The 57,671-nt window shown below is 53.2% G+C and carries 50 protein-coding genes (1 of these 50 running past the window's edge); 36 read left to right on the forward strand and 14 right to left on the reverse strand.

Annotation, left to right across the window (positions count from 1 at the left end):
• Nucleotides 1–417 precede the first annotated feature (417 nt).
• The 7 genes from rbsR to FDP13_RS08230 all read right to left on the reverse strand — a co-directional run bounded on the left by rbsR (nucleotide 418) and on the right by FDP13_RS08230 (nucleotide 7,115).
• On the reverse strand, nucleotides 418–1,428 hold the full coding sequence (gene rbsR, locus FDP13_RS08195; protein WP_234424393.1) for a ribose operon transcriptional repressor RbsR: 1,011 nt from the start codon (nucleotides 1,426–1,428) through the stop codon (nucleotides 418–420).
• Nucleotides 1,429–1,431: 3 nt separating this feature from the next.
• The gene (gene rbsK, locus FDP13_RS08200) at nucleotides 1,432–2,358 is read right to left on the reverse strand and encodes a ribokinase (RefSeq protein WP_038927126.1); all 927 of its coding nucleotides are present in this window, start codon (nucleotides 2,356–2,358) and stop codon (nucleotides 1,432–1,434) included.
• Between the two features lie 82 nt (nucleotides 2,359–2,440).
• The gene (rbsB, locus tag FDP13_RS08205; RefSeq protein WP_027713604.1) at nucleotides 2,441–3,331 is read right to left on the reverse strand and encodes a ribose ABC transporter substrate-binding protein RbsB; all 891 of its coding nucleotides are present in this window, start codon (nucleotides 3,329–3,331) and stop codon (nucleotides 2,441–2,443) included.
• Between the two features lie 26 nt (nucleotides 3,332–3,357).
• Nucleotides 3,358–4,326: a ribose ABC transporter permease gene (rbsC, locus tag FDP13_RS08210; protein WP_015848461.1), complete on the reverse strand. Its 969-nt coding sequence runs from the start codon at nucleotides 4,324–4,326 to the stop codon at nucleotides 3,358–3,360.
• A gap of 7 nt (nucleotides 4,327–4,333) precedes the next feature.
• Entirely contained in the window at nucleotides 4,334–5,839 is a 1,506-nt protein-coding gene (rbsA, locus tag FDP13_RS08215; protein WP_015848462.1) for a ribose ABC transporter ATP-binding protein RbsA, read from the reverse strand.
• Between the two features lie 7 nt (nucleotides 5,840–5,846).
• Complete coding sequence (rbsD, locus tag FDP13_RS08220) at nucleotides 5,847–6,266, reverse strand: D-ribose pyranase (protein ID WP_015848463.1); 420 nt, start codon at nucleotides 6,264–6,266, stop codon at nucleotides 5,847–5,849.
• 447 nt (nucleotides 6,267–6,713) lie between these two features.
• Nucleotides 6,714–7,115: a YgiW/YdeI family stress tolerance OB fold protein gene (locus tag FDP13_RS08230; RefSeq protein WP_143839184.1), complete on the reverse strand. Its 402-nt coding sequence runs from the start codon at nucleotides 7,113–7,115 to the stop codon at nucleotides 6,714–6,716.
• A gap of 204 nt (nucleotides 7,116–7,319) precedes the next feature.
• Between FDP13_RS08230 and qseB the strand changes: the two genes are divergently transcribed.
• Nucleotides 7,320–7,991, forward strand: a complete 672-nt coding sequence (gene qseB / locus FDP13_RS08235) for a quorum sensing response regulator transcription factor QseB (RefSeq protein ID WP_143839185.1) — start codon at nucleotides 7,320–7,322, stop codon at nucleotides 7,989–7,991.
• Complete coding sequence (gene qseC, locus FDP13_RS08240; RefSeq protein WP_143839186.1) at nucleotides 7,978–9,327, forward strand: quorum sensing histidine kinase QseC; 1,350 nt, start codon at nucleotides 7,978–7,980, stop codon at nucleotides 9,325–9,327. Before qseB ends, qseC begins: the two co-directional genes overlap by 14 nt.
• 126 nt (nucleotides 9,328–9,453) lie before the next feature.
• Here qseC and kup read toward each other — a convergent pair whose 3' ends face one another.
• Complete coding sequence (kup, locus tag FDP13_RS08245; RefSeq protein ID WP_015848467.1) at nucleotides 9,454–11,322, reverse strand: low affinity potassium transporter Kup; 1,869 nt, start codon at nucleotides 11,320–11,322, stop codon at nucleotides 9,454–9,456.
• A gap of 262 nt (nucleotides 11,323–11,584) precedes the next feature.
• Between kup and ravA the strand changes: the two genes are divergently transcribed.
• From ravA to FDP13_RS08320, 15 genes are all read left to right on the forward strand, one after another.
• A complete protein-coding gene (ravA, locus tag FDP13_RS08250; RefSeq protein ID WP_033577615.1) occupies nucleotides 11,585–13,081 on the forward strand; it encodes an ATPase RavA in 1,497 nt (498 codons plus the stop codon).
• A gap of 5 nt (nucleotides 13,082–13,086) precedes the next feature.
• Complete coding sequence (gene viaA / locus FDP13_RS08255) at nucleotides 13,087–14,562, forward strand: ATPase RavA stimulator ViaA (protein ID WP_033577616.1); 1,476 nt, start codon at nucleotides 13,087–13,089, stop codon at nucleotides 14,560–14,562.
• 107 nt (nucleotides 14,563–14,669) lie between these two features.
• Nucleotides 14,670–15,134, forward strand: a complete 465-nt coding sequence (gene asnC / locus FDP13_RS08260) for a transcriptional regulator AsnC (RefSeq protein ID WP_015848470.1) — start codon at nucleotides 14,670–14,672, stop codon at nucleotides 15,132–15,134.
• Nucleotides 15,135–15,224: 90 nt separating this feature from the next.
• The gene (gene mioC / locus FDP13_RS08265) at nucleotides 15,225–15,668 is read left to right on the forward strand and encodes an FMN-binding protein MioC (RefSeq protein ID WP_015848471.1); all 444 of its coding nucleotides are present in this window, start codon (nucleotides 15,225–15,227) and stop codon (nucleotides 15,666–15,668) included.
• A gap of 378 nt (nucleotides 15,669–16,046) precedes the next feature.
• The gene (gene mnmG / locus FDP13_RS08270) at nucleotides 16,047–17,936 is read left to right on the forward strand and encodes a tRNA uridine-5-carboxymethylaminomethyl(34) synthesis enzyme MnmG (protein ID WP_143839187.1); all 1,890 of its coding nucleotides are present in this window, start codon (nucleotides 16,047–16,049) and stop codon (nucleotides 17,934–17,936) included.
• Between the two features lie 76 nt (nucleotides 17,937–18,012).
• The gene (gene rsmG, locus FDP13_RS08275) at nucleotides 18,013–18,633 is read left to right on the forward strand and encodes a 16S rRNA (guanine(527)-N(7))-methyltransferase RsmG (protein WP_143839188.1); all 621 of its coding nucleotides are present in this window, start codon (nucleotides 18,013–18,015) and stop codon (nucleotides 18,631–18,633) included.
• Between the two features lie 620 nt (nucleotides 18,634–19,253).
• Entirely contained in the window at nucleotides 19,254–19,637 is a 384-nt protein-coding gene (atpI, locus tag FDP13_RS08280; protein ID WP_015848475.1) for a F0F1 ATP synthase subunit I, read from the forward strand.
• Nucleotides 19,638–19,659: 22 nt separating this feature from the next.
• On the forward strand, nucleotides 19,660–20,451 hold the full coding sequence (atpB, locus tag FDP13_RS08285; RefSeq protein WP_015848476.1) for a F0F1 ATP synthase subunit A: 792 nt from the start codon (nucleotides 19,660–19,662) through the stop codon (nucleotides 20,449–20,451).
• Between the two features lie 48 nt (nucleotides 20,452–20,499).
• Complete coding sequence (atpE, locus tag FDP13_RS08290; protein WP_004093904.1) at nucleotides 20,500–20,739, forward strand: F0F1 ATP synthase subunit C; 240 nt, start codon at nucleotides 20,500–20,502, stop codon at nucleotides 20,737–20,739.
• A gap of 63 nt (nucleotides 20,740–20,802) precedes the next feature.
• Nucleotides 20,803–21,273: a F0F1 ATP synthase subunit B gene (atpF, locus tag FDP13_RS08295; protein WP_015848477.1), complete on the forward strand. Its 471-nt coding sequence runs from the start codon at nucleotides 20,803–20,805 to the stop codon at nucleotides 21,271–21,273.
• A gap of 14 nt (nucleotides 21,274–21,287) precedes the next feature.
• Nucleotides 21,288–21,821, forward strand: a complete 534-nt coding sequence (gene atpH, locus FDP13_RS08300) for a F0F1 ATP synthase subunit delta (protein WP_015848478.1) — start codon at nucleotides 21,288–21,290, stop codon at nucleotides 21,819–21,821.
• Nucleotides 21,822–21,833: 12 nt separating this feature from the next.
• Nucleotides 21,834–23,375, forward strand: a complete 1,542-nt coding sequence (gene atpA, locus FDP13_RS08305; protein WP_015848479.1) for a F0F1 ATP synthase subunit alpha — start codon at nucleotides 21,834–21,836, stop codon at nucleotides 23,373–23,375.
• 53 nt (nucleotides 23,376–23,428) lie between these two features.
• On the forward strand, nucleotides 23,429–24,292 hold the full coding sequence (atpG, locus tag FDP13_RS08310) for a F0F1 ATP synthase subunit gamma (protein ID WP_015848480.1): 864 nt from the start codon (nucleotides 23,429–23,431) through the stop codon (nucleotides 24,290–24,292).
• 33 nt (nucleotides 24,293–24,325) lie between these two features.
• On the forward strand, nucleotides 24,326–25,708 hold the full coding sequence (gene atpD / locus FDP13_RS08315) for a F0F1 ATP synthase subunit beta (RefSeq protein WP_015848481.1): 1,383 nt from the start codon (nucleotides 24,326–24,328) through the stop codon (nucleotides 25,706–25,708).
• Between the two features lie 29 nt (nucleotides 25,709–25,737).
• A complete protein-coding gene (locus FDP13_RS08320; RefSeq protein WP_027713615.1) occupies nucleotides 25,738–26,151 on the forward strand; it encodes a F0F1 ATP synthase subunit epsilon in 414 nt (137 codons plus the stop codon).
• Between the two features lie 129 nt (nucleotides 26,152–26,280).
• Here the strand turns inward: FDP13_RS08320 and pelX are convergent, their stop codons facing one another.
• A complete protein-coding gene (gene pelX / locus FDP13_RS08325) occupies nucleotides 26,281–28,485 on the reverse strand; it encodes a pectate disaccharide-lyase PelX (protein ID WP_143839189.1) in 2,205 nt (734 codons plus the stop codon).
• A gap of 360 nt (nucleotides 28,486–28,845) precedes the next feature.
• Here pelX and glmU point away from each other — a divergent pair, with 360 nt between their 5' ends.
• Nucleotides 28,846–30,216, forward strand: coding sequence for a bifunctional UDP-N-acetylglucosamine diphosphorylase/glucosamine-1-phosphate N-acetyltransferase GlmU (gene glmU / locus FDP13_RS08330; RefSeq protein ID WP_033577622.1), 1,371 nt, complete (start codon nucleotides 28,846–28,848; stop codon nucleotides 30,214–30,216).
• A gap of 269 nt (nucleotides 30,217–30,485) precedes the next feature.
• Nucleotides 30,486–32,321 carry a glutamine--fructose-6-phosphate transaminase (isomerizing) gene (glmS, locus tag FDP13_RS08335; RefSeq protein ID WP_015848485.1) on the forward strand — a complete coding sequence of 612 codons (1,836 nt, stop codon included), beginning with the start codon at nucleotides 30,486–30,488 and terminating at the stop codon, nucleotides 32,319–32,321.
• A gap of 177 nt (nucleotides 32,322–32,498) precedes the next feature.
• On the opposite strand, the gene FDP13_RS08340 is transcribed toward glmS, so the two are convergent.
• The gene (locus FDP13_RS08340) at nucleotides 32,499–34,814 is read right to left on the reverse strand and encodes a diguanylate cyclase (RefSeq protein WP_143839190.1); all 2,316 of its coding nucleotides are present in this window, start codon (nucleotides 34,812–34,814) and stop codon (nucleotides 32,499–32,501) included.
• A 638-nt stretch (nucleotides 34,815–35,452) separates the two neighbouring features.
• Between FDP13_RS08340 and pstS the strand changes: the two genes are divergently transcribed.
• The 8 genes from pstS to FDP13_RS08380 all read left to right on the forward strand — a co-directional run bounded on the left by pstS (nucleotide 35,453) and on the right by FDP13_RS08380 (nucleotide 42,848).
• Complete coding sequence (gene pstS / locus FDP13_RS08345; protein ID WP_143839191.1) at nucleotides 35,453–36,493, forward strand: phosphate ABC transporter substrate-binding protein PstS; 1,041 nt, start codon at nucleotides 35,453–35,455, stop codon at nucleotides 36,491–36,493.
• Between the two features lie 130 nt (nucleotides 36,494–36,623).
• Complete coding sequence (pstC, locus tag FDP13_RS08350) at nucleotides 36,624–37,604, forward strand: phosphate ABC transporter permease PstC (RefSeq protein ID WP_015848493.1); 981 nt, start codon at nucleotides 36,624–36,626, stop codon at nucleotides 37,602–37,604.
• On the forward strand, nucleotides 37,604–38,491 hold the full coding sequence (gene pstA, locus FDP13_RS08355) for a phosphate ABC transporter permease PstA (protein ID WP_015848494.1): 888 nt from the start codon (nucleotides 37,604–37,606) through the stop codon (nucleotides 38,489–38,491). Before pstC ends, pstA begins: the two co-directional genes overlap by 1 nt.
• A gap of 109 nt (nucleotides 38,492–38,600) precedes the next feature.
• On the forward strand, nucleotides 38,601–39,377 hold the full coding sequence (gene pstB / locus FDP13_RS08360) for a phosphate ABC transporter ATP-binding protein PstB (protein ID WP_013320134.1): 777 nt from the start codon (nucleotides 38,601–38,603) through the stop codon (nucleotides 39,375–39,377).
• Between the two features lie 13 nt (nucleotides 39,378–39,390).
• Complete coding sequence (gene phoU / locus FDP13_RS08365; RefSeq protein ID WP_015848495.1) at nucleotides 39,391–40,119, forward strand: phosphate signaling complex protein PhoU; 729 nt, start codon at nucleotides 39,391–39,393, stop codon at nucleotides 40,117–40,119.
• A gap of 252 nt (nucleotides 40,120–40,371) precedes the next feature.
• Nucleotides 40,372–41,208 (forward strand): ABC transporter substrate-binding protein, encoded by an 837-nt coding sequence (locus FDP13_RS08370; protein WP_143839192.1) that lies wholly within the window; start codon nucleotides 40,372–40,374, stop codon nucleotides 41,206–41,208.
• A gap of 136 nt (nucleotides 41,209–41,344) precedes the next feature.
• Entirely contained in the window at nucleotides 41,345–42,088 is a 744-nt protein-coding gene (locus FDP13_RS08375; RefSeq protein ID WP_370512553.1) for an amino acid ABC transporter permease, read from the forward strand.
• A 1-nt stretch (nucleotide 42,089) separates the two neighbouring features.
• A complete protein-coding gene (locus FDP13_RS08380; RefSeq protein ID WP_143839194.1) occupies nucleotides 42,090–42,848 on the forward strand; it encodes an amino acid ABC transporter permease in 759 nt (252 codons plus the stop codon).
• A gap of 4 nt (nucleotides 42,849–42,852) precedes the next feature.
• On the opposite strand, the gene yieH is transcribed toward FDP13_RS08380, so the two are convergent.
• The gene (yieH, locus tag FDP13_RS08385) at nucleotides 42,853–43,524 is read right to left on the reverse strand and encodes a 6-phosphogluconate phosphatase (protein ID WP_015848499.1); all 672 of its coding nucleotides are present in this window, start codon (nucleotides 43,522–43,524) and stop codon (nucleotides 42,853–42,855) included.
• Between the two features lie 273 nt (nucleotides 43,525–43,797).
• On the opposite strand from yieH, the gene FDP13_RS08390 reads away from it, so the two are divergent.
• A complete protein-coding gene (locus FDP13_RS08390; protein ID WP_143839195.1) occupies nucleotides 43,798–45,135 on the forward strand; it encodes an NCS2 family permease in 1,338 nt (445 codons plus the stop codon).
• A gap of 54 nt (nucleotides 45,136–45,189) precedes the next feature.
• Here FDP13_RS08390 and FDP13_RS08395 read toward each other — a convergent pair whose 3' ends face one another.
• The 3 genes from FDP13_RS08395 to aegA form a co-directional block, all read right to left on the reverse strand.
• Complete coding sequence (locus FDP13_RS08395; protein WP_015848501.1) at nucleotides 45,190–45,930, reverse strand: 4'-phosphopantetheinyl transferase superfamily protein; 741 nt, start codon at nucleotides 45,928–45,930, stop codon at nucleotides 45,190–45,192.
• Between the two features lie 305 nt (nucleotides 45,931–46,235).
• Nucleotides 46,236–46,769: a 4Fe-4S dicluster domain-containing protein gene (locus tag FDP13_RS08400; protein WP_027713627.1), complete on the reverse strand. Its 534-nt coding sequence runs from the start codon at nucleotides 46,767–46,769 to the stop codon at nucleotides 46,236–46,238.
• The gene (gene aegA, locus FDP13_RS08405; protein ID WP_033577626.1) at nucleotides 46,766–48,769 is read right to left on the reverse strand and encodes a formate-dependent uric acid utilization protein AegA; all 2,004 of its coding nucleotides are present in this window, start codon (nucleotides 48,767–48,769) and stop codon (nucleotides 46,766–46,768) included. Before aegA ends, FDP13_RS08400 begins: the two co-directional genes overlap by 4 nt.
• A gap of 605 nt (nucleotides 48,770–49,374) precedes the next feature.
• On the opposite strand from aegA, the gene FDP13_RS08410 reads away from it, so the two are divergent.
• From FDP13_RS08410 to arnT, 8 genes are all read left to right on the forward strand, one after another.
• On the forward strand, nucleotides 49,375–50,046 hold the full coding sequence (locus FDP13_RS08410; RefSeq protein ID WP_015848504.1) for a CsgG/HfaB family protein: 672 nt from the start codon (nucleotides 49,375–49,377) through the stop codon (nucleotides 50,044–50,046).
• 18 nt (nucleotides 50,047–50,064) lie between these two features.
• A complete protein-coding gene (locus FDP13_RS08415; protein WP_015848505.1) occupies nucleotides 50,065–50,418 on the forward strand; it encodes a DUF4810 domain-containing protein in 354 nt (117 codons plus the stop codon).
• Nucleotides 50,419–50,421: 3 nt separating this feature from the next.
• Nucleotides 50,422–51,081, forward strand: coding sequence for a DUF799 domain-containing protein (locus tag FDP13_RS08420; RefSeq protein WP_015848506.1), 660 nt, complete (start codon nucleotides 50,422–50,424; stop codon nucleotides 51,079–51,081).
• A 901-nt stretch (nucleotides 51,082–51,982) separates the two neighbouring features.
• On the forward strand, nucleotides 51,983–53,125 hold the full coding sequence (gene arnB, locus FDP13_RS08425; RefSeq protein ID WP_015848507.1) for a UDP-4-amino-4-deoxy-L-arabinose aminotransferase: 1,143 nt from the start codon (nucleotides 51,983–51,985) through the stop codon (nucleotides 53,123–53,125).
• Nucleotides 53,125–54,108: an undecaprenyl-phosphate 4-deoxy-4-formamido-L-arabinose transferase gene (gene arnC, locus FDP13_RS08430; protein ID WP_027713630.1), complete on the forward strand. Its 984-nt coding sequence runs from the start codon at nucleotides 53,125–53,127 to the stop codon at nucleotides 54,106–54,108. Before arnB ends, arnC begins: the two co-directional genes overlap by 1 nt.
• The gene (gene arnA / locus FDP13_RS08435; protein WP_143839196.1) at nucleotides 54,105–56,096 is read left to right on the forward strand and encodes a bifunctional UDP-4-amino-4-deoxy-L-arabinose formyltransferase/UDP-glucuronic acid oxidase ArnA; all 1,992 of its coding nucleotides are present in this window, start codon (nucleotides 54,105–54,107) and stop codon (nucleotides 56,094–56,096) included. The genes arnC and arnA overlap by 4 nt, the downstream gene beginning before the upstream one ends.
• Nucleotides 56,093–56,992 (forward strand): 4-deoxy-4-formamido-L-arabinose-phosphoundecaprenol deformylase, encoded by a 900-nt coding sequence (gene arnD / locus FDP13_RS08440; protein ID WP_143839197.1) that lies wholly within the window; start codon nucleotides 56,093–56,095, stop codon nucleotides 56,990–56,992. Before arnA ends, arnD begins: the two co-directional genes overlap by 4 nt.
• Nucleotides 56,992–57,671 carry the beginning of a lipid IV(A) 4-amino-4-deoxy-L-arabinosyltransferase gene (arnT, locus tag FDP13_RS08445; RefSeq protein WP_143839198.1) on the forward strand. The gene runs 979 nt beyond the window's last position, so the window shows 680 of its 1,659 coding nt (coding positions 1–680); it begins with the start codon at nucleotides 56,992–56,994; its stop codon lies off the right edge, out of view. Before arnD ends, arnT begins: the two co-directional genes overlap by 1 nt.

Here is a 57,671-nt window from a genome sequence, read left to right on the forward strand (position 1 = left end):
TTTTCCGAAGAAAACGGTGCTCAAAGAATTTACTGTTTATTCGTAATGAATTAACTGTTGTCACTCTTCAAGACTTTTCACTAATTTTTTAGTGAAGCGTCCTGCGAGTGCCCACACAGATTGTCTGATTGATTGTTAAAGAGCAGTGCGACCGGCCTGAGCCTGCTGTCGCGAGGTGGCGTATACTACGCTTTCCTCATGAAGAGTCAACGCTTTTTTTCGTTTTCTCTTCCTGACACCGCGCTGCGTTGCCGCTGTTGCCGTGTCAGTGGAGGCGCATTATAGGGAGTTCTTCTGGCCTGACAAGCGATAAATACAAAAAAATCATCAATCGGATGATTTTCAAACAAACCGGGTGGGAATTGGACAATATGCCGCTTTACAGCGGCATAAAGCGCCAGAAATTAAAGAAGAGGTTCAACTACGAGGCAGTTTACCGACGGAATTCCGAATGATTAGTTCCGGCGTCAATACCAGTATATTGTGCTCTGCGTCTGGATGTTCCAGCCGATGGAGCAAAGTATCGATCGCGAGCTCACCCAGTTCACCTTTCGGCTGATGAATCGTCGTCAATGGTGGAGACAGGTAGCGCGCCAGTTCAATATCGTCATAGCCAACGACCGCCATATCCTCAGGGATAGATAACCCGGCTTCGTACAATGCACGATAAACACCTACCGCCATCGCATCATTACTGGTAAAGACCGCTTCGGGGCGCTCCGGTAATGCCAATAGTTGTTGCATGGCGAGAAACCCGGCCTCAAACTCGAAATCGCCGATAACCTCATAACCGGGAAGAATCGACAAATCTGACTGATGCATCGCCTTACGATAACCTTCCAGCCGATTATGCGCGGTGGTTTTATCCTGTGGGCCAGCAATGCAGGCGATTTTGCGGTAGCCCTGAGAAATCAGGTAACGAGTCGCCATCTCGCCGCCTTGCAACGAATTATCTTTGATAATGTCGCTACTGCCTTCAAAAGGTGCCCAATCCATCATCACCACAGGAATCGAGGGGTAACGGCGAATAATATCGGGCGAAGGCATATGACTTTCAGTGCACATCAATAACAGCCCATCCACCCGCTTCTGCAATAATGTTTCCAGACTGCGACTCAGACGGTGATGATCGCCTTCGGTATTACACAGAATCAGACTATAACCTCGTTCATAGCAGCAACGCTCCACACCGCGAACGACCTCGGCGTAAAACGGGTTGCTACTGGCAGTCAACAACATGCCGATGGTGCGGGTCTGGTTGATTTTAAGGCTACGCGCCAGCGCCGACGGCGCGTAGTTTAGTTGTTCAACCGCTTGCATTACCCGGCTGCGAATGGCATCGCTGACATAGCGGTTATCGTTGATGACATGAGAAACCGTTGATGTGGATACCCCAGCCAGACGGGCCACGTCTTTCATTGTCGCCAAGGATTACTCCTGTGCATTCAGGAAGGCATCAATCTCTTCACGCCAGGGAACGGAAGGCTGAGCGCCATGGCGAGTTACTGCGATAGCCGCCGCTGCATGAGCGAATTTAACTGCGGCATCCATTGGGCGTGACTCTAAAAGAGCCGTCACCAGTGCGCCGTTGAATGTATCGCCGGCGGCAATGGTATCAACCGCTTTGACACGGAAACCGGCAATGCGCCGCCCATTACCCTGCTCGCTTAACCAAACACCGCGGCTACCCAGAGTAATCAGTACCGTCGAAATGCCTTTATCATGCAGCACCTGTGCGGCACGTTGCGCATCCTCTTCGGTTTCGACGGTAACGCCGGTCAGAATCTGCGCTTCTGTTTCATTCGGGGTGATCATATCCACCAGCGACAACAATTCATCAGGTAACGGGCAAGCCGGCGCCGGATTCAGAATCACTTTCGTTCCGCTGTCATGAGCCAGACGAGCGGCCGCAGCCACTGTTTCCAGCGGCGACTCCAACTGCATCAACAATGCGGATGCCGCTACAATTTTCTGTTGATAGCGATTCAGGTAATCAGGCGTGACGGCTGCGTTGGCTCCCGCATGAATAGCGATCATATTTTCAGCTTCACCGTTAACGAAAATCAGCGCTACTCCGGTAGTCTGCCCTGGAATCGCCTCGACAGCGGAGACATCAATACGGTCTTTAATCAGTTGCTGGCGAATACGCTCGCCGATATCGTCCGCCCCGACACAAGCGATAAACTCAATATCAGCGCCGCTACGTCCGGCAGCTACCGCCTGGTTGGCGCCTTTGCCGCCGAATGCCACGCCATACTGTTTACCGATCACCGTTTCGCCCGGACGGGGAAACTGCGCCAGATTCAAAATATGATCCGCGTTGATACTTCCCAAGACTACCAGCTTGCCTGATTTCATTACCATGAACCCCGATATTGATTGTGCGCCACCCGTTAGGGGTGGCGCCGTACTGCACGTGCGGTATGACGTTTAGATGTGGTTATTGTTTGGCAACCAGTTTCAGGTCAACAGGGATGATCGGCTGTACTTTTTCGCCTTTCAGCACTTTGTCAGCCGTTTCCACACCGATGATACCGATCTGCTCCGGACGCTGAGCCACGGTAGCCGCCAGTTTTCCGCCTTCTACCGCTTTCACGCCATCAGCGGTGCCATCAAAACCGACCACCATGACATCGTCACGACCGGCAGTCTGCAGAGCACGCAGCGCACCGAGCGCCATTTCGTCGTTCTGGGCGAATACCGCTTTGACATCCGGATGTGCCGTCAGCAGGTTTTGCATGACGTTCAAGCCCTTGGTGCGATCGAAATCAGCAGGCTGGCTCGCCAGCATGTTAAATTTGTTTTTCTCGGCAGACTTCATGAAGCCGGCGCCACGCTCACGAGCGGCAGAAGTACCCGCCAGGCCTTCCAGTTGAATGACTTTGGCGCCTTCACCCAATTTTTTAGCGATGAAATCACCAGCGACTTTACCGCCGAAGGCGTTATCGGAAGCGACGTGACTGACGACTTCGCCGCTGGCGGCCACACGGTCCAGCGTGATAACAGGAATTTTGGCCTGATTAGCCAGTTTCACCGCATTGCCTACCGCGTTGGAATCCGCCGGGTTGATCAGCAACAGTTTGGTGCCGCGTACAGTCAAATCCTGCACGTTGGAAAGCTCTTTAGCCGGGTTGTTCTGGGAATCAAGCACGACCAGGTTGTAGCCCAATTTGTCCGCTTCTTTTTGCGCGCCGTCTTTCAGCGACACAAAGAACGGGTTATTCAGCGTGGAAACAACAAGAGCAATAGTATCCTTCGCCAGCGCATTGGTACTGACAGTGGCACTCAGCGCGACAGCGGAAACCAGAGTAGCAATCTTCTTCAAGTTCATATTTCAATTCCTGTGTGAATGAAAAGTTATTTACTGCCTTTGTTATCTACCAAAACCGCCAGCAGAATAACCACCGCCTTGACGATCATCTGGTAGTAAGAAGAAACACCTAACAGGTTAAGCCCATTATTCAGGAAGCCCAGAATCAAGGCACCGATTAACGTTCCCACCACGCGTCCTTTACCACCCGACAAACTTGTACCACCCAGCACTACCGCCGCAATGGCATCCAGTTCATACCCCGTTCCCGCCGTTGGTTGCGCGGAAGACAGACGAGCCACTTCAATAATGCCTGCCAGAGCCGACAACAAACCGCACAACGAATAAACGACGATTTTCACTCTATCGACGCTGATCCCCGAAAGGCGGGTTGCCGCTTCATTACCACCCAGCGCATAGATATAGCGACCGATACGGGTATGGTGCAGCATGTACCAGGTTGCCAGGAATACCACGGCCATAATCCAGATTGGCGTAGGCACGCCGAGAGGACGCCCGATACCGAACCAACCTAACGCATCCGCCGCATCGGAAAAACCGGTGTTGATTGGGCTACCGTTGGTATACACCATGGTCACGCCACGTAGCAGCAACATCATCACCAGCGTAGCAATAAAGGCTTGCACCCGCCCTTTGGCAACGATGATGCCGGTCCCTGCGCCGATGACGGCTCCCAACGCCAGTGCGGCGAATACCGCCGCCAAAGCGTTGATCTCAAGCCCGACGATGGACGCCGCTACCGCGCCGGTCAGCGCCAGTAACGACCCGACCGACAAATCGATACCGGAGGTGAGGATAACCAGCGTCATTCCCACCGCCATAATGGCGTTCACTGAGGTTTGCTGCAGGATATTGAACAGGTTGTTCAGGGTAAAAAAGTTGGGACTCATCGAAGACACCACAGCGATAAGAATCAGCAGGGCGATCAATGATTTTTGCTCCATCAGCCACTCTTTGCTGAGCCAGCGCTTTGCTGTGATAGTTTGAGAACTCATGTCTGATTTACTCCTGCTTTACGCCGTATTGCTTACCAACGGCCGCAGCCATCAGCGTTTCCTGTGTAGCCTGTTCAATCGGGAACTCGCCGCTCAAACGCCCTTCGTGCATGACGATAATGCGATCGCTCATCCCCAGCACTTCGGGCATTTCCGACGACACCAAAATGATGCTTAACCCTTCCTGCTTGAACTGGTTGATTAACTGATAGATTTCTTTTTTGGCGCCGACATCCACACCGCGGGTCGGCTCATCCAGAATCAATACCTTGGGACGCGTCATCAGCCCGCGGGCAATCGCCACTTTTTGCTGATTACCGCCAGACAACAGCCCAATCGGCTGAGACATGGACGGCGTGCGAATATTGAACATACGGATGAAATCGCCCACCGCCTGTTGTTCATCGCCGTGCCGCAACGACCCCGCTGCGTTACTGAAATAACGTAACGCCGTCAGGGACATGTTTTCCTTCACCGACATGCCGAGCACCAGCCCGTCTCGTTTACGGTCTTCGGAAATATAGACGATGCCGTTGGCGAGTCCGTCCTGCGGGCTGCGGGCCAGCACGTCATTACCGTCCAGAGAGACTTTGCCGTGGGTACGCGGCAACGCGCCATACAGCACTTTCATCAATTCGGTGCGACCGGCGCCCATTAATCCGGCCACCCCGAGAATTTCACCTTTACGCAGGGTGAAACTCACGTTTTCCACCCCTGGGCCGGACAATTCGCTAACCTGCAAACGCACATCGCCGGGTGCCTGATCGAGACGGGGATACTGATCTTCCAGCTTACGTCCCACCATCATTTCAATCAGTGAGTCTTCCTGTAATTCGCTCACCGAGCGCTCGCCAATGAACTGGCCGTCACGGAACACGGTCACATCGTCGCAAATTTCAAAAATTTCTTTCAATCGGTGAGAAATATAGACAATGCCGCAGCCTTGAGACTGCAATTCCTTGATCACGCTAAACAACGATGCGGTTTCGGTATCCGTCAATGCGTCGGTGGGTTCATCCATAATGATGACCCGAGATTCAAAGCTCAGTACCTTGGCGATTTCAACCATCTGCTGATCGCCAATCGACAATTCCCCGACCAGACGACGGCTGTCATAACGCAGATTCAACCGCTTAAGCAGTTTATCCGCCTCGATGTACATTCGTTTCCAGTCAATACGCCCCAGACGGTTGGTAAATTCACGTCCAAGGAAAATATTTTCCGCAATAGTCAGTTGAGGAATCAGGTTCAGTTCCTGATGAATAATGCCGATCCCGGCTTCCTGAGAGGCTTTAGGGCCGCTGAAATCAACATCACTCCCCAGAAACTGGATACTGCCGGCATCCCGACGGTAAATGCCCGTCAGCACTTTCATCATGGTGGATTTGCCGGCACCGTTTTCTCCCACCAGCGCCATCACTTTGCCTGGGTAAACATTTAATGCTGCGCCAGACAACGCTTTAACGCCGGGAAAAGTTTTGGTGATGCCTTGCAATTGCAGTAAAGGTTGCATCGCTACCTCAGAAGGTGACGCCAGCACAAAGAATCACATTCGCATAGGGAGAACATTCCCCGGTACGAATAATGGCTCGGCTTTGGCCAGTTTGTTTTTTAAACTCTTCGTGGCTGACGTAATGCAGTGAAATGGTATTTCCCTGGTGTTGTTCAAGTTGTGCTAACTGCTTTAGTAATGCGTCATGGAGCGGCGTATTTTTCTCGACGATTTCCTGAGCCAGGATTGCAGCCTCAACCTGCATCTCCGCCGTCACCACATCCAGCACCTGTAAAAAACCAGGTACATTATGGGTCAAAGCCAAATCGATACGGCTTGTGGTTTCCGGAATCGGCAAACCGGCATCGGCAATCACAATCTGGTCGGTATGTCCCAGTTGGGAAATCACCGACGAGATATCGGAATTAAGTAACACACCTTTTTTCATTTTATTTACCCTGAGAGCGAAACGTTTCGCTTGTGCAGTAAGTGTAGAAAAAGAACAGTAGAAGGCAACGATTATCTTATGAAAATGTGATCGTTATCGAAACGTTTCGTTGGCGTAAAAATAAGGAAGATGTTAAGTGATTATCCCCTCGATAATTCGAGTTGTAGGGCAACACGTATTGCGTGTTGAACAACGCAACGCGTTAGCCCGCCAGGGCAAGGCCCGTTAAGAGCGTTGTAACACGGCGGCCGTGTGAAAAATTCGTTGGGAACGAGTTTGGCCCGCCAACAGCTGGCCTCCGGTGAGGAACAGGATGCCTCTCATTTCATCCTCTGGAGTTGACTCAAGTCAGTGATTCGGATGAGCGACCACGCAGCCGGGAGCCAGAGTTGAACGCAGTTCGCGGCTGCGCAAAAGGCGGGTTAAGACCCGCCCGATAGCATGGGATTATTTCTGAATCTTCCGTATCTGTTTCACATCCAGTTGAACCGAACCAAATTCTTTGTCCAGCTCACCTTTCAGTTCCACCAAGTCTTCCGGAGTAATCGTTTGACCTTCCCATCGCTTATCATCGATCTCCACCATCAGCGTGCCGGTGGCATCATGAAACTGATAGTCATTGCTACCCACCCGCTGGGTAATATTGCCCTGCAATCTGACCCAACTGTCGTCGCGCATTTCTTTAGCTTGCGCCACCGTCGTCAGGCTAGCATCCGGACCGGAAAAACCGCCGCTCTGGGAAGTGGCCGAACTCGACGTATTCGGACCGAGAAATCCCCCATTCTGAGCGGCAGATAACGAGGCGGAAAACAATGCCGCGGCAGCAATCAGCACAATGCGTTTCTTCATGAAATACTCTCCTGACGTTTTGATGGGGTAAGTCAAATGGTTTGGTTGCAACGATTGAACCCAAAAGTTCTTAACAAGATCTTAAAGCTTACGTCGGCGTCACGTTATTTATCCGGATTGCGGGCCGTCTCGCGCCATGACGAGGTCGTCCTGTTCATCAATGGCGGAAAAACGTATAAACACCCAAAAAAGGCAGGAGGGACGATGCGTATATTGGTAATCGAAGATGACCGTCTGATTGGCGACGGCATCAAAGCCGGGCTAATCAAACTCGGGTTTAACGTCGACTGGTTTACCCAGGGCCGGGAAGGCATGAATGCGCTCACCAGCGCACCTTATGACGCGGTGTTGCTGGATCTCAGCCTGCCCGAAATCGACGGGCTGGATATTTTGCGACAATGGCGCCAACACGGGTACGACGTTCCCGTACTTGTAGTGACCGCGCGCGATGCCCTCGAACAACGCGTCCAAGGGTTGCAGCAAGGCGCCGACGATTACCTTTGTAAACCTTTCGAGCTGGCGGAGGTCGCCGCCCGTTTGCAGGCGCTCATCCGTAGACGTTATGGTCAATTACAGCCCGTGCTCAGGCACGGCGCCGTTACACTGGATTTGGGGTCACGCCAGGTCACCCACAATGGAGTATCACTGGCACTAAAATCACGCGAGCTGGCATTGCTGGAACTGTTTCTGATGAACCCTACCCACATCCTTACCCGCAACCAGTTAGAGGAAAAACTCTACAGTTGGGATGACGAGGTATCGAGCAATGCGGTAGAAGTGCATATCCATCATCTGCGCCGAAAACTCGGCAACCATTTCATTCGTACGGTACATGGCGTGGGGTACACACTAGGAGCGGTTGATGCCGAAACTTAACCTGCGGTTGCGGTTACTATTGGGTTTTACGTTACTGATGCTGCTCATCGGCGGATTTGCCGCGATACTGTCATGGATACAAACCCGCCATAACATCAATGCGTTGTTTGATACCCAACAAATGCTATTTGCCAGTCGGCTGGCCGCTATCGACCCACAAAACTGGCAGCAAAACTCCCCGGTTTTACCCTCGTCTCCCAAACTGTCACGCCATCAGCGTGGTGAATTCGACGATGACGCACTGGCATTCGCTATTTTTAGCCGTGACGGCAAGATGATTTTAAATGATGGCGAGAACGGCAGAGATTTTATCTTTGATTATCAGCAGAATGGTTTTACTGACTCCCGTTTGCGAGACGACGACGATACATGGCGTCTGGTATGGCTGGCCACCAAAGATCACCGCTATGTGGTAGTCGTAGGGCAGGAATGGGACTACCGTCAGGATATGACGCTGGATATCGTGAAAACCAACCTGATTCCCTGGCTGGCGGGGCTTCCCGTACTGTTAGTGCTGCTGTTCTGGTTACTCAGTTATGAACTGGCGCCACTAAGGCGAATTACCGCCCGGCTGCATCAACGTAATCCGGATGACGGGACACCGCTCAATATCACTCGAATGCCGCAGGAAGTTCAGCCGCTGGTGACTGCACTCAACCAGTTGTTCATCCGCCATCAGGATAGTTTGTTACACGAACGTCGCTTTACTTCGGATGCCGCCCACGAGTTACGCAGTCCGCTGGCAGCACTGAAGGTGCAGGCTGAAGTCGCACAGTTGGCGCAGGACGATGCGGCGGTACGCCAGCACGCGCTGACGAATCTGGGGCTCGGCATCGATCGCGCCTCTCGTCTGGTTGATCAACTGCTGACGCTTTCACGTCTGGACGCCGGCGCGGCCGTTGGGGAATCCGTACCGGTGCATTGGCAACCGTTGCTGCAGCAATTAGTGATCGAGCATTATTCTGCGGCGCAAGCCGGCCGGAAGGAAATCGCTCTGGATGCACCAACATCTCCCGTGATCACGCAAGGGAACTCGTTGCTCCTGGCGTTGCTGGTACGCAACCTGCTGGATAATGCTATCCGCTACTGTCATTCAGGCGGCACCATTACACTGACGCTGACCAACTCCGCCTTACATATCGCGGATGATGGACCCGGTGTGGATAACGAGGTACTGGAACGTCTCGGCGAGCGTTTTTTTCGTCCCCCTGGTCAAGAGCAATCCGGCAGTGGGCTGGGCCTGTCGATTGTGAAGAATATTGCCCGTTTACACGGCATACAAACCCGTTTTGCCAACCGCCCGGAAGGCGGATTTATCGCAACGCTGAGCTGGTGATAAGACTCCACCAAGGAAGAGAAACAGAAGCTCATGCCGGCAAGAGGCGAGGTTGTCGTCAGCAGACAAGAAAACGGGCGAGCTCTTAAGAGCTCACCCGCATCGACAACGTTTTCCTATCAGGAATCAGATTTCGACCTGAATCCCGAGTTCGATCAGCCGGTTCGGTGGAATTTCGAACTGGTCTGCCGCACGTAGCGCGTTGCGGCTCAGCATCATGAACAGTTTACCGCGAATGCGCAGATACCAAGGGCGAGCGCCCATCATCAACGATTCATTCGACAGGAAGAACGTCGTTTCCATCATCTGGCAAGTCAGCCCATCCTGCCAGCAACGATGGAAGACCTCTTCGACATTCGGCGTTTCGCGCCAGCCATAGCTGGCGACAACACGCCAGAAAGTCGGAGACAGTTGCTCCACCGAAACACGGCGGGCGTTATGCACATAAGGCGCGTCTTCGGTCCTCATGGTCAGCAACACGACGCGCTCATGCAACACTTTGTTGTGCTTAAGGTTGTGCAACAAGGCAAACGGAATGACGTGGGTAGCGCGCGAAAGATAAACAGCCGTTCCCGTCACACGAACGGGAGGGTTCTTCTCCAACGAAACGATCATCGCATCCAGCGAATTACCGTGCTCGTGGATACGGCGCAACAGCCGGAAACGCTCACTTTTCCAGGTAGTCATGATGATGAACATCACCATCCCCAGCGCCAGCGGCAACCAACCACCAGAAATAATCTTCACTACGTTGGCCAGGAACATCGGCAAATCGATAGCCAACAGCACCACCAACAGCAACCAGACCAGATAGCGATACCAGTGCCAGTTTTTCACCGCCACCGTACAGGACAGGATACTGGTAAGCACCATGGTGCCGGTCACGGCAATCCCGTAAGCGGCGGCCAGACTACTGGAATGCTCAAAGCTGACGATGACGATGACCACCGCCACATACAGCAACCAGTTAATCGCCGGAATGTAAATCTGCCCGGACTCCATATCCGAAGTATGCACGATACGCATAGGCGGCAGATACCCCAGACGCACCGCCTGACGAGTCAGCGAGAACACCCCTGAAATCACCGCCTGAGAAGCGATGATGGTAGCCAGCGTAGCCAGCACCAGCAGTGGAATCAGCGCCCAATCCGGCGCCAGCAGAAAGAACGGGTTTTTGATGGCTTCCGGATTTTTCAGCAGCAGCGCGCCCTGACCGAAATAGTTAAGCACCAGCGACGGCAACACCGCAGAAAACCAGGCGATACGAATCGGCAGTTTGCCAAAGTGCCCCATGTCGGCATACAGCGCTTCCACACCGGTAATAGACAGCACCACCGCGCCCAGCGCAAAGAAAGACACCGCTTTGTACTGAATGAAGAAGTTAATCGCCCATTTGGGATTCAGCGCCTGCAACACTTCCGGATTGGCAATAATGCTACGAGCCCCCAACACGCCCAGCGACAAAAACCACAGCATCATGATTGGGGCAAACAGGCTGCCGACTCTGCCGGTACCGTGCTTCTGAATCATAAACAGCAATGTCAGAACGACGATCGAAATAGGGACAATGTAGGTATCCAGCGACGGGGCGACGATATCCAGCCCTTCGATCGCCGACATCACGGAGATCGCCGGCGTGATCACCACCTCGCCATAGAAGAAGCTGCCGCCGATCAATCCCATGATCACCACCATCGCGGTAACCTTATCGGACGTATTGCGCCCCGCCAGCGACATCAGCGTTAAAATACCGCCTTCACCGGCGTTATCGGCGCGCATGACATAGCTGAGATACTTAAGAGAGACGACGAGTACCAGCAGCCAAAAGATCAGAGAGAGAAAGCCAAAGACGGAATCAGGTTCCACCCCAAAGCCAAACTGTCCGGAAAGACACTCCCTCAGCGTATAAAGCGGGCTGGTGCCGATATCGCCATACACAACCCCGATGGCAGCCAGCGTGACCGCTGGAAGTGAACGTTTATGTTCTGAATTCATAAACCTTGTCTTCTGTTATCAATTCATTAACAAATCGGGCCTTATTCTGGTTGGAGTAGCCCGAAAACGCACAGTATGCACAAATCACGTTAAAAGCCCATTTTTTAATACTAGCTTCGTTCTGACTCAGGACAGGTAGCTTTGTTGATTAACGCCAGTAATGGTGACAATAATTAATGTATAGCTAATGAAGAAAACGTAATCTTTTTGACGTTTTCACAGACTCTTTCCGACGGCTATTCACAGCAATGACGGATCAATTATGATACAACCCACAGCGCTGGCTGACCGTATCTCTCGCCTGAGCCATGCTCTCGAACACGGTCTTTATGAACGGCAACATGCCATCCGACTTTGCCTGCTGGCGGCGCTCAGCGGCGAGAGCGTCTTTCTGCTGGGGCCGCCGGGAATAGCCAAAAGCCTGATCGCTCGCCGACTGAAATACGCATTCAGACATGCGCGCGCCTTCGAATACCTGATGACGCGTTTTTCAACGCCGGAAGAAGTCTTCGGCCCGTTATCCATTCAGGCGCTGAAAGATGAAGGGCGCTATCAGCGTCTGACGACCGGCTATCTGCCGGAAGCTGAAATTGTGTTTCTGGATGAAATCTGGAAAGCCGGCCCCGCCATCCTCAATACCCTACTGACCGCAATTAACGAGCGACGTTTTCGCAACGGTAACAGCGAAGAGCCGATCCCGATGCGGCTGCTGGTCACGGCCTCAAACGAATTGCCTGAAGCAGACAGCAGTCTGGAAGCGCTGTATGACCGTATGCTGATCCGCCTCTGGCTAGACCGGGTGCAGGATAAACATAATTTCCGCGCCATGCTCACCGCTTCACCTTCCGAACAAGACAACCTTATCAGCCCGGCACTGAGCGTCAGCGACGAAGAGTACCAACAATGGCAATCTCATATTGAGAATATACCGTTGCCGGAAAATTGCTTCGAACTGATTTATCAATTGCGCCAGCGCCTGGATACGCAGGATGGCTCGCCATACGTCTCTGATCGGCGCTGGAAGAAAGCCATCCGTTTATTGCAAGCCTGCGCCTTCTTTAGCGGACGAGAAACGATCACCCCGGTCGATCTTATTCTCCTTAAGGATTGCCTGTGGCATGACCTCAGCACCCACGAATTGGTGGAGCAGCAGTTGCAACAATTGATGAGCGAGCAAGCCTATCAACAGCGAACACTGTTATTCCGCTTACAGCAATTGAATGTGAAGCGTCAGCAATACCAGCAGCAACAAAGTGAACAGCAGGCGTTTAAGGTTGAACGCCAGGTTAACTTTTTCGGCCGAAAGCCGCATCATTCGCTGCCTGAAAGCCTGACGTCGCCTGAAATAACGCTGATGCTGCAAAAACCCTTACTGCTGCATGATTACACGGTAACCCACGTGACCCTCGATCGGGAGGCGTTGGAAAACTGGTTACAGAAAGGCGGTGAAATTCGCGGGAAGCTCAACGGCATCGGTTTTAGCCAGCATCTGGATATGGAAGTGGATGAGCGCCAGCATGTGATCATTCGCGATATCAGCTTGCAAAGCTCGGTGTTATCTCTGCCTGGCACTATCAAGAGCGAACTGCCGGAAGAAATAATTAAAGAATATGAAACGTTGAAAATTCAGTTACGTGAGCAGCGTCGACTGTTTGAGCGTCACCAGCCTTGTTTATTTGTTCCCAAAGAATGGCTCGCCAAGGTTGAAGAAAGCCTGCAGCAGGTCGATGAACAAATTGAGCAATCACAACGGGAGTAACGATCATGCTGACGCTGGAATCCCTGGAGATGCTGTTATCCCTCGACGAAAACGAACTGCTGGATGACGTGATTGTGGCTCTGATGGCAACACCTCAACTGGTGATGTTCTTCGACAAGTACCCGCGTCTGAAAAATGCCGTGATGCGTGATTTGCCGCAGTGGAAAGAAAACCTCCGGCAACATTTGCGCAGCACCCAGGCACCTCCAGAGCTGGAAAAAGAGTTCGTCTGTTATCAGCAAACGCAGTTGGTTAGCGATCGTACCTTTCAATCCAGCCTGCCGGACATTATGTCCACCTTGCACCATGTGGGCTCTCCTTTCCTGAGTCAGGCCGAAAAACTGGTCTGTTTCGCGTCACACTCATCGGAACATCCTATCAGCAGCAGCCAGCACAGCTTATTCATGCAGCGCTGGCACCTTAGCCTGACGATGCAAACCCTGAATCTGCACCAGCAGATCATGGAGCAGGAGCGGGACCAATTGCTGGACGAAATCCAAAAACGCCTGACGATAAGCGGCGCGCTTGAACCCATTCTCGCTGAAAATGATACCGCCGCCGGCAGACTGTGGGATCTCAGCGCCAGCAAACGGATGAAACAACCATTCCATGCGTTACTGGAAACCGGTGCTTTTTTGCAACAACAGCCGGAATTGCAACGCCTGGCGGAACGCCTGGGTCGCAGCAGAGAAACGAAGTCGGTGCTTAGCCATGATGCGCCTAAAGAAACTTTTCAGATCATGGTACGTGAACCGGCGTTTGCACCGGAGCAAGTCAGCGGCATTCATCAAAGCGACGATATCCTCCGGCTACTGCCCACCGAGCTGTCTACCCTTGGGATCCGTGAGCTGGAGTTCGAGTTTTATCGTCGGTTGTCGGAACATCGGTTACTGACTTACCGGCTGCAAGGGGAAAGCTGGCGGGAAAAAACGCTTGAACGGCCGGTTGTCCATCAGCATAGCGAGCAGCAACCGAGAGGGCCGTTTATCGTCTGCGTAGATACATCGGGCTCAATGGGCGGATTTAACGAACGTTGCGCCAAAGCTTTCTGTCTGGCGCTGATGCGCATAGCCCTGGCGGACAACCGCCGCTGTTACATCATGTTGTTTTCCACCGGTATCGTCAGTTACGACCTAACATCGCCAGGCGGTCTGGAGGAAGCCGTTCGTTTTCTCAGCCAGACTTTCCGGGGCGGCACTGATCTCGGCAGTTGTGTATCTGCGCTGCTGGAAAAAATGGACAGTCAAGCCTGGCAGGATGCCGATGCCGTCATCATTTCAGATTTTATCGCTCAACGTCTGCCGGATGAGCTGGTCAACGAAGTCAAACGCCGCCAGCACCGGCTGCAACACCGTTTCCATGCCGTCGCCATGTCTGCGCACGGCAAACCCGGCATTCTGCGCATTTTCGATCATATCTGGCGCTTCGATACCGGGCTTAAAAGCCGCCTGTTGCGGCGCTTTCAGACCGAAAAAGTCTAAACTCCCTTCTTATATATCGCATCCTGAAATAACCTGCCGTTTTGACCGTTGATTCATTCAGCAATAATCAGTAAAACGCTTCAGACAGCCCTTCACGGAGTAGCGCCATGCCAGCAGACACTTACACGATGGACGAACTTGACCGCGGTATCCTCAATGCACTGATGGATAACGCCCGTACTCCCTACGCCGAACTGGCCAAACAGTTCACGGTTAGCCCTGGGACAATCCACGTTCGGGTGGAAAAAATGAAGCAGGCCGGCGTCATCGTAGGTACGCGGCTGGATGTGAACCCCAAACAATTGGGCTATGACGTCTGTTGTTTTATCGGCATCATCCTGAAAAGCGCCAAGGACTATCCCTCTGCGCTGGAGAAACTCAATAATCTGGAAGAAGTGGTGGAAGCTTATTACACCACTGGGCATTACAGCATTTTCATCAAAGTCATGTGTCGTTCTATCGATGCGTTGCAACATGTACTTATCAACAAGATTCAGACAATTGATGAAATTCAGTCCACCGAAACCCTGATCTCGTTGCAGAACCCGATTATGCGTACCATCGTGCCCTGATGCTTTTTTACTATCCCCCTATTATCCACAGGTAGATCCCACCAAGATCACAGCGTACAATGTGCCGTCATCAATCAGGCGGGATCGCGTATGTCAGACATTACCCTCATTAGCGGCAGCACGCTTGGCAGTGCCGAGTACGTTGCCGAGCATCTGGAATCATTGCTGCAACAGGATGATTTCACCACCAGGCTGTTGCATGGCCCGGAACTGAATGAGGTTAAATCTGAAAATCTGTGGCTGGTGATCACGTCCACCCATGGCGCGGGCGATCTGCCGGATAACTTACAACCGTTTTATGCCGATCTGCAGACGCAACGGCCCGATCTATCGGCAGTTCGCTATGGTGCCATCGGCATCGGCAGCAGTGAGTACGACACCTTCTGCGCAGCGATCGTTAAAGTGGATCAACTGCTGCAGGATCTGGGGGCGCATCGGATCGGCTCTCTGTTGAAGATCGACATTACCCAGCACGATATTCCGGAAGATCCGGCAGAGGCATGGCTGGGATCATGGATAAATTTACTCAAGTAACCTGATTTTTTTATCCTCCCCTTGTGGATAAATAGCTTAAAATGCCGGGTAAAACCCGTAGTTATCCAAATAACAACGGCGGGTGATTTTTTGAGCTGTGCATAAGTAGCCTTTCAGATCCCAGCTAATACAGTCTGGGATCACCGATCATTCACAGTTAATGATCGACAATAACCTATTGATCTTCTTTTTGGATCCCGGCTTATCCACAGCACATCGGGATCCTAATAAGAGATCTAATAAAGAGATCTTTAAATAAAAAGATCTTTCTTTAACTACCCATCGATCCAACACACTTGGTAGACGGTACAAACTTAAGTAGAATCCCCCACCCCAGGGCAAGTAACGATCATTCGCAACCACGCGAGGTGTAGCACCATGTTTTATCCGGATCCTTTTGACGTCATCGTGATCGGTGGCGGTCATGCGGGTACAGAAGCCGCCATGGCTTCGGCCCGAATGGGACGTCAAACCCTTTTGCTGACGCATAACATTGATACGCTGGGACAAATGTCCTGCAACCCGGCGATCGGCGGTATTGGGAAAGGTCATCTGGTAAAAGAGATCGATGCCATGGGCGGGTTGATGGCTCGCGCTATCGATCGCGGCGGCATTCAGTTTAGGATACTAAACTCCAGTAAAGGCCCGGCGGTGCGCGCTACTCGTGCTCAGGCCGACAGAGTGTTGTACCGTCAGGCGGTGCGTACGGCACTGGAGAATCAACCGAATCTGACGCTCTTCCAACAAGCCGTAGAAGATCTGATTGTCGAAAATGATCGCGTCGTCGGCGCGGTCACTCAAATGGGGCTGAAATTCCGTGCTAAAGCGGTGGTGCTCACGGTCGGTACTTTCCTGGACGGCAAGATCCATATCGGTCTGGATAATTACAGCGGCGGACGAGCGGGCGATCCGCCGTCGATCGCGTTGTCGCATCGTTTGCGTGAACTGCCGCTGCGTGTTGGCCGTCTGAAAACCGGTACGCCGCCGCGTATCGATGCCCGCACTATCGACTTTAGCGTATTGACGCCGCAGCATGGTGACGATCCCATGCCGGTATTTTCCTTCCTGGGGAAAGCCAGCGAACATCCAACCCAAATGCCGTGCTACATCACTCATACCAATGAACGTACGCATGATGTGATCCGTAGCAATCTGGATCGCAGTCCAATGTATGCCGGTGTGATCGAAGGGATCGGCCCGCGCTACTGCCCTTCCATTGAAGACAAAGTGATGCGATTTGCCGATCGCAACGCGCACCAGATTTTCCTGGAGCCGGAAGGGCTGACCAGTAACGAGATTTACCCGAACGGCATCTCAACCAGCCTGCCGTTCGATGTACAGTGGCAAATCGTTCGTTCTATGGACTGTATGCAGAATGCGCGTATCGTTCGCCCTGGTTACGCCATTGAGTATGACTATTTTGACCCGCGAGACCTGAAACCGACGTTGGAAAGTAAGTTTATCCACAATCTGTTTTTTGCTGGTCAGATCAACGGCACGACCGGTTACGAAGAAGCGGCGGCACAAGGGATGCTGGCGGGCCTGAATGCCGCTCGTCTGGCGTTTGATCAGGAAGGCTGGACGCCACGCCGTGATCAAGCCTACATCGGCGTGCTGGTGGATGATCTTTGTACGCTGGGAACGAAAGAGCCCTACCGTATGTTTACCTCTCGCGCCGAATACCGGTTGATGCTGCGTGAGGACAATGCCGACTTGCGCTTGACTGCCATTGGCCGCGAGCTGGGCATGGTAGACGACGAACGCTGGGCTCGTTTTAACGAGAAGCTGGAAAATATCGAGAAAGAACGCCAACGTCTGCGCGATGTGCTGGTTCATCCACACTCTGAAGGCGTAGAACAGATCAACAGCCTGTTAAAATCGCCGTTGTCGCGCGAGGCCAACGGGGAGGACTTGCTAAGACGCCCGGAAATGGACTACGCGCAGCTGACTGGATTGCCGATGTTTGCACCGGCGTTGCCTGATGTTCAGGCCGCAGAGCAGGTAGAGATTCAGGTTAAATACGAAGGCTACATCGCTCGTCAGCAGGATGAGATCGAAAAGCAACAGCGCAACGAGAACACGTTGCTGCCGGCGGATCTGGATTATCGTCAGGTTAGCGGTCTATCGAATGAGGTTATCGCCAAACTCAACGATCACAAACCGAGCTCGATTGGTCAGGCATCGCGCATTTCCGGCATCACGCCGGCGGCCATTTCAATTCTGCTGGTTTGGCTGAAAAAACAAGGTATGCTGCGCCGCAGCGCTTAACCTCCACCACTCGTTTATGTTGATGCATGGCCGCTTTCGCGGCCATGTTGCCTTAAACCGACAACAGGATTCATTCGTGCTCGAAATACTTAACAGCCTGCTGCAGCGTGCCGGAATGACGCTGACCGATCAGCAAAAAAACCAGTTGCTTCAGTATGTAGCGTTACTTCACAAGTGGAACAAAGCCTATAACCTGACATCGGTACGTGAGCCGGAGCAGATGCTGGTTCGGCATATCATGGATAGCCTGGTGGTTGAGCCGCATCTGGTCGGAAATCGTTTCATCGATGTTGGCACCGGGCCGGGTTTACCCGGCGTACCGTTGGCTATTTTTCGCCCCGACGCGCATTTTGTCCTGCTGGATAGCCTGGGAAAACGGGTACGCTTCCTGCGTCAGGTTCAGCATGAGTTGAATCTGGGCAATATTGAGCCTGTACAGAGCCGCGTTGAAGACTTTCCATCTGACCCGCCATTCGACGGCGTAATCAGCCGGGCATTTGCATCGCTGCAGGATATGGTGAACTGGTGCCATCACTTACCATCACGACCTCAGGGGCGATTCTATGCCCTCAAAGGCGTGGTGCCGAATGACGAAATGGGGTTACTGCCGCAAGGCGTGTCGGTTGAAAAGGTCATTCCGCTGTCTGTCCCTGAACTGGAAGGGGAACGACATCTGGTGGTGCTAAAGCCCAACTAATTTTGTCATTTATCAAAGAAATCATGAATAGTTGTAAACTTTTCAGACTGATAGCTCAAAGTGAAATAATGACCAGAGTCATCTTTATGTTCACCTTAATTTTACAACTCTGCTGTATAACCTTTCATTTCCAGGGGAAAAGGGTCAATGACAGCAAAATATTTTCATGGTTCAGCAAAGGATTTGATGATGAATTTGTGTTAAAAACATGGAAAAAAAATATCCTGCTTGTCAATAGATGGTTTTGACGCTGTATTCGGGCTGTTTTGTGGGTGTTGGTTTTTTAAATTATTGAAATTAAAAAACATATATGGCTTTTTTTGCCAAAGACAAAAAAAAATCAATTCAGATATAAAAGGTCCGGTTCTATTTTATGTGAGAAATATCACATATTGTCGGCACCAGATGTACAGGGGCGCCAAAATGCAGTTTGGGGATAGTTAGTGAAAATAAGGCTTCGGAAATAAATTTAAATAATCGTTCACCTTTTTGCTACTTATCGATTGAATTCGCATGGATGACCCGTATAATTTGCTCGTTTTTCGCTGCTTGACTCGGTACTGCAAAGGCAGTTTTATACGGTCATTCAGCATACCTCTGAAAAGGTACGGAGAATCGTCATGTCTGTATCCCTTTACAGTGGGAAGATTGCCCGGTTATCGCTGTTATTGCAGCTGGCGGTGATTTTTGTTGTCAGTGTGGCGTTTTGCGCTGGCAACGTTAAAGCAGGCGCTTCCGCACTGGCCGGGGGGCTGGCAGCCTGGCTGCCAAACATGGTGTTCATACTGTTTGCCGTGCGGCATCAGGCAGACAAGCCACCGGAAGGGCGCGTAGCCTGGTCGTTTGCCGTTGGGGAAGCGTTGAAAATGCTCTTCACCATCGTGCTATTGGTGGTGGCGTTGGGTGTGTTTCATGCGGCTTTTTTCCCGCTTGGCCTGACGTATTTAGTGGTGCTGATCACGCAGATCGTGGCACCGGCTGTAATTAACCGTTACCGTAGTTAACAACAAAAGGGTAAGAGACATCATGTCTGCATCTACTCCACAAGAGTATATCGGTCACCACCTGACCCATTTGCAGGTGGGCTCGGGATTTTGGTCGATTAACGTCGACTCGATGTTTTTCTCCGTGGTTCTCGGCGTACTCTTTCTGGCGATCTTCCGCAAGGTTGCCAAAACCGCGACCAGCGGCGTACCGGGTAAGCTGCAAACGGCAGTCGAACTGGTCGTGGGATTTGTCGATGGCAGCGTGCGCGATATGTTCCACGGAAAAAGCAAGCTGATCGCACCACTGGCGTTGACCGTTTTCGTCTGGGTCTTCCTGATGAACCTGATGGACCTGTTGCCTATCGATTTGTTGCCGCAGATCTGGGCACATGTCTATAGCGCTCTCGGTCATGATCCTGCACATGCTTATCTGCGTGTAGTGCCTTCCGCCGACGTTAACGTGACGTTGTCCATGGCGCTGGGCGTATTCATCCTGATTCTGTTTTACAGCATCAAGATGAAAGGTGTGGGTGGGTTCGTGAAAGAACTGACCATGCAGCCGTTCAATCACCCTGTGTTTATTCCCGTCAACCTGATTCTTGAAGGGGTTAGCCTGCTGTCCAAACCGGTTTCTCTTGGTTTGCGACTGTTTGGCAACATGTATGCGGGTGAGCTGATTTTCATCCTGATCGCGGGCTTGTTGCCGTGGTGGTCACAGTGGATTCTGAATGTGCCTTGGGCCATTTTCCACATTCTGATTATTACGCTGCAGGCATTTATCTTTATGGTTCTGACAGTTGTTTATCTTTCGATGGCATCTGAAGAGCATTGATTTTTCACAACACTACAACGTTTTAACTGAAACAAACTGGAGACTGTCATGGAAAACCTGAGTATGGATCTGCTGTACATGGCTGCCGCTGTGATGATGGGCCTGGCGGCAATCGGTGCTGCAATCGGTATCGGCATTCTGGGTGGTAAATTCTTGGAAGGTGCTGCCCGCCAGCCTGACCTGATCCCTCTGCTGCGTACACAGTTCTTTATCGTTATGGGTCTGGTGGATGCTATCCCGATGATCGCGGTAGGTCTGGGTCTGTACGTGATGTTTGCGGTGGCCTAAGCAGGCGTAAGCTTGCCAGGTAAAGACATCGACTCATTTAACTCATGAAAGAGGCATTGTGCTGTGAATCTTAACGCAACAATCCTCGGCCAGGCCATTGCGTTCGTCCTGTTTGTCTGGTTCTGCATGAAGTATGTATGGCCGCCGATTATGGCTGCCATCGAAAAGCGTCAGAAAGAAATTGCTGACGGTCTTGCTTCTGCTGAACGTGCCAAAAAAGATCTGAACTTAGCGCAGGCCAATGCGACCGACCAACTGAAGAAAGCCAAAGCGGAAGCTCAGGTGATCATCGAGCAGGCAAACAAACAGCGTGCTCAGATTCTGGACGAAGCTAAAGCGGAAGCGGAAGCGGAACGCAACAAAATCGTGGCGCAGGCGCAGGCTGAAATCGAAGCCGAACGCAAACGTGCCCGTGAAGAGTTGCGTAAGCAGGTTGCCATTCTGGCGATTGCCGGTGCCGAGAAAATTATTGAACGTTCCGTGGATGAAGCTGCCAACAGCGACATCGTTGATAAACTGGTCGCTGAACTGTAAGGAGGGAGGGGCTGATGTCTGAATTTGTCACGGTAGCTCGCCCCTACGCCAAAGCAGCTTTTGACTTTGCCGTTGAGAACCAGGCGCTTGATCGCTGGCAGCAGATGCTGGCGTTCGCCGCCGAGGTTGCGCGCAATGAACATATTGCCGGTATGCTGGCTGGAGCCATCGCTCCCCAGACCATGGCGCAAACGTTCATTACCGTATGTGGTGATCAACTGGATGAAGCGGGCCAAAACCTGATCCGGGTAATGGCTGAAAACGGACGTTTGCCGGTGCTGCCTGAAGTGCTGGAACAGTTTGTTCAATTGCGTGCGGAGCTGGAATCGACCGTGGATGTCGAGGTGATTTCCGCCGCCACGTTGAGCGAGCAGCAGTTATCAGGGATAACCGCTGCAATGGAACAACGTCTGTCACGTAAAGTGAAGCTGAATTGCAAAATTGATAAGTCTGTTATGGCCGGCGTGGTGATTCGCGCGGGCGATATGGTGATAGACGGCAGTATTCGTGGTCGTCTGGAACGTCTGGCAGACGTCTTGCAGTCTTAAGGGGACTGGAGCATGCAACTGAATTCCACCGAAATCAGTGAACTGATCAAGCAGCGGATTGCTCAGTTCAACGTTGTGAGTGAAGCTCACAACGAAGGTACGATTGTTTCCGTCAGTGACGGGATCATTCGCGTACACGGTCTGGCCGATGTTATGCAGGGTGAAATGATTTCCCTGCCGGGCAACCGTTATGCGATCGCACTGAACCTGGAGCGCGACTCCGTTGGTGCGGTAGTAATGGGTCCGTACGCGGATCTGGCCGAAGGCATGAAAGTCAAATGCACCGGCCGTATTCTGGAAGTGCCGGTTGGCCGTGGCCTGCTGGGCCGTGTGGTTAACACGCTGGGTGCGCCGATCGACGGTAAAGGTCCGCTGGAACACGATGGTTTCTCTCCGGTAGAAACCATTGCGCCGGGCGTTATCGACCGTCAGTCCGTTGATCAGCCGGTTCAGACCGGTTACAAGTCCGTTGACGCCATGATTCCGATCGGCCGTGGTCAGCGTGAACTGGTCATCGGCGACCGTCAGACCGGTAAAACCGCACTGGCGATTGACGCCATCATCAACCAGCGCGATTCCGGCATCAAATGTATTTATGTCGCTATCGGCCAGAAAGCCTCCACGATTTCCAACGTGGTGCGTAAACTGGAAGAGCATGGCGCGCTGTCCAACACCATCGTGGTGGTGGCAACAGCGTCCGAGTCTGCTGCGCTGCAATACCTGGCGCCGTATGCCGGTTGCGCCATGGGCGAATACTTCCGCGATCGCGGTGAAGACGCGCTGATCATTTATGATGACCTGTCTAAACAGGCTGTCGCTTATCGTCAGATTTCCCTGCTGCTTCGCCGTCCGCCAGGTCGTGAAGCTTATCCGGGCGACGTATTCTACCTGCACTCCCGTCTGCTGGAGCGTGCTGCGCGTGTTAACGCCGAGTACGTGGAAGCCTTCACTAAAGGTGAAGTGAAAGGACAAACCGGTTCTTTGACCGCTCTGCCGATCATCGAAACGCAGGCCGGCGACGTTTCCGCGTTCGTTCCGACCAACGTTATCTCGATTACCGACGGTCAGATCTTCCTGGAATCCAACCTGTTCAACTCCGGTATTCGTCCGGCGGTTAACCCGGGGATTTCCGTATCCCGTGTGGGTGGTGCCGCACAGACCAAGATCATGAAGAAACTGTCCGGTGGTATTCGTACCGCGCTGGCACAGTATCGCGAACTGGCCGCGTTCTCCCAGTTTGCCTCCGATCTGGACGATGCAACCCGTAAACAGCTGAGCCACGGTCAGAAAGTGACCGAGCTGCTGAAACAGAAACAGTATGCGCCGATGTCCGTTGCGCAGCAGTCTCTGGTGCTGTTCGCGGCTGAACGCGGTTATCTGGAAGACGTTGAACTGGCGAAAGTCGGCAGTTTTGAAGCCGCACTGCTGGCCTATGCCAGCCGTGAGCACGGCGAGCTTCTGCAGCAGATCGACCAGACTGGCGCTTATAACGATGAGATCGAGGGTAAATTCAAAGGCATCCTCGATACCTTTAAGGCAACCCAGTCCTGGTAACGCCCCGTGGCCTGCCTTAACGGCAGGCCGCTAGGCATTGAGGAGAAGCTAAGATGGCCGGCGCAAAAGAGATACGTAGTAAGATCGGAAGCGTCCAGAACACGCAGAAGATCACCAAAGCGATGGAAATGGTCGCCGCTTCCAAAATGCGTAAATCGCAGGATCGTATGGCGGCCAGCCGTCCTTATGCGGAAACCATACGCAAAGTGATTGGTCACCTTGCGTTAGGGAATCTGGAATATAAACACCCGTACCTGGAAGAGCGTGAAGTCAAACGCGTCGGGTATCTGGTGGTGTCTACCGACCGTGGCCTGTGTGGCGGCCTGAACATTAACCTGTTCAAGAAGCTGCTGGGTGATATGAAGGCCTGGAATGAAAAAGGCGCCGAGATCGATTTGGCGATGATTGGTTCCAAAGGCGTTTCTTTCTTCGGTTCAGTAGGCGCAAACATTGTTGCTCAGGTTACCGGCATGGGGGACAACCCTTCGCTGTCCGAACTGATCGGGCCGGTGAAAGTCATGCTGCAGGCCTACGACGAAGGTCGTCTGGACAAACTGTACGTGGTGAGCAACAAGTTCATCAATACCATGTCTCAGGTTCCACAAGTTGTTCAGCTGCTGCCATTGCCTCCGGCAGAAGAAGGCGAGCTGACGAAGAAATCCTGGGATTACCTGTATGAACCCGATCCTAAGTCGCTACTGGATACCCTGTTGCGCCGCTATGTGGAGTCTCAGGTTTATCAGGGCGTCGTAGAAAACCTGGCCAGTGAACAGGCCGCGCGAATGGTAGCGATGAAGGCCGCAACAGATAACGGCGGCAACCTGATCAAAGAGCTGCAGTTGGTTTACAACAAGGCTCGTCAGGCAAGCATCACTCAGGAACTCACCGAAATCGTATCGGGAGCCTCCGCGGTTTAAATCAGGTTTTACGAATTACGTAGAGGATTCAAGATGGCTACTGGAAAGATTATCCAGGTAATCGGCGCCGTGGTGGACGTCGAGTTCCCTCAGGATGCCGTACCGAATGTGTACGACGCGCTTGAGGTAGAGAACGGGGCTGAGAAACTGGTGCTGGAAGTGCAGCAGCAGTTAGGCGGCGGCCTGGTTCGTTGTATTGCAATGGGTTCTTCCGACGGTCTGCGTCGTGGTTTGAAAGTCACCAACCTGGCACATCCGATCGAAGTACCGGTTGGTAAGGCTACGCTGGGCCGTATCATGAACGTACTGGGTGAACCGGTCGACATGAAAGGGCCGATTGGCGAAGAAGAGCGCTGGGCGATTCACCGTGCGGCCCCGACGTACGAAGAACTGTCTAACTCCCAGGAACTGCTGGAAACCGGCATCAAGGTTATCGACCTGATTTGTCCGTTCGCTAAAGGCGGTAAAGTCGGTCTGTTCGGTGGTGCGGGCGTAGGTAAAACCGTAAACATGATGGAACTGATCCGTAACATCGCGATCGAGCATTCCGGTTACTCTGTGTTTGCGGGCGTGGGTGAGCGTACCCGTGAAGGTAACGACTTCTACCACGAAATGACCGACTCCAACGTTATCGACAAAGTATCGCTGGTGTATGGCCAGATGAACGAGCCGCCGGGAAGCCGTCTGCGCGTGGCGCTGACCGGTCTGACTATGGCGGAGAAATTCCGTGACGAAGGCCGTGACGTTCTGTTGTTCGTGGACAACATCTACCGTTACACTCTGGCGGGGACCGAAGTATCCGCACTGCTGGGTCGTATGCCGTCCGCAGTAGGCTACCAGCCGACGCTGGCAGAGGAAATGGGCGTGTTGCAGGAGCGTATTACCTCCACCAAGACCGGTTCAATCACCTCCATCCAGGCCGTTTACGTGCCTGCGGATGACTTGACTGACCCGTCGCCGGCAACCACCTTTGCGCACCTGGACTCTACGGTAACGCTGAGCCGTCAGATCGCATCTCTGGGTATCTACCCGGCTGTTGACCCGCTGGATTCCACCAGCCGTCAGTTGGATCCGCTGATTGTGGGTCAGGAGCACTACGATGTAGCGCGTGGCGTGCAGTCTATTCTGCAGCGTTATCAGGAACTGAAGGATATCATCGCGATTCTGGGTATGGACGAGCTGTCTGAAGAAGACAAGCTGGTGGTATCCCGTGCGCGTAAAATCCAGCGCTTCCTGTCTCAGCCGTTCTTCGTAGCGGAAGTCTTCACCGGTTCTCCGGGTAAATACGTAACGCTGAAAGACACCATCCGTGGTTTCAAAGGCATTATGGAAGGCGAATACGACCACCTGCCGGAACAGGCGTTCTACATGGTTGGTTCCATTGACGAAGTAGTGGAAAAAGCCAAGAAACTGTAACGCCTTGATAGGAGGGTGATATGGCTGCTATGACTTACCATCTGGATGTCGTTAGTGCGGAACAGGCAATGTTTTCCGGTCTGGTGCAGAAAATCCAGGTGACCGGTAGCGAAGGCGAACTGGGAATTTATCCTGGCCACGCCCCCCTGCTCACGGCCATTAAGCCTGGTATGGTGCGCATTGTTAAACAGCACGGCGAAGAAGAGTATATCTACCTGTCCGGCGGTATCCTTGAGGTACAACCGAACATGGTGACCGTGCTGTCCGATACCGCCATTCGTGGGCAGGACCTTGATGAGGCGCGTGCGATGGAAGCGAAACGCAGAGCGGAAGAGCATATTCGTAATTCACACGGTGATGTGGATTATGCTCAAGCCTCTGCCGATTTGGCGAAAGCCATCGCTAAATTGCGCGTCATCGAGCTGACCAAAAAAGCGATGTAACAGATGCGGATGTAACCATCATGCAGATGTAAAAAAGCCAGCTGATTCAGCTGGCTTTTTTTATACCTGACAGCGCGTCAGGCTGGTGTCGATGGGCGCCGGTTTCGGCGCCTTTAGGTTTTCTGTCGGTTATTTCTTCTGCAAAAAATCACCCAGTTGCAGGTTGCCTTTTTCATCTCGGCTGAAGACTGCTGGCACCGCGACGGATTGGTAATTCGCCGTCGTGAGTTCCTTACCCTGACTGTTGACCGCCCGATTATTCCTGATGAAGTAGTTGCTGGCGTCCACTCGGCCTACCACGGCATCGTCATACTTGCCGGGTTGGGTACGCAGCGAAACGTTGTTTTTGAAAATCCCTTGTTTTTCCGGGCCATAGTAAGGGCTTGGGCGGAAGATAAAGTTGAAGCGAACGTTATCCAGCGCGATGTTATTGGAGACTTGCAGCGCGCCGGGGTTGAAGTTGTCGCTGAACCCGTCCATGTGGTTACCGATGGCAATGCTATTTTTCACCTGATGCGCTACGGGTTGGCCTTCTCCGCCCAGTTTAAAGCCGTTGCTGGTGTTGTTGAGTGAAATGGAATTCTCGATCATCACAGCCCCATTCGGGCCATCCTCAATTTTGTTGAACAGGTCGAAGCCGTCGTCAACATTGTCATGGGAGAATGCGCCGCGAATGACGTTACCCTCGCCAACACGCATTTTTACTGCAAAACCATCGGCATCTTTTTTGCTTGGGTCCTGATTGCTGTGTGATTCTGAATTGAGAATCAGGTTATGGCTGGCCCACAACGGGCGACCTACGTTATCGTTGGACGACACCTGAATACCGGTATTGTCGCAGTGGTGCGCCAGGACGCGTTCAATCTGGTTGTGGCTACCTTCAATACGGAAGCTTTTTTCCGTGACTTCAATCCCTTTGACTTTCCAATAGCTGGCGTTGAGCTGGAGGCCGTGGAATACCGCTTTTTTGCCGACAGGCATCAACGTTTTCATGCCTTTGGCGTTGCCGCTGGCGCTGACGGGAATAACGGTGGCGCTGTAGTCGCCATCCATCAGCCACAGTGTGCCGCCACCCGGCAACGCATTGATGGCGGTTTTAATATCCAGCGGTGCATTTTTGCTACCATCGTTACCCGCTTTGCCTTCCGGGGATACATACAAATTTCTGGCGTCGGCCAGCGTAATTTTTTCTACGCTGAAAGAGGTTTCTTTTGCCGTTTTGTCTTCACCCTCGCCAGGGATATAGACCAGTTTGAAATCTGATTTTTGTTGCGTCAGTTTCGCGGTAAGCGAAAAATAATCGCCGGCGCGAATCTGTTGCGGTTTACCCAGCGATTTACCGTTTTGAAATACTTCTATCGTTCCGTTGTAATTCACTCGTGCCTGTACCGGATAGGTGTCGCTGGTGGAAAGTGAAGACGATGCGACTTGCAGCAGTGGCGCAGTGGTTTCTGCTTTGAACGGCGCGGAAGGTTTGGTATTCGCCGGGCTGGTGGTCAAACTGGCGTTGCTGATGGTTATTTTCGCATTACGTGACGCGAAGAACCCCACATAATAGTGATCCTTGTCCTGATGGGTCACTAAATCCGCCCCTTTGACGGTTTTGCTGACCCATTGGTCACTGCCCTTGGGGGCGTAAGCGGTGATGAAACCGTCATTGGTACGCTCCAGTTTCAGGCGGAACGTTGGCGTCTGTTCCAGATTAATTTTTTCCTGATAGCTGGTGCGGGTAATTTCTGCGTTGGTATTGCCCCAGGGCTGCGTCACGCCATCGCGGCTGATGAGCTGCATCTTCACTTCGGTTTTCGATTTTTTATCCTGCGTCATGATGGCGTTCATCACCATATTCGACGCCGCCGGAAACTCCTCGTACCCTTCTTTCAACGGTTCCTGACGGGGGACACCGAGAATATCGCGTACCAGCAGGCCAGCACCTTCCTGGGCGTTGGGTTTGGCATCGCTTTCCGGTCCGAATTGCTCGACCGTCACATCAGATTGCAGCGTGAAATTTACATTGGCAGGCAGTTGAGTGTAGAAGAAGGTCAATCCGTCATGGGTGTTGGCGATTTTCCCTCCCCGGCTTTCGATGGTAATCGGTGCGGACAGATCGGCTTTATCGTTGACCGTCAGTTTCTTACCGTTGATGGTCACGTCGTTGACGCCCACCTTTTCCGGTAATACGTTGGTGGCGAAATTCACATCCGTAGACTGGCCGAACGCGATGCCACGCCAGACTGGCGCCACATCCTGAGTAGCGGCAAAAGCGGTGTTGGAGCCCAGAAGCAAAAGCGAATTAAGGGCGACAGAGAGCAGCCCCGAAGCAGCGTATTTCATGTTTTCCCCATCATTATTTGTTTTTGAACGACGTATTATGTCAAAAAATGAAACACTGTTTCTTTTGTTCGCTTCACAATCTGAGCGGTGAAATTCATCTAATGAAACAATTAGTTTCATTTTGTTATGCCCGTCTTGATGGGAACGGATAGGGCGCCTTGGTCTGCTCCGGCGAGTGTTGGCGTTGGCAACGATATCCTTCCGGGTTAGCTAGACTTTGATTAATGCTTTTTTCAGACAGGAATAGATTCTGAGACGTATTTTTCGCTGAAAAATATGTAGTAATCCGGTGCGATAACGGGTTTACTTTCGTTCGTCCATCTTCAGTGGAACGCCATTCAGTTTTTAGTCAGGATGCCTATGTCAAACAGTGCAATGAGTGTGGTTATCCTTGCCGCCGGTAAGGGAACCCGCATGTATTCCGATCTTCCCAAAGTTCTTCACCCTCTGGCGGGTAAACCGATAGTTAAGCATGTGATCGATGCGGCGATGGCGGTTGGCGCACGTCGTATTCATCTGGTTTACGGACACGGTGCAAACTTGATTCGGGAAACGCTGACGGAAACGTCGTTGAATTGGGTATTGCAGGCCGAGCAGTTGGGAACCGGCCATGCGGTGCAGCAAGCGGCCGATGGTTTTGACGATAACGAAGACATCCTGATTTTGTACGGCGATGTGCCGCTGATTTCCCCTGCAACGTTGCAGCGCCTGGTGGCAGCCAAACCGCAAGGCGGGATTGGCCTGCTGACCGTCAATCTGGCTGACCCTACCGGTTACGGCCGTATTGTGCGGGACAACGGCGAAGTGGTGGGAATTGTGGAGCATAAAGACGCCACCGAACAGCAGCGTGCGATCACCGAAATCAACACCGGCATTCTGGTGGCGGGCGGTCGCGATTTGAAGCGTTGGTTAAGCCAGCTCAATAATCACAATGTGCAGGGCGAATATTATCTTACCGATATCATCGCTATGGCATCGCAGGAAGGCCAGCGCGTGGTGGCGGTGCAGCCGTCGCGTCTGAGTGAGGTGGAAGGTATCAATAACCGTCTGCAACTGGCGACGCTGGAGCGTACTTACCAGCGCGAGCAGGCGGAGCAGTTATTGCTGGCGGGTGTCATGCTGCTGGACCCGGCGCGTTTTGACCTGCGTGGCGAACTGGTGCATGGCCGTGATGTGACAATCGATGCCAACGTCATTCTGGAAGGCCGGGTGACGTTGGGCAATCGGGTGAAAATCGGTGCGGGCTGCGTGATCAAAAACAGTGAGATCGGCGACGATTGCGAGCTTAGCCCCTACACCGTGGTGGAAAACGCAGTACTGGAAGCGCGTTGTACCGTTGGCCCGTTTGCTCGCCTGCGCCCCGGCGCGGTGCTGGAAGAAGAGGCGCATGTCGGCAATTTTGTTGAATTGAAAAAGGCGCGTCTCGGCAAAGGATCGAAAGCCGGTCATCTGACTTACCTCGGTGATGCGGAAATCGGCTCTGATGTGAACATCGGCGCAGGTGTGATTACCTGTAACTACGACGGCGCCAATAAACACCAGACGATAATTGGCGACGATGTGTTTGTCGGTTCGGATAGCCAGTTGATTGCACCGGTTAAGGTGGCCAACGGCGCCACTATTGGGGCAGGCACCACGGTCACCCGTGATGTGGGTGAAAACGAACTGGTTATCAGCCGCGTAAAACAAACCCATATCACCGGTTGGAAACGCCCGGTGAAGAAAAAATAGTAGTAGAAAGATAGTGTTATCCCCCGGATGCGGCGTTCTACTTTATCTTTATTGCGTGTTTAGCTTTAGCTCGTGGAACGCCGCTGAACCTTAGGGGGAATGCGTCTTAATTTAAGACGGTTTCGGCCTGTGTTCTCATGATGAATACAGGCCAAAACATAATAATCCCCCATTCTCTACAAGGCTCGGGGAACCCGGAAAAAACCGGAACAATCAGGTCTAAAGACATCGTGGTGACACAATATGTCACTTTTACAGGAATACAACCGATGTGTGGAATTGTAGGCGCTGTTGCGCAACGAGATATTGCTGAAATCCTGCTGGAGGGGCTGCGCCGCCTCGAGTACCGTGGTTATGACTCTGCCGGTCTGGCGGTGGTGAATGGCGAAGGGCAGGTATCCCGCCTGCGTCGTCTGGGCAAAGTGCAGGTGCTGGCGCAGTCGGCGGAAGAACAGCCGCTGGTGGGCGGAACCGGTATCGCTCACACCCGTTGGGCGACCCACGGCGAACCGTCTGAGCAGAATGCCCACCCGCATGTGTCGGATCACATTATTGTGGTGCATAACGGCATCATTGAGAACCATGAGCCGCTGCGCGAGCTGCTGGTGTCGCGTGGTTATCGTTTTGTTTCCGAAACCGATACCGAAGTGGTGGCGCATCTGGTGCATTGGGAACAACAGCAGCATGGCGGTTCGCTGCTGGACATCGTGCAGCGCGTTATCCCGCAGTTGCGTGGGGCGTACGGCATGGTGCTGCTGGATAGCCACGACCCCAGCGTACTGGTTGCCGCACGTTCCGGTAGCCCGCTGGTGATTGGCCGCGGCGTAGGTGAAAATTTCATTGCCTCTGACCAACTGGCGCTGCTGCCGGTAACCCGTCGTTTCATTTTTCTGGAAGAAGGCGATATCGCCGAAGTCACCCGTCGTACGGTGCGCATCGTAAATCGTCAGGGACAGGACGTTAATCGCGACGAGATTGAATCGAAAGTACAGTACGATGCCGGCGATAAAGGCGCGTACCGTCACTACATGCAGAAAGAGATCTTTGAGCAGCCGATGGCGATTAAAAACACCCTGGAAGGGCGTTTCAGCCACGGCGAGATCAACTTGTCCGAACTGGGTCCGCAAGCTGATGCATTGCTAGCACAGGTGCAGCATATCCAGATTATTGCCTGTGGTACGTCTTATAACTCCGGCATGGTATCGCGTTACTGGTTCGAGTCGCTGGCGGGGATTCCATGCGACGTGGAAATCGCCTCGGAATTCCGTTACCGCAAACCGGCGGTGCGCGCTAACAGCCTGATGATTACCCTGTCTCAGTCCGGTGAAACCGCTGATACGCTGGCGGCATTGCGTTTGTCGAAAGAACTGGGATATCTGGGGTCACTGGCGATTTGCAACGTCGCGGGTTCATCACTGGTGCGCGAATCGGATCTGGCGATGATGACCCGCGCCGGCACCGAAATCGGCGTGGCTTCCACCAAGGCGTTCACCACGCAATTGACGGTGTTGCTGATGTTGGTGGCGCGTATCGGTCGTCTGCGCGGTATGGATGCCCGTATCGAGCACGATATCGTACATGCTTTGCAGGCATTGCCGGCGCGTATCGAACAGATGCTGTCGCAAGACAAACTGATCGAATCACTGGCGGAAGGGTTCTCCGATAAGCACCACGCGTTGTTCCTGGGCCGTGGCGACCAGTATCCGATAGCAATGGAAGGGGCGCTGAAGCTTAAGGAAATCTCTTACATCCACGCGGAAGCTTATGCCGCGGGTGAATTGAAACACGGGCCGCTGGCGTTGATCGACGCCGATATGCCGGTGGTGGTGGTCGCGCCCAACAACGACCTGCTGGAAAAACTGAAATCCAACATCGAAGAAGTGCGTGCCCGCGGTGGTGAACTTTACGTATTTGCCGACGAACAGGCCGGTTTCACTTCCGACAGCGACATGATGAAGATCATCCAGTTGCCGCACGTGGAAGAGGTAATTGCGCCGATCTTCTATACCGTACCGCTGCAACTGTTGTCGTACCATGTTGCTCTAATCAAAGGCACTGATGTAGACCAGCCGCGTAACCTGGCGAAGTCGGTAACGGTGGAGTAATCAGGATTTACGTATTAAACAACGGAACAGAAGCTTTTTGCCGTTAGTTCGAAAGGAAATACAACAAAAGCCCTGAGACTTACCTCAGGGCTTTTTTATCACATAACATGTATTAGCACGACCTCACTCGATACCTTCAATTAGCACTTATCTAATCAGAAAAATCTGTCTTAGTTGTTATTTCCACACCACCCGATTGCGGCCGGCGTTTTTCGCTTCGTACAGCGCGTCGTCGGCCCGCTTCATGTCGCTTTCGAAATTATCCTTTAGACTCTGAATATTGCGGTGTTTGATAAAGGTAGCGCCGATACTGACGGTAAAATGGAAGGAATAGCCATCAACGGTGAATAGGGTATTTTCCACCTCGGTACGGATACCGTTCATGATGGCATCCACATTATCGAGATTGGCGTTGTGCACAATCAGGCCGAACTCTTCGCCACCCAACCTGGCAACGAAGTCATCGGTGCGTAATTTGCTGGTAATGATCTCCGCCAAACGGCAAATCGCCACGTCTCCGACATGATGGCCGTACTGGTCATTCACCTTCTTGAAAAAGTCGATATCGATAATCGCCAGCGCGGTGTTTTTCTCATGATTTCGGTAGCATTTTTCCGTTTCCAGAATGTAGGCGCGCCGATTATGGATACCGGTCAGGACATCTGTATTGGCCATTTCCAGCAGTTTGGCTTCCAGTTCTTCTCTGGCGCGTTGGGTTTCCAGCGCGTAGAACAATGAACCCAGCGTGTCGACGAACGGGTTAAGAAAGCGCAATTGCTGTTCATTGTAACCGTCGAAACGGTTACCTAACCCGATCATTCCCACCACTTCATTACGAAAATAGATGGGCAACCCCATGAATTGACGCAGAATTGGATGACCCGGCGGCACACCGCGCGAGGCAGAGTGCGCACGTGGTGTATTGGTGATCACCGGTTTGCCGGTGGTTACCACATGCCCGAACAGGTTATCCAGGCTGGTGAACTGCAGTTTATTTTGCAGGAAGGTATCGTAAGAGTTTTTACTGTTGCCGTTCCAACTGACATTAGAAATGGCGACGATATGCAGCACTTTCTTACCGTCGTGTTCCCTGACCTGGCCGATGAAACCGAACTCCGATTCAGAGATGGAAAGCAGGTCGTCAAAGATGGACATACAGGCTTCCTGAATATCCGTTTTTTCCAGAAAGATCTTTTGCGCCCGATTAATCAGTTCCAGCAGGCGTTTATCCGCCTCTTCCTGCAGTTCCTTGTGCTTTTTTTCCGTGATATCGCGGTGAGTGCCGGCAACCCGGATGGGTTTACCTTTTTCATTGTATTCAACCACCTTGCCGTAGGTTTCAATCCATACCCAGTGGCCTTTATTGTGGCGCATCCGGTATTGCTCGTTGATAAGCGTAGCCTGGCCGGTGATGCAGGCTTCCGCCGCCAGCACCATTTTTTCCCGATCCAGCGGGTGCATCATCTGTTGCCAGTGATCCATTGAGGAATCGAACTGATCCTGCGTGAGCCCCATCATTTCGCACCACTGTTTATTTACGCGAATGTTGTGTCGCCCCAGATCCCAGTCCCAGGTGCCAAGGCTGGAGGATTCCAGCACCAGCCGCATCTGATTATTGGTATCCACCAGTAATTTTTGCAGGTATTTCTGGTGGGAGTTATCAATTAGCAGCGCCTGTACGTGGCTGAGTTTGCCGCTGTGATGATAATTGGCGATGGAAAGCTGGCGAATCCACAGGGTTTTTCCTTTGGGCGACAGAAAGCGATATTCGCACTCCAGATTCGCCACGCCTTTTTTGTGGTTATCCAGCGTAAACAACAGATTTTCGTAGTCGTCCGGGTGGACATAGCTTTCCATTACCGTGCTGCTATGCTTGATCTCTGCTTCGCTAATACCCAGCACATGTTGCGCGTTGGGGGAGATGTAGGAAATCTGCAGCATATTTTCTTGCTGCCAGTTGATAAGCACTACGGAAGAGTTGTTTAGCAGCCGGATTTCTTGCTCCCGGTGCAGCCGATCGTTGTGCAATCGGAACAGGGATTCCGTGGTGCTGGCGACAAAAGCGGCGGTTTCGCGTACCGTCTCATCCAGTGTCCGTGGTTGATAATCGATAGCCGCCAGCGTGCCGACCACGACCTTATCGAGCACCAGAGGAATGCCAAAGTAGCTGCGGATATGCGGGGCGCCGGTCACCAGCGGGTGTTCGCAAAACTGGCTATTGGTCAGGGTGTCAGGAATAAACAGGGTGGTGGCGGTGGTAATCACTGTGTTGCAAAACGCCAGTTCCCGGTCCGTGCATTCGATATTGATGCCTTCGCTGAAAATCAACCATTGCTTGTCGTGATCGATAATCGAGATAAATGACGAGGGAAAATTCAGTATCCGTGCAAATAATCTGACCTGGTTTTGAAAGGATTGCTGTAAGTATAAGTCGAGCAAATGATATTCATTAATCTTTGCGACGCGCTGCTCGTCGGCGTTATATTTTTTCATTGTCACTGTTCCTGTAAAAATAAATAAAATCAGTGCCTTATTTTCTGGTGGTAAAACAGAAAAACGCGACTATTAGGCTCGGTTATAAATTTGGTTATAGATTCAGTTATAAATAAAGTGGAAACACCCTGTAGGGGCGTTGGGTCCTGACGTAGGACGCTGTTTTTTCAGCGACATATTTGAGTATAGAACAGGTTTTTTCATCACTATTGGGTTCTGGGCGGGGAAGAAACAAAAATAAAAAAATGACATAAACCAGCGATACTGATGGTGTAGAAGTGAGGTCTGTTCTGCGTAAATTTGCCGGTCGGTTGCCTGTTTTATGGCATCGAATGTCTTTTATTTTCTGCGGTCAACGTGGTCGGGAAAATGAATTAAGTTATTGATTTAAATGTTTCTAATGAAATCACCAAGATATATTTTCCCTGAACGAGCAAGGCTTTTTTACGCTATACCAGCCGGCCTCTGATCAGATTCGGCTAATGACGAACAGCCGAATCTGACTCACCTGTCACATAACTGTCATATTACGTACATTTTACTGTCACCGAATTGACCTATTTTCTCCACCAGCAAACTACACTCTGATTAAACAATAGCTCCGGGTCTACACGTCTACGGATCCCACAGGAGGGATTATGAAACTCATGCGTACCACTGTTGCCAGTATCGTTGCTGCAAGTTTTTCTCTGACGGCGGTTTCTGCTTTCGCCGCGGCAAATCTCACTGGTGCAGGTGCGACGTTCCCCGCTCCGGTTTATGCAAAGTGGGCTGATTCTTACGAAAAAGAAACCGGCAACAAAGTTAACTATCAGGGCATCGGTTCGTCGGGCGGCGTGAAACAGATCACCGCCAAAACCGTGGATTTCGGCGCCTCTGACGCACCGCTGGCGGATGACAAACTGGCTCAGGACGGCCTGTTCCAGTTCCCGACCGTGATCGGCGGCATCGTGCTGGCGGTTAATGTGCCGGGCGTGAAAACCGGTGAGCTGACGCTGGACGGCAAAACGCTGGGTGACATCTACCTGGGCAAGATTAAGAAATGGAACGACGACGCTATCGCCAAACTGAACCCGGGCGTGAAACTGCCGGATCAAGACATTGCCGTGGTACGTCGTGCCGACGGTTCCGGTACGTCTTATGTGTTCACCAGCTATCTGGCGAAAGTGAACAGCGAGTGGAAAGAGAAGATTGGCGCCGGCAACACCGTAAACTGGCCGACCGGTCTGGGCGGTAAAGGCAACGACGGTATCGCGGCATTTGTTCAGCGTCTGCCGGGGTCTATCGGCTATGTCGAGTATGCGTATGCCAAGCAGAATAACCTGGTGTACACCAAACTGATTTCTGCCGACGGCAAAGCCGTTAGCCCGACGGAAGGCGCATTCAGCAACGCAGCCAAAGGCGTTGACTGGAGCAAGTCCTTCGCACAGGACCTGACCAACCAGAAAGGCGCGGATGTATGGCCGATCACCTCTACTACCTTCATCCTGATTCACAAAGAGCAGAGCAAGCCTGAGCAGGGTACGGAAGTGCTGAAGTTCTTCGACTGGGCGTACAACAAAGGCGGCGATCAGGCGAAAGCGCTGGATTACGCCACCCTGCCGAAAGAAGTGGTTGCGCAGGTACGTGCGGCATGGAAAACCCAAATCAAAGACAGCAGTGGTAAGGTGCTGTATTGATTGCGGTTAGCAACATCAGTTAGGTGAGTCACACGGGGTGGATAAACCGGAAACGGGGTATCCGCCTCTGACCTTCATGGGGTTCATCCCCATTATCTGAAAGACGCAGTTACTGAAAGAAGAGAGACGTATGGCTGAGCAAAAGCCAACTATTACACCTCCGGGAAAAACTATTACACCCCCGGGAAAACAGGGCGACATTCTCTTCGGGGCGCTGGTCAGGCTGGCGGCCCTGTTAACGTTGCTGCTGCTGGGCGGAATTATCGTTTCCCTGATTTTTGCCTCCTGGCCAAGCATCAAAACATTCGGCTTTTCCTTTCTGTGGACCAAAGAGTGGGATGCGCCCGCCGGGCAATTCGGCGCGCTGGTACCGATTTACGGCACTATCGTGACCTCGTTGATCGCACTGATCATCGCCATTCCCATCAGCTTCGGTATCGCGTTGTTCCTGACGGAACTGGCGCCGGGCTGGCTGAAACGTCCGCTGGGGGTGGCGATTGAACTGTTGGCCGCGATCCCAAGTATCGTTTACGGCATGTGGGGGTTGTTTGTGTTCGCCCCGCTGTTCGCCAAATATTTCCAACAGCCGGTAGGCAACGTGCTTTCCAGTATTCCGCTGGTCGGCACCCTGTTCTCCGGGCCGGCGTTCGGTATCGGCATTCTGGCCGCCGGGGTGATTCTGGCTATCATGATAATCCCCTACATTGCAGCAGTGATGCGCGATGTGTTCGAACAAACGCCGGTGATGATGAAAGAATCCGCTTACGGCATCGGCTGCACCACCTGGGAGGTTATCTGGCACATCGTGCTGCCGTTCACCAAAAACGGCGTGATTGGCGGCGTTATGCTGGGGCTCGGCCGCGCGCTGGGTGAAACCATGGCGGTAACGTTCATCATCGGTAATACCTACCAGCTCGACAGCGTCTCGCTCTATATGCCGGGCAACAGTATTACTTCTGCGTTGGCCAACGAATTCGCCGAAGCAGACACCGGGCTGCATACCGCCGCATTGATGGAACTGGGCCTGATCCTGTTTGTGATTACTTTTATCGTGCTGGCCTGTTCGAAGCTGATGATCATGCGTCTGGCGAAAAACGAAGGAGCGCGCTGATGGCAAGCATTGGTATTGAAAACCGTTCTGACTCGATGGAAACCCGTCGCAAGATGCAAGCCTGGCGCCGTCAGAAAAACCGCATCGCGCTGTTTCTGTCGATGCTGACGATGGCGTTCGGCCTGTTCTGGCTGGTGTGGATTTTGATGTCCACCGTGACCAAGGGCATCGATGGGATGTCGCTGTCGCTGTTTACCGAAATGACGCCGCCGCCCAATACGGCGGGCGGCGGTCTGGCGAATGCGATTGTCGGCAGCGGCCTGCTGATTCTGTGGGCGACGCTGTTCGGCACGCCGCTGGGGATTCTGGCCGGCGTCTATCTGGCGGAATACGGTCGCAAGTCACTGATTGCCGAAGTGATCCGCTTTATTAACGACATTCTGTTGTCGGCGCCGTCGATTGTCGTCGGGCTGTTCGTCTACACGCTGGTGGTGGCCAAAATGGAGCACTTCTCCGGCTGGGCGGGGGTGATTGCGCTGGCGTTGTTGCAGGTGCCCATCGTGATTCGCACCACCGAGAACATGCTGAAACTGGTGCCGGACAGCCTGCGTGAAGCGGCTTACGCGCTGGGTACGCCGAAATGGAAAATGATCTCGGCGATTACCCTGAAAGCGTCGGTATCCGGCATCATCACCGGGGTGTTGCTGGCGGTGGCGCGTATCGCCGGCGAAACGGCACCGTTGCTGTTTACCTCGCTGTCGAACCAGTTCTGGAGCACGGATCTGATGCATCCGATCGCCAACCTGCCGGTCACCATTTTCAAGTTCGCCATGAGTCCGTTCAAGGAGTGGCAGGGGCTGGCGTGGGCCGGAGTATTGCTGATCACCCTGTGTGTGCTGCTGCTGAATATTGTGGCGCGTGTGCTATTCGCCCGAAAAACACATTAACAGCTTGTCAAAAAGACAGATTAGCCAGCAACGTTAAAAAAATTACCAGCAACATTAATGAATACCCGAGCGTCGCGCAGGCGGCGTTCGCCAGAAGAGAGAAGTCTTGATGAGTATGGTCACAGAGACATCCGCCAGCAAAATCCAGGTGCGCAATCTGAACTTCTATTACGGAAAATTTCATGCGCTGAAAAACATCACGCTGGATATCGCTAAAAATCAGGTGACGGCGTTTATCGGGCCGTCGGGGTGTGGCAAATCCACCTTGCTGCGTACCCTGAATAAAATGTATCAGCTCTATCCGGAGCAGCGCGCCGAAGGCGATATCCTGCTGGATGGCAACAACATCCTGACCGATAACCAGGATATCGCGTTGTTGCGCGCCAAAGTGGGTATGGTGTTCCAGAAGCCGACGCCGTTTCCGATGTCGATTTACGACAATATCGCCTTTGGGGTGAAGCTGTTCGAGAAGCTGTCGCGTGCGGAGATGGACGAGCGCGTCCAGTGGGCGCTGACCAAAGCGGCGCTGTGGCAGGAAACCAAGGATAAGTTGCACCAGAGCGGTTACAGCTTGTCCGGCGGTCAACAGCAACGTTTGTGTATTGCCCGCGGCATCGCCATTCGTCCGGATGTGCTGCTGCTGGATGAACCCTGCTCGGCGCTGGACCCGATTTCCACCGGCCGCATTGAAGAGCTGATTTCTGAACTAAAGAAAGACTATACCGTGGTGATCGTGACGCATAACATGCAACAGGCGGCGCGTTGTTCCGACCATACGGCGTTTATGTATCTGGGCGAGCTGATTGAGTTCAGCGATACCGATACCCTGTTTACCGCGCCACGGCAGAAACAGACCGAAGATTACATCACCGGTCGTTACGGTTGATTACGGGAGTATCATGGACAATCTCAATCTAAACAAACATATTTCCGGTCAGTTTAATGCCGAGCTGGAAAGCATCCGCACCCAGGTGCTGACTATGGGCGGGCTGGTGGAACAGCAACTGACCGACGCCATCACCGCCATGCATAACCAGGATGCGGAACTGGCGCAGCGCGTGATCGAAGGCGACGCCAAAGTTAACATGATGGAAGTGAGTATTGACGAGGCGTGCGTGCGTATCATCGCCAAACGCCAGCCTACCGCCAGCGATTTGCGTCTGGTGATGGCGATCATCAAGACCATTTCCGAGCTGGAACGCATCGGCGATGTGGCGGACAAAATCTGCCGCACCGCGCTGGAGAAATTCTCCCATCAGCATCAGCCGTTGTTGGTGAGCCTGGAATCGTTGGGCAACCACACCGTACAGATGCTGCATGATGTGCTGGACGCGTTCGCCCGTATGGATCTGGATGAAGCCAAGCGCATCTACATGGAAGACAAAAAGGTGGATAAGGAGTACGAAGGCATTGTGCGTCAGTTAATGACTCACATGATGGAAGACTCCCGCACCATTCCCAGCGTGCTGACGGCGTTGTTCTGCGCGCGCTCGATTGAGCGTATCGGCGACCGTTGCCAGAACATCTGCGAGTTCATTTTCTACTTCGTCAAAGGCCAGGATTTCCGTCATCTGGGCGGCGACGCGTTGGAAAAAATGCTGGCGCAGAAAGATACGCCTAAAGAATAAGTCCGGCTTATTTATTACCGCTTTCCGACGATGTTCTCAACGCCCCGTTTTCGGGGCGTTGTCATTGGTCACGCCGCACCACCATTGCGTCACCCGTTGTTGCCACTGATTGGATATAACATAAGTTCATATTATGGGTGTTTATGTTATTTCCGACGTGTGGGAGCCGCTGTTAGCCTGCATTTATTGGGTTAATCCTCATTTGTGAAATGAAAAATTTTTATGAACAGCGGCTTACAGGCGGATAATAAGATGAAAAAATCTCTTTTGGCATTCTCCCTTCTGGCAGGATTGGTTTCTCTCGCTGGTAATGCACAGGCCGACAAGCTGGATGACATTCAAAAAGCCGGAGTGGTGAAAGTGGCGGTGTTCGACAGCAATCCGCCGTTTGGTTATGTCGATCCGCAAAGCAAAAAACTGGTGGGCTACGATGTCGACGTGGCGCAAGCCATCGGCAAGGCGCTGGGCGTCAACGTCGAATTGCGTGCGACTAACCCGGCTAACCGTATCCCGTTGCTGACCTCGAAAAAAGTCGATCTGATTGCCGCCAACTTCACCATTACCGACGAGCGCGCCAAACAGGTCAATTTCAGTGTGCCTTACTTCGCTACCGGCCAGAAATTTATCGCCCGCAAAGGCGTGCTGAAAACGCCGGACGATATCAAAAACCTGCGCATTGGCGCCGACAAAGGCACCGTGCAGGAGATTACCCTGCGTGAACATTACCCGACCGCGAAAGTGATTTCCTACGACGATACCCCGCTGGCGTTTGCGGCGCTGCGTAACGGCAATGTGCAGGCCATCACGCAGGATGACGCCAAACTGGTCGGGTTGCTGGGCAACTTGCCGGCGGCGCAGAAAGCCGATTTTGAAATTTCTCCGTTCAGCATTACCAAAGAGTATCAGGGCATCGGTATTCCGAAGGGCGAAGATCGCCTGACGCAGAAAGTGAACGACATCCTGCTGAATCTGGAAAAACAGGGCGATGCCGTGAAGATTTATAACCGTTGGTTCGGGCCGCAAACGCCGTCTGCCCAGCCGCGTGGTGACTTCAACATCGCGCCGCTGGACCAGCAACCCAAGGCTTGAGTGCTCTGGTTCTCCGATAGTTGTTACCGTAGTTTCTTAGAGCCTATCCCATTAGGGCTATTTTACTCTGGGATAGGCTCTTACTTGATGGTTGTGATTTGCCCCCGGACCGATTCCGGGGGCCTTCTTGTTTATGATGACTGATGAATCTATCCGACATTGGCTGACCGATTGGCTGCTGGCGCCGCAGTATCTGCAATGGTTGTGGCAAGGCTTTCAGGTCACGCTGGGCCTTGCCGCCGTTACCGTGGTGCTGGCGACGCTATTGGGGCTCATACTGGCGGCCGGGCGCGACAGCCGTACATGGTTGCTACGCTGGCTGGTGATCGCCTATTGCTCCTTGTTTCGTAATACCCCGCTGCTGGTGCAATTGTTCTTCTGGTACTTCGGCGTAGCGCAGTTGCTGCCCGTCGGGTTAATGCAGTGGCTTAACAGCCCGCATATCATCCCGCTGGTTGGGCTGAACATACCGTCGTTTGAGTTTCTGGCCGGATTATTTGGCCTGACGCTCTATTCCGCGGCGTTTATCGCAGAAGAGATCCGCGCCGGCATCGCCGGCGTGGCGCGTGGTCAGCAGTATGCCGCTTGTGCATTGGGGCTGACTCACTGGCAGGCGATGCGTTATGTGGTGTTGCCGCAGGCGCTGCGCATCGCGCTGCCGCCGCTGCTGGGTCAGTACATGAACATAATAAAAAACTCATCGCTGGCGATGGCCATCGGCGTGGCGGAGCTGTCTTACGCTTCCCGGCAGGTGGAAACCGAAACGCTACGTACCTTTCAGGCATTCGGGGTGGCGACGGTGCTTTATATCGCGGTGGTAGCCCTGCTGGAAGGATGGGGACAATGGCGTCAGCATCGGCAACCGGCCAGGGAGCACTGAGATGGACTTTTCTATTATCCGCGATAATTTGGGTTACCTGATGTGGGGCACCTTTCCGGATGGACCATTGGGGGGGGCGGCGCTGACGCTGGTGCTTAGCCTGATGGCCGGGCTGACTTCGGCGGTACTCGGTACGTTGCTGGGAGTGGCGCTGGCGATGCTGTGCGGCTGGGCGGGCGGGCTGCTGGCCTTGGTGCTCGGGTTTTTCCGGGCGATTCCGGTGATCATGTTGATTTTCTGGACTTACTTCCTGCTGCCGATGGTTTTTGGCGTCGATATTCCCGAAATCACCACCGTGGTATGCGCGTTGGCGCTGATCGCATCCGCTTATCTGGCGCACGGCGTGAAGGCGGGCATTGTGGCGATAGGCCGCGGCCAGTGGCAGGCCGGGATGTCGCTGGGATTGGGACGCTGGCAGACGCTGTGGTACATCGTACTGCCGCAAGCGTTGCGCATGATGGTGCCGTCGTTCATCAACCAGTGGATCTCCCTGATTAAAGATACGTCGCTGGCTTACATTGTCGGCGTGGGTGAACTGACGTTTCTGGCGACCCAGGTTAACAACCGCAGTATGGTTTATCCGACGGAAGTATTTTTGTTCATCGCGCTGGTCTATTTTATCTTTTGTCTGTCGCTGGACCTGCTGGCGCAGGGCGTCAGCCGGCGTTTTCGCACCGGGCCGCAACCGACCCGGCATAGGCTATTCGGTCGGCGTCAGGCGGTACGCGTGCCGGAGTCGCCGTTACGAGAGTCCGCCTGAATTCTCAGTCGGCGGTGGTCAGTGCCCAACCACGGGCCTGCCATAGCGCCGGCAACTGCGCCATGTCGTGAAACATCGTCACTAATGGGTGATGGATTGGGGCGTTATGCTCGTCGGCGCAGTAATAGAACACCGGTATGCCGGCGGCAATACCGGCCTGCGTGCCGGAGACGGAATCTTCCACCAGAATACAGTTTTCCACCGCTACCCCCATCTGCTGTGCAGCGTGATGAATCAACGCCGGGTCTGGCTTCCATTTGCCGATGTCGTAGCCGCTGTACAGATGGTCGCCAAAGAACGACAGCAGGCCGGTCAACCCCAGCGAATGCTGCATTTTGCTGACCGGGCCGTTGGATACCACCGCTGCTGGCGCTTGCAACGTCGCCAATACTTCTTTCACGCCGGGAATCGGTTGTAGCGAGAGTTCGAAAAGCCGCGCCACCTCCTGACGGAAATGACGCTCCATGTCCTCCACTGAAACCGTCAGGCCGAAACGCTCACTGATGCTGTCGATAATGTCGTAGAGCTTCATACCCTTAAAGGTTTTGATCACTTCATCCAGCGGTAAGTGGACGCCGTGGGGGACAAAGATATTGACATAGGCCTGGCAACAGATGACTTCACTGTCGACCAGCGTGCCGTCGCAGTCAAAAAATACGCATTCAATTCGGGACATGGGCGTTCCTTATGGGAGGACGAAAATCCCCACTTTACCCGACTGACGAGATAATGCGACGTTTGCAGAAATAAGGCGCTTGTCTGCCGTTATCTCTGCATCAGACAAACGTTTTCCCGTCGTGAAGTGAGACGAAACCGCTGCGAACAGGCGAGAGATATAGAAAATTGTTATCGCTGGGAAAAAAAAGCCTGTTGGCGCGTTAACTGCTCAGCATTTTGGTATAGGATACCGGGCGATTATCTTTCCTTTCTTCTCTTTGGGTCATTTATCATGGATAAATCTCAGTCTGGTTCCTCTGTTGAGCAGGGGCTGCTGGGTCGTGTGTTTAAACTCAAGCAGCACGGCACTACCGCTCGTACCGAGACTATCGCCGGGTTCACCACCTTCCTGACGATGGTGTATATCGTTTTCGTCAACCCGCAGATTCTGGGCGCAGCCGGGATGGACACCAAAGCGGTGTTCGTCACCACCTGTCTGATCGCCGCTTTTGGTAGTATTTTTATGGGCCTGTTGGCCAACCTGCCGGTGGCGCTGGCACCGGCGATGGGCCTGAATGCCTTTTTCGCTTTTGTGGTGGTCGGTACTATGGGCCTGCCGTGGCAGGTGGCGATGGGCGCTATTTTCTGGGGTTCGGTCGGTTTCTTGTTGTTGACGATATTCCAGGTTCGCTACTGGATGATCGCCAATATTCCGCTCAGCTTGCGCTTGGGTATTGCCAGCGGTATCGGTCTGTTTATCGCAATGATCGGGCTGAAAAATGCCGGGATTATCGTGCCGAACCCGGAAACGCTGGTCTCGGTTGGTAAACTGACCTCACATAGCGTGCTGCTGGGCGCATTGGGCTTTTTCATTATCGTGGTGCTGGCCTCCCGCAATATTCATGCGGCGGTGCTGATCTCCATCGCGGTTACCACCTTGCTGGGCGCGCTGCTGGGGGATGTAAAATTCACCGGCGTATTTTCCATGCCGCCGAGCGTCAGTAATGTGGTAGGGCAGGTCGATCTGGCCGGGTCGCTGAATCTGGGCCTGTCCGGGGTGATTTTCTCCTTCATGCTGGTGAACCTGTTTGACTCTTCCGGCACCCTGATTGGCGTGACCGACAAAGCCGGCCTGGTGGACGCTCGTGGTAAATTCCCGCAGATGAAACAAGCGCTGTATGTGGATAGCATCAGTTCGGTGCTGGGGTCGTTCATTGGTACGTCGTCCGTGACGGCGTATATCGAGAGCTCCTCCGGCGTGTCCATCGGTGGTCGTACCGGCCTGACGGCGGTGGTGGTGGGGATTCTGTTCCTGCTGGTGATGTTCCTGTCGCCGCTGGCAGGGATGGTGCCGGCCTATGCCGCGGCCGGCGCGCTGATTTACGTCGGTGTGTTGATGACATCCAGCCTGGCGCGTGTGAAATGGGATGATCTGACCGAGTCCGTACCGGCGTTTGTGACCGCTGTGATGATGCCGTTCACTTTCTCAATCACGGAGGGTATTGCGCTGGGTTTCATTTCCTACGCGGTGATGAAGGCGGCGACCGGTCGCTGGCGCGACATCAGCCCTTGCGTCATCGTCGTAGCGGTGCTGTTCCTGCTGAAAATTATTTTTATCGACGCCCATTAATCACTGGCGAGCCGGGGTGCCCCGGCTCGCAGTTTGCTGCCGTTTTCCCGCTTGTTACATCACATATTGCGGCGCTGCATTTTCCGTCGCGTGGCTGCTCAGCTTGATATAACGTCGTGACTGGCGTTGTTGCTGGATGATTTCACCGGATTTCCGCATACCGTAGGCCGAGGTGTAATTCCACATTACCAGCCGATCAAGGCGCGGCGTATGGGCGCAAGCCCAGGCCAGATAATCATCGATATCGCTTATCACCTCTACGTCAGGAATATGTCGCGACCGCAATCGGCCTGACGCCGGGTGCAGTTTTAACGATTCCGGACCACCGGCATTGAAACCGGGGATTTTCAGTACCGACTGGCGGATGGTACACAACTGGGTGGCGGCTTCCAGCGGGTCGAGCTGGGCGTCAATCCAGGCTTTTTCCGCATGGGTTTGCGTTTGCAGATGCGACGGCGTTTCGCGATTCCAGACGCGGACGATTTCCACGTCCATCCCCACTTTGCCCTCTTCGCTAAGCAGGATTGCGATGGTATTTCCTGCGTAGCCAAGGCTGAAGTCGGGAAGATGCGGGTCAACAAAACAAGGTCTGCCGTTCGGCGAGACCATCAGTGGTGGAAGTACCGGATAACCGAAGAAATAAAACATCATTTCTGCCAACAGCGCCCGGCTTTTCAGATAACGCTCGCGGCGCTTTACTGAAAAGCAGTGCGTGGATGAAATCAGGTCATCCGATAACCGTTGCAGATCGGGTAACGCTTCCGTGCTTGCCCACCTGACGAAATGACAGGTCATATTCACTCCATGATGCCAACGAAAAAAACCTGATAGTTTTTAGTGGAATAACTGCTCTGTGAAGTTTATTTCCGACGCAAGTGGTCAGATAAATATCCGCACCAAAGAGAAACTGGCGGATAAATCGGCGATAATTATCCTTGTTTGAGCAGAATACGTCAAAAAGCACTTTTTATTAAAACTGATTTTATTTTGTTTGAAATAAAATCGGGCTGATATCACATCATGTCATAACAACCAGGTGCAATGACGCCGTCTGTGCGGCGTGCCCGTGAAGGCATCCTTGGCATCACGGGCAAAAGGCATCAGCGCAAACGGATATCCGCATGGTTCCATGCGGAGCATTGCTGTTTTTCATGAACCCGCTCGGCCAGCGCCTGCGGTGTAACCAGCGTCAGCGCCGATGTTGGGCACACGCGTACACAAGACGGGCTATCGGCAACGCCGATGCAAAGGTCGCATTTATGGACTTCACTGCCTGATGGCGATGGGGCAGATGTCTCATCGTCTAATGTATGCGTCACCACATTGATGGCGCCGAACGGACAGGCGATTACGCAACTTTTACAGCCAATGCATCGCGATTGAATCACCTGAATACTGTCTTGATGTCGCACCAGTGCATCGTGCGGACAGACGCTGGCACAGGGTGCGTTTTCACACTGATGGCACAGCACTGGCATACTCACGTTAGCATTTTTTATTACTTTAAGGCGCGGAAAAAAGTGCGATTTATGCAATTTTTGTTGGTTCCCGCCCGCATGTGCGACGGCGCAAGCGATTTCACAGGTACGGCAGCCAATGCACTTGGCGGCATCTGCAATCACAAACTGATTCATGGCCGATTCTCCTGTTGAGTCTCTACCCTGACCGGCAGCGACATGTCCTGGCTCTCCAGTCCCATTACCCGCAGCATACCTTGTGCAGCTTTACGGCCATCGGCGATGGCGGTGACCACCAGATCGGCGCCGCGCACCGCATCGCCGCCGGCGAACACCTGAGGGTGGCTGGTCTGGCAGGGATGGCGATGACCGAATGACGCCGTCGTGATGTGGCCCCAGCGATCCAGCGCGATATGGGCGTCCTGCAACCACGGCATACTGTGCGTCTGGAAACCAAACGCCGTGATCACCGCGTCTGCCGGCTGCACGAATTCAGATCCGGGCACCGGTTTGGGCCGGCGGCGGCCGCTGGCGTCCGGCTCGCCCATTTCGGTGCGAATCAGGCTGATGCCGCACACTTGCCCGTTATCATCCAGACAAATCTTGAGTGGCTGAACATTGAAAAGAAATTCCACGCCTTCTTCCCGGGAATTTTTGACTTCCTTACGCGAGCCCGGCATGTTGGCCTCATCACGGCGATAAGCGCAGGTGACGGATTCCGCGCCCTGCCGGATTGATGTGCGCAGGCAATCCATCGCGGTATCGCCGCCGCCCAGCACCAGCACCCGCTTGCCTTGCATCGAGACGTAAGGTTCATTGGGTAATGTCGGCAAATCCATGACCTGTTTGGTGTTGGCGATCAGGAACGGCAGCGCGTCGTATACGCCGGGCGCGTCTTCATTTTCCAGCCCGGCCTTCATGGAACGGTAAGTACCGACGCCAATAAACAGCGTGTCGAACTCCGCCAGCAGCTGCGCCATACTTATGTCGGTTCCCACTTCGGTATTCAGGCGAAACTCGATCCCCATCGCGCTGAATATTTCCCGGCGGCGGATCATGACGGATTTATCCAGCTTGAACGCGGGAATGCCGAATGTCAGTAATCCGCCGATTTCGGGATGCCGGTCAAAGACCACCGCCTGTACGCCATGCCGCGCCAGTACATCGGCGCAGGCCAGACCGGCGGGACCGGCGCCGATGATGGCCGCCCGTTTGCCGGTCGGCTTCACCTGGCTCAAGTCCGGCTGCCAGCCCATGCTCATCGCCGTATCGGTGATGTAACGTTCAATGTTGCCCACGGTCACGGCGCCGTAACCTTTACCCAGCGTACAGGCGCCTTCGCATAACCGGTCTTGCGGGCAGACCCGACCGCAGATTTCCGGCAGGCTACTGGTGCGATGCGATAATTCAACCGCATCGAGGATGCGTCCTTCCTGCACCAGTTGCAGCAGTGCGGGAATATTGTTGTGCAACGGACACGTCCATTCACAGACCGCGTGCTGGCCGCAGTGCAGGCAACGGCTGGCCTGATCATGAGAGTGTTCGGCGCTGAAACCGTGATAGATCTCGTTAAACGTAGTCACCCGGTCTTCCAGCGGTTTTTTCACCGCATCCCGGCGCGGCCAGTCTTTCCGTTTGTCCAGCGGGCGGCATGTCGTACCGGCAAACGTGGGAATCGCGCGCGGTAAACCGATTATGCCGGTTTGCGCCATACGCCGCTGTTTTTCTTGCCGCTGTTCTTCTAGTGAATGCTCACTGACAAGCTGAAGCGCCTGTGTTGGGCAGGCCTCCACACAAGCCTGTCCTTCGGGGCGGCCGATACAGAGGTCGCATTTGTGGGCGGTGGCGCCCTGGGCCTGGTTTTCGACGGTGATGGCGCCAAACGGGCAGGCCAGTACACAGGTTTTGCAGCCGATGCACTTTTCGGCGACCAGTTGAATGCCGTCTTGTTTTCTGACCAGCGCTTGTGTGGGGCACACTTTCGCACAGGGAGAATCTTCACAATGACGGCAGGTCACCGCCGTATGCTGTTCTCCCTGATGAAACACCCTTATTCGGGGGTGAAAATCGTCCCTATTTTCCGGATAGCGCCCGTGATTATGTGAAATCACACAGGCAATCTCGCAGGCATTACAGCCGATACAATCCTTCGCATTTGCGATAACAAACTGATTCATATCCTCTCCCGACATGTACAGCATGGGTGTGCGTATGATCCGCTGGTCATTTTCAGGCGAGCCCTTATCGAACTGAGTAAGTGTGTGCTTACTCAGTCAATTTGGGATGTCTGTTGTGATTACAGGCTGCGTCGCGCCGGAGTTGCCTGCCGAAGCAGACGAAAGATGACGAAACCAGCCTGAGCGGGTCACTAAGAAAGTGATTCTGGAAGGGGCCTGGTACCTGTCTCGTCAGGAGAAAAAATAACGATCCCCTCAGTTACTGAAGTTCATCCTAACGGCTCGAGTCGGCATGAATCTTGATATAGAACAGATAAAGTGGGGTAAAAATAACCAAAAATTTTCATGCAGTTATCAAAAAAGACAAAAATATCGCCCGAAGGGCAATAAATAGCAGAAGGTTTATTACCTGAAATATCCTCATGAGCATATTTATATTTTTAAATGATATTTGAATTAGTTTTTTGCGTGAAATATATGGTTACTTATCTTTACGTTAAGCATAATGGATTTTGCCGTTGGCTGGATGCTGGCGCTATCAGGCATCGGTCTCTTCATGAGGCTCACCAAACGGTATTAACAATAAATTAATAAGGGATTGGTCTATGAATAAAAAGGCTGTTTTTTGTTCTATGGTCATTTCCGCCACGTTGTTGGGCGGATGTGCTACAGAATCCTCACGTACAGTGGAAACGCCTAAAGTCGTCTCCTACAACACGTCTTATCAGGGCGTCCGCAGCCCGATTTCAGTTGGGAAATTTGAAAATCGTACCAACTATATGAATGGCATTTTCTCTGATGGTGTAGACCGTTTGGGGAATCAGGCTAAAACCATTCTTGTCAGCCACTTACAGCAGACGGGACGTTTTAATGTGCTTGATCGTACCAATATGGACGAGCTGAAAACGGAAGCCGGCATTAAAGGTCAGACCCAGACATTAAAAGGCGCCAATTACGTTGTGACCGGCGACGTTACGGAATTCGGCCGTAAAGAAGTGGGTGATCAGCAACTGTGGGGGATTTTGGGAAGAGGTAAATCCCAGATTGCTTATGCCAAGACCACATTGAACATCGTGAACGTTCAGACCTCTGAAGTGGTGTATTCCGTTCAGGGTGCGGGTGAGTATGCTCTGTCCAACCGCGAAATCGTCGGATTTGGCGGTACGGCTAGTTATGACTCAACGCTGAACGGCAAAGTGCTGGATTTAGCGATTCGTGAAGCGGTCAACAATTTGGTTGCAGGTATTGAAAGCGGCGCATGGCGTCCATCGAATTAAAAGAACGGGAAAATAATAATGTTATTCAATAAAAAGACTGTGCTGTTGTTAACGGCGACTTTACTGGCAGGATGTGCTTCCGCACCTAAGACCATCTATAGCTGGGATAATTATCAGACTACAATTTACCAATATTATCAGCAAGATAAGACCAGCCCTGAAGAGCAGATCGCATCGTTGCAGAAATCATTAGACGTTGCTAAATCACAGAATAAGCCCGTGCCGCCAGGATTACATGCTCAACTGGGCCTGTTATATGCCAAAACGGGTCGCGGTGTGGATGCCCGTCAGCAATTCGAGACGGAAAAATCATTATTCCCCGAATCCGCCCCTTTCATGGACTTTCTGTTGAGCAAGAATAAAGGAAAATAATCAATGAACCGTTTTTTAGCATTAATCAGCCTGATGGGTGTTCTGGTTCTTACGGGGTGCGCCAAGCCGCAACCTTATGACTACACAGCATTCAAGCAAAGCAAACCGAGAACTATTCTGGTGCTACCACCGCTGAACCACTCTCCGGATGTGAAAGCGGGCCCCAGTTTTCTTAGCCAGGTAACCTACCCGTTAGCCGAGTCTGGATATTATGTGTTGCCTGTCGCCGTGACGGACGAAACGTTCAAACAGAACGGCCTGACGACAGCTCAGGATATTCACGCCGTCAGCGTCGCGAAGTTGCACCAGATTTTCGGTGCGGATGCTGCGTTGTACCTGGATATCACTGATTACGGTTCAAAGTATAGGGTTGTTAATAGTGAAACCCGTGTTACCGCGAGTGCACGTTTGGTTGATCTGCGTACTGGCAAGGAGCTGTGGAAAGGTAGCGCGACCGCTTCCACCAGCGAACAGCAGTCGAATTCTAATGGCGGCGTGGTTGGTTTGTTGGTGCAGGCTGCGGTGGCGCAGATTGCCGATACTATTACCGATAAAGGCCATGATATTGCCGGTATCACCAGTACGCGCTTGTTGACGGCGGGTGGTGGTTCTTCCTTGTTATATGGGCCTCGTTCGCCGATGTATGGCAAAGACGCTAAATAATCATTATTGATAATGTAACAAAACCCGTCCATGGCAACATGGGCGGGTTTTTTCTTTATATGACGGCTCTAATTCCGAGCAGATGAATCCGATATTACCCTGATTGATTGCCATATCGGAAAACCTGGCTATGCTTTGTTAATGATAATTAAGGATATATATCCGTCGTAGTTCACATTGCCGCTATCGGAACTGTCTATCAATTGGGTTCATTTCTGCGGTCGGGCTATTTCATAGCAACATAGGTAAATTATATACCCGTCATACTTCAAGTTGCAGGTGCGTTGGCTGCGTTCGTTCACCCGAATCACTTACCTGAGTAAGCTCATCGGGATTCACTCTCTTGCCGCCTTCCTGCAACTCGAATTATTTTGGGTATATGAATAAAATTTATTTCTGTTTCGGTGAGTATTAATAATATTGCAAGAGATCGTAATTATTGTTTGGTTTTTATGTCTGCGTGATTTTTATCACAAAAAACTATTATTTTTCGTGCGTTTATATGCGGTTTCATCGGTGTCGTCGCTATCGAGCGCTATTTTTATTGACGATGGGTTTAAACATAGCTTGCTACCCTTTTCCTGCGTTGAGTTCTTAGGGTTGAGCATCGGTCTACAGATTGAACATCGACTGAAAAGAAGCATCTTAATATTCAACTAAGAAATCTTCGTTATGCTCGTCTGCTAACAGTCAGGTGGGCGATATTATTGATAGTCATATTTCTGTCACTCATTGCTTTTCTACTTATGCTTCGCAAGAACCTAAGGAGTGGTTTCCCCTGACGTATTTATTCCCAGATCCGATTCTGATGGCGGGATGGCGATGTTACCAGAGTGTTTAAAATTATCTCGTCACACCAACAATCATCGATTTAAGATTTAACCTGAGAGTGAATTTTTACATGGCTGATTTTCTACCTTTCTCACGCCCCGCGTTAGGTGAGGAAGAACTTGCCGCAGTTGAGCAGGTTCTTCGTTCCGGATGGATTACCACTGGCCCTAAAAATCAGGAACTGGAACAACAGTTTGCAGCGTTGACCAGCGCGAAACACGCCATTGCGGTCAGCTCCGCGACCGGCGGTATGCACGTCACCCTGATGGCGATGGGGATTGGTGCCGGCGATGAGGTGATCACCCCGTCGCTGACCTGGGTTTCCACCCTGAATATGATTGTGCTGCTGGGCGCTGAGCCGGTCATGGTGGATGTCGATCGCGACAACCTGATGGTGACGCCACAAGCGATTGAAGCGGCCATTACCCCCCGCACCAAAGCCATCATTCCGGTTCACTACGCCGGTGCGCCGGCCGATATTGACGCAATTCGTGATATCGGGCGTCGTCACGGTATCCCGGTGATTGAGGATGCGGCTCATGCGGCTGGCACCTATTACCGCGGTCGTCACGTCGGTGGTGAAGGTACGGCAATTTTCTCTTTCCATGCCATCAAAAATATGACCTGTGCTGAAGGCGGTTTGGTGGTAACGGACGATGACGAACTGGCCAACCGTATTCGCAGCCTGAAATTCCACGGTCTGGCGGTCGACGCGTTCGATCGCATGGTTCAAGGGCGCGCGCCGCAGGCGGAAGTGGTTTCGCCGGGCTTCAAGTACAACCTGCCGGATATCAGCGCCGCCATTGCGCTGGTGCAGCTGAACAAGCTGGCCGCCAACAATGCCCGCCGTGAAGCGCTGGCGCAGCGTTATCTGCAAAAACTGGCTTCGTTGCCGTTTCAGCCGCTGTCGCTGCCGTCATGGCCGCATCAGCACGCCTGGCACCTGTTTATCATCCGAGTGGATGAGGCGCGTTGCGGTATCGATCGCGATGGGCTGATGCAGGCGTTAAAAGAGCGCAATATCGGTACTGGCCTGCATTTCCGCGCCGCTCATACCCAAAAATATTACCGCGAACGTTTCACCAACCTGCATCTGCCGAATACCGACTGGAACTCGGCCCGCATCTGCTCTCTGCCGTTGTTCCCGGATATGCGCGACGAAGACGTGGACAGGGTGGTGGATGCATTGACTGAACTGGCGGGGAAACACTGATGTCGGACATGGAAGCAATCAATAAAGTCTCGGTAGTCATTCCGGTTTTCAACGAGCAGGAAAGCCTGCCGGAACTGATTCGTCGTACTACCACCGCCTGTGAGCAACTGAGTCAGGATTATGAAATTCTGCTGGTAGACGACGGCAGTAGCGACAATTCGGCCGCAATGCTGACTGAAGCCGCGCAAGCGCCGGGCAGCCACGTGGTGGCGGTGATCCTTAATCGTAATTACGGACAACATTCGGCGATCATGGCGGGGTTCAGTCATGTATCGGGCGATCTTGTCATCACGTTGGATGCCGACCTGCAAAACCCCCCGGAAGAGATTCCCCGGCTGGTGAGTACGGCGGAACAAGGGTATGACGTGGTGGGCACCATCCGTGAGAATCGCCAGGACAGTTGGTTTCGTAAAACCGCCTCCCGCATGATCAATCACTTGATCCAGCGTACAACCGGTAAGGCGATGAACGATTACGGCTGTATGTTGCGCGCCTATCGCCGCCATATCATCGAGGCGATGTTGCACTGCCATGAACGCAGCACCTTTATTCCGATTCTCGCCAACACCTTTGCCCGCCGCACCACCGAGATTCTGGTGCGTCATTCCGAGCGCGAATTCGGCGATTCCAAATATAGCTTCATGAAGCTGATTAACCTGATGTACGACCTGGTGACCTGCCTGACTACCACGCCGTTGCGTTTGTTGAGTGTGGTCGGCAGCGTGATTGCGATTTCCGGTTTTACGCTGGCGTTATTGCTGATTCTGCTGCGGCTGTTTTTCGGTGCGGCTTGGGCGGCGGACGGCGTGTTTACGCTATTCGCCGTCCTGTTCTCTTTTATCGGCGCCCAGTTCGTCGGCATGGGCCTGCTGGGGGAATATATCGGACGAATCTACAACGATGTCCGTGCGCGCCCTCGTTATTTTATTCAACGTATTGTTGGCAATGATCCACGATTTTCTGAACAGGACAATGAAGAATGAAAGCTGTTGTTTTTGCCTATCATGATTTCGGCTGCGTGGGACTCCGCGCGTTGGTCGCAGCGGGCTATACCATAGAGGCGGTGTTTACCCATGCGGATAATCCCGCGGAAAATCAGTTTTTTGGATCGGTAGCCCGTACCGCCGCAGAGCTGGGCATTCCGGTCTTTGCGCCGGAAGACGTTAATCACCCGCTGTGGGTAGAGCGCATCGCCGCGATGTCGCCGGACGTCATTTTCTCCTTCTACTATCGTCACCTGCTGAGTGATGCCATTTTGCAGAGCGCGACGCACGGCGCGTATAACCTGCACGGTTCGCTGCTGCCGCGTTATCGTGGCCGGGCGCCGCTGAACTGGGCGCTGGTCAACGGCGAAACCGAAACCGGCGTGACCTTGCACCGTATGGTGACGCGCGCCGATGCCGGCAATATCGTGGCGCAACAGCGTGTGGCTATTGATGAGAGCGATACCGCGCTGAGCCTGCACCGCAAGCTGCGTGATGTCGCCGAGCAGTTGCTGAAAGACGCCTTGCCCGCCATCGCCGCCGGTAAAGCGAAGGATATTGCGCAGGATGAGAGCCAGGCCACTTATGTGGGCCGCCGTACCCCGGAAGACGGGCGTATTGAGTGGCAGAAGCCGGCGCATACCCTGTACAACCTGGTGCGTGCGGTGACCGAGCCGTGGCCGGGCGCGTTCAGCTTCGTCGGCACAACGAAATTCATTATCTGGCAGGCGAAAGTGCGTACTGATTTCGCCGCCGCCAAACCGGGCACCGTGCTGAGCACCTCGCCGCTGGTGGTCGCTTGTGGTAACGACGCGCTGGAGATCGTCACCGGTCAGGGCGACAACGGTATCTATTTGCAGGGCGCGCAACTGGCTCAAAGTCTGGGGCTGGTGACAGGCGCTATCCTCAACAACGCGCCGGTGGTGAGCGTTAAACGCCGCACCCGCGTATTGATCCTCGGGGTGAACGGTTTTATCGGCAACCACCTGACCGAGCGTTTGTTGCAGGAAGATAATTATGAGGTGTTCGGTCTGGATATTAGTTCCGATGCCATCGAACGTTTTCTCGGCAACCCGCATTTCCACTTCGTGGAAGGGGACATCAGCATTCACTCCGAGTGGATCGAGTACCACATCAAGAAATGCGACGTGGTGTTGCCGCTGGTGGCGATCGCCACCCCGATTGAATACACCCGTAACCCGCTGCGCGTGTTCGAGCTGGATTTCGAAGAAAACCTGAAAACCATTCGTGACTGCGTGAAGTACAAAAAACGCATCATTTTCCCGTCCACCTCCGAGGTGTACGGCATGTGTACCGACCCGGTGTTCGACGAGGACAACTCCAACCTGATCGTCGGGCCTATCAACAAACAGCGTTGGATTTACTCGGTATCCAAACAACTGCTGGACCGCGTTATCTGGGCTTACGGCGAAAAAGAAGGTCTGCGTTTCACCCTGTTCCGCCCGTTTAACTGGATGGGGCCGCGTCTGGATAACCTGAACGCCGCGCGTATCGGCAGTTCCCGCGCCATCACCCAGTTGATCCTGAATCTGGTGGAAGGCTCGCCGATCAAGCTGGTTGACGGCGGTCGTCAGAAACGTTGTTTTACCGACATTAAAGACGGTATCGAAGCATTGTTCCGCATTATCGAGAACAAAGACGGCGTGTGCGACGGCCAGATCATCAACATCGGTAACCCGGACAACGAAGCGAGTATTCGCCAACTGGCGGAAATGCTGTTGGAGAGCTTCGAGAAGCATCCGCTGCGTAACCAGTTCCCGCCGTTCGCCGGTTTCCGTGAAGTAGAAAGCAGCAGCTACTACGGCAAAGGCTATCAGGATGTGGAGCATCGTAAGCCCAGCATCCGCAACGCCAAGCGCTTGTTGCACTGGCAGCCGACCATCGAGATGGAGAAAACCGTGGCGGAAACGCTGGACTTCTTCCTCCAGACCGTTGAAACCGGTCAATCCAGTCAGGACGGCGAATGAGAAAAGTAGGGTTACGGATCGACGTTGATACCTGGCGCGGCACGCGGGTGGGCGTCCCCCGTTTGCTGGAGCTGCTGGACGTCTATGGCGTCCGGGCCAGCTTCTTCTTCAGCGTCGGTCCCGACAACATGGGGCGCCATCTCTGGCGCCTGATCCGCCCGGTATTCTTGTGGAAGATGCTGCGCTCGCGCGCGGCATCGCTCTATGGCTGGGATATCCTGCTGGCGGGCACCGCCTGGCCGGGCAGGGTGATCGGCCACGGCCTGCCGGACCCGATCCGTGCGGCGTCCCGGCAACATGAAGTCGGGCTGCACGCCTGGGATCACTTCGCCTGGCAAACCTGGGCCGGGGTATGGGATCAGGCCAAAATGGAACAGCAGGTCCGGCTGGCCTACGAGGCGTTGCAGTCGATCACCGGCGAGCCGGTGGTGTGCTCGGCAGTGGCCGGCTGGCGTGCGGATCAAACCGCGGTAGAAGCCAAACAGCGGTTTGGCTTTCGCTACAACAGCGATTGCCGCGGCACCGCGCCGTTTCGCCCGCTGCTCAACGACGGCAGCACCGGTACGGTACAGATTCCGGTCACGCTGCCCACCTGGGATGAAGCGGTCGGCCGGGAAACCAGCGCCGCCGATTTCAACCGCTATATTTTGGATAAAATCCATCAGGATCAAGGTACGCCGGTCTATACCATTCATGCCGAAGTGGAAGGCATTGTGATGAGCGATCAGTTCAGCGAATTGCTGGCACTGGCGGAACAGGAAGGCATTCGCTTTTGTCCGCTTAGCGAATTGCTGCCGGACGATACCACTACATTGCCGGTCGGACGCGTGGTGCGAGGTTCCCTCGCCGGACGCGATGGCTGGTTGGGATGTCAGCAGACCGTGGAGGCGGCCTGATGAAATACGCACGTCAAACAACGCTATGGCTGGCGTTGTTACTGCTCTACTACTTTATTCCCCTCAATGGCCGCCTGTTATGGCAACCGGATGAAACCCGCTACGCGGAAATCAGCCGGGAAATGCTGGCGGGCGGTAACTGGATTGCCCCACATTTTCTGGGGATTCGCTATTTTGAAAAACCGATTGCCGGTTATTGGGTGAATAACATCGGCCAGTGGTTGCTGGGCGATAACAACGCCGGTGTGCGCGCCGGCTCGGTGTTCTCCATTTTGCTGACGGCGGCGCTGATTTACTGGCTGACGCAACGGCTATGGCAACAACGGCGCACCTCACTGCTGGCGATGGCTATCTATCTGAGCTGTCTGTTGGTATACGGCATCGGGACTTATGCGGTGCTCGACCCTATCGTCACCCTGTGGTTGGCGGCGGCGATGTGCAGCTTCTGGGGCGCCGCGCAGGCCACCACCCGCGGCAGTAAAGTCGGTGGTTATTTACTGCTGGGCGTGGTGTGCGGCATGGGCTTCATGACCAAGGGCTTTCTGGCGCTGGCGGTGCCGGTGATTGCGGTACTGCCGTGGGTCACGCTGGAGCGGCGCTGGAAAGAGGTGTTGTTGTACGGCCCACTGGCGATTGTCAGCGCCGTGGTGGTTTCGCTGCCGTGGGCGCTGGCGGTGGC

Origin of the sequence: Dickeya sp. ws52, from assembly GCF_007210685.1 — a bacterium.
GTDB classification, from domain to species: domain Bacteria; phylum Pseudomonadota; class Gammaproteobacteria; order Enterobacterales; family Enterobacteriaceae; genus Dickeya; species Dickeya chrysanthemi.

What these genes read in the sequence shown, in the direction of transcription:
- rbsK (WP_038927126.1), bottom strand. Translation starts at nt 2,358, where the DNA reads ATGAAATCAGGCAAGCTGGTAGTCTTGGGAAGTATCAACGCGGATCAT.
- rbsB (WP_027713604.1), bottom strand. Translation starts at nt 3,331, where the DNA reads ATGAACTTGAAGAAGATTGCTACTCTGGTTTCCGCTGTCGCGCTGAGT.
- rbsC (WP_015848461.1), bottom strand. Translation starts at nt 4,326, where the DNA reads ATGAGTTCTCAAACTATCACAGCAAAGCGCTGGCTCAGCAAAGAGTGG.
- rbsA (WP_015848462.1), bottom strand. Translation starts at nt 5,839, where the DNA reads ATGCAACCTTTACTGCAATTGCAAGGCATCACCAAAACTTTTCCCGGC.
- rbsD (WP_015848463.1), bottom strand. Translation starts at nt 6,266, where the DNA reads ATGAAAAAAGGTGTGTTACTTAATTCCGATATCTCGTCGGTGATTTCC.
- FDP13_RS08230 (WP_143839184.1), bottom strand. Translation starts at nt 7,115, where the DNA reads ATGAAGAAACGCATTGTGCTGATTGCTGCCGCGGCATTGTTTTCCGCC.
- qseB (WP_143839185.1), top strand. Translation starts at nt 7,320, where the DNA reads ATGCGTATATTGGTAATCGAAGATGACCGTCTGATTGGCGACGGCATC.
- qseC (WP_143839186.1), top strand. Translation starts at nt 7,978, where the DNA reads ATGCCGAAACTTAACCTGCGGTTGCGGTTACTATTGGGTTTTACGTTA.
- kup (WP_015848467.1), bottom strand. Translation starts at nt 11,322, where the DNA reads ATGAATTCAGAACATAAACGTTCACTTCCAGCGGTCACGCTGGCTGCC.
- ravA (WP_033577615.1), top strand. Translation starts at nt 11,585, where the DNA reads ATGATACAACCCACAGCGCTGGCTGACCGTATCTCTCGCCTGAGCCAT.
- viaA (WP_033577616.1), top strand. Translation starts at nt 13,087, where the DNA reads ATGCTGACGCTGGAATCCCTGGAGATGCTGTTATCCCTCGACGAAAAC.
- asnC (WP_015848470.1), top strand. Translation starts at nt 14,670, where the DNA reads ATGCCAGCAGACACTTACACGATGGACGAACTTGACCGCGGTATCCTC.
- mioC (WP_015848471.1), top strand. Translation starts at nt 15,225, where the DNA reads ATGTCAGACATTACCCTCATTAGCGGCAGCACGCTTGGCAGTGCCGAG.
- mnmG (WP_143839187.1), top strand. Translation starts at nt 16,047, where the DNA reads ATGTTTTATCCGGATCCTTTTGACGTCATCGTGATCGGTGGCGGTCAT.
- atpI (WP_015848475.1), top strand. Translation starts at nt 19,254, where the DNA reads ATGTCTGTATCCCTTTACAGTGGGAAGATTGCCCGGTTATCGCTGTTA.
- atpB (WP_015848476.1), top strand. Translation starts at nt 19,660, where the DNA reads ATGTCTGCATCTACTCCACAAGAGTATATCGGTCACCACCTGACCCAT.
- atpE (WP_004093904.1), top strand. Translation starts at nt 20,500, where the DNA reads ATGGAAAACCTGAGTATGGATCTGCTGTACATGGCTGCCGCTGTGATG.
- atpH (WP_015848478.1), top strand. Translation starts at nt 21,288, where the DNA reads ATGTCTGAATTTGTCACGGTAGCTCGCCCCTACGCCAAAGCAGCTTTT.
- atpA (WP_015848479.1), top strand. Translation starts at nt 21,834, where the DNA reads ATGCAACTGAATTCCACCGAAATCAGTGAACTGATCAAGCAGCGGATT.
- atpG (WP_015848480.1), top strand. Translation starts at nt 23,429, where the DNA reads ATGGCCGGCGCAAAAGAGATACGTAGTAAGATCGGAAGCGTCCAGAAC.
- atpD (WP_015848481.1), top strand. Translation starts at nt 24,326, where the DNA reads ATGGCTACTGGAAAGATTATCCAGGTAATCGGCGCCGTGGTGGACGTC.
- FDP13_RS08320 (WP_027713615.1), top strand. Translation starts at nt 25,738, where the DNA reads ATGACTTACCATCTGGATGTCGTTAGTGCGGAACAGGCAATGTTTTCC.
- pelX (WP_143839189.1), bottom strand. Translation starts at nt 28,485, where the DNA reads ATGAAATACGCTGCTTCGGGGCTGCTCTCTGTCGCCCTTAATTCGCTT.
- glmU (WP_033577622.1), top strand. Translation starts at nt 28,846, where the DNA reads ATGTCAAACAGTGCAATGAGTGTGGTTATCCTTGCCGCCGGTAAGGGA.
- glmS (WP_015848485.1), top strand. Translation starts at nt 30,486, where the DNA reads ATGTGTGGAATTGTAGGCGCTGTTGCGCAACGAGATATTGCTGAAATC.
- FDP13_RS08340 (WP_143839190.1), bottom strand. Translation starts at nt 34,814, where the DNA reads ATGAAAAAATATAACGCCGACGAGCAGCGCGTCGCAAAGATTAATGAA.
- pstS (WP_143839191.1), top strand. Translation starts at nt 35,453, where the DNA reads ATGAAACTCATGCGTACCACTGTTGCCAGTATCGTTGCTGCAAGTTTT.
- pstC (WP_015848493.1), top strand. Translation starts at nt 36,624, where the DNA reads ATGGCTGAGCAAAAGCCAACTATTACACCTCCGGGAAAAACTATTACA.
- pstA (WP_015848494.1), top strand. Translation starts at nt 37,604, where the DNA reads ATGGCAAGCATTGGTATTGAAAACCGTTCTGACTCGATGGAAACCCGT.
- pstB (WP_013320134.1), top strand. Translation starts at nt 38,601, where the DNA reads ATGAGTATGGTCACAGAGACATCCGCCAGCAAAATCCAGGTGCGCAAT.
- phoU (WP_015848495.1), top strand. Translation starts at nt 39,391, where the DNA reads ATGGACAATCTCAATCTAAACAAACATATTTCCGGTCAGTTTAATGCC.
- FDP13_RS08370 (WP_143839192.1), top strand. Translation starts at nt 40,372, where the DNA reads ATGAAAAAATCTCTTTTGGCATTCTCCCTTCTGGCAGGATTGGTTTCT.
- FDP13_RS08375 (WP_370512553.1), top strand. Translation starts at nt 41,345, where the DNA reads ATGACTGATGAATCTATCCGACATTGGCTGACCGATTGGCTGCTGGCG.
- FDP13_RS08380 (WP_143839194.1), top strand. Translation starts at nt 42,090, where the DNA reads ATGGACTTTTCTATTATCCGCGATAATTTGGGTTACCTGATGTGGGGC.
- yieH (WP_015848499.1), bottom strand. Translation starts at nt 43,524, where the DNA reads ATGTCCCGAATTGAATGCGTATTTTTTGACTGCGACGGCACGCTGGTC.
- FDP13_RS08390 (WP_143839195.1), top strand. Translation starts at nt 43,798, where the DNA reads ATGGATAAATCTCAGTCTGGTTCCTCTGTTGAGCAGGGGCTGCTGGGT.
- FDP13_RS08395 (WP_015848501.1), bottom strand. Translation starts at nt 45,930, where the DNA reads ATGACCTGTCATTTCGTCAGGTGGGCAAGCACGGAAGCGTTACCCGAT.
- FDP13_RS08400 (WP_027713627.1), bottom strand. Translation starts at nt 46,769, where the DNA reads ATGAATCAGTTTGTGATTGCAGATGCCGCCAAGTGCATTGGCTGCCGT.
- aegA (WP_033577626.1), bottom strand. Translation starts at nt 48,769, where the DNA reads ATGAATCAGTTTGTTATCGCAAATGCGAAGGATTGTATCGGCTGTAAT.
- FDP13_RS08410 (WP_015848504.1), top strand. Translation starts at nt 49,375, where the DNA reads ATGAATAAAAAGGCTGTTTTTTGTTCTATGGTCATTTCCGCCACGTTG.
- FDP13_RS08415 (WP_015848505.1), top strand. Translation starts at nt 50,065, where the DNA reads ATGTTATTCAATAAAAAGACTGTGCTGTTGTTAACGGCGACTTTACTG.
- FDP13_RS08420 (WP_015848506.1), top strand. Translation starts at nt 50,422, where the DNA reads ATGAACCGTTTTTTAGCATTAATCAGCCTGATGGGTGTTCTGGTTCTT.
- arnB (WP_015848507.1), top strand. Translation starts at nt 51,983, where the DNA reads ATGGCTGATTTTCTACCTTTCTCACGCCCCGCGTTAGGTGAGGAAGAA.
- arnC (WP_027713630.1), top strand. Translation starts at nt 53,125, where the DNA reads ATGTCGGACATGGAAGCAATCAATAAAGTCTCGGTAGTCATTCCGGTT.
- arnA (WP_143839196.1), top strand. Translation starts at nt 54,105, where the DNA reads ATGAAAGCTGTTGTTTTTGCCTATCATGATTTCGGCTGCGTGGGACTC.
- arnD (WP_143839197.1), top strand. Translation starts at nt 56,093, where the DNA reads ATGAGAAAAGTAGGGTTACGGATCGACGTTGATACCTGGCGCGGCACG.